The sequence below is a fragment of the Xanthomonas sp. NCPPB 1067 genome (genome assembly GCF_020783795.1).
GTDB lineage: Bacteria > Pseudomonadota > Gammaproteobacteria > Xanthomonadales > Xanthomonadaceae > Xanthomonas > Xanthomonas melonis.
This window is the reverse complement of record NZ_JAJGQG010000009.1, coordinates 57,672-114,093: the sequence shown is the minus strand read 5'-3', so window position 1 is coordinate 114,093 and position 56,422 is coordinate 57,672. Positions and strand designations below refer to the sequence as shown.

Below are 56,422 nucleotides of genomic sequence, written 5' to 3'. Positions count from 1 at the left end.
CGCATGGCCGGGCGCATGCAGCCGGTGCGGCAGATCCGCATCGGCTTCATCTGCTGCGGCGTGGCCGCGCTGGTCAACCTGGGCTACACCTTGGCGGTGGCGCAGATCGCCTTGCCATGGGCCGTGTTGCCGATCTTCCTGGCCGGCGTCGGTATGGCGTTGATCTTCCCGATCCTGGCGCTGGCGGTGCTGGACATGTACCCGCACCAGCGCGGCCTGGCGTCCTCGCTGCAGGCCTTCACCCAGCTGATGACCAATACGGTGGTGGCGGGGGTGCTGTCGCCGCTGCTGAGCGCGCATCCGCGGCATCTGGCGATCGGCATGACCGGCTTTTTCTTGCTGGGGTGGCTATTCTGGCGCTGGGAGCGCCGCAGCGGCCGCCGCCTGCGTCACCGCCAGGCCACCGAGGCGGTGCCTCTGGAACCGGCCGACCACCTTTGACCCGACAGGAGCCTGCATGTCCACCGATTCCAAGTTGCGCCGCGATGCCCGCAAGCGCGCCGCCGAGCGCCAGCGCAACCAGGCCGCCGCCAAGGCCACCGCCGAATCGCCGATCGAACCGCATGCCGAACTGCGCGACCAGCAACGCACGCTACTGGCCGGCATCGTCCGCCGTGACGGCGAGTGGGTGCTGGGCATGGACGGCCGCATCGCCGGCGAAAGCACCAGCGCCGCGCAGGTGCTGGCCTTGATCATGCGCGCGGCCGAACTGCACGAACGCCAGGGCACGCCGGTGCGGCTGACCTACTCGGACGCGTTGAAGGCTGCCGCGCATGCCGAAGCCCAGGCCGATGGCATGGAGTTCGAACAGTTCAAGACCCGGCTCAGCGAGCGGCTCCAGGCAGGTACCAAGCTCAACTGAGTCGCAGGCGTCGCCTGCCGTACGCGCGATGAGGCCCCAAGGGGAAGCCGCATCGCGCGCCAGCGCGATTGGGATTGCGATAATCGAATCAGCGGTTCGGCGCAGGAGCGACCGGCGCACTGCCGACGTTCGCTTCCGCCTGCCAGCCGCACATCCGGCCCTGGTTCTGCTGCTTCAGCCACTCGTCCATGGGCGCGAAATACTCCAGCATCGGCCCGGCATCGAGCGTGTCGCTGCCGGTGAGTTCCTTCAGCGTGGTTTGCCACGGTTGGCTGGAGCCGCGCTGCAGCATCGACCAGAATTTCTGCCCGGCGTCCTTGTTGCCGTAGAAGCTGCAGTCGTACAGCGGGCCCTGATGGCCGGCGGCCTGGCACAGGCCCTTGTAGAACTGGAACTGCAGGATATGCGCCAGGAAGTAGCGCGTGTACGGCGTATTGCCCGGCACGTGGTACTTGGCGCCGGCATCGAAGAACTCTTCGCCCCGCGTGCCGACCGGTGCCACACCCTGGTAGCGGGCTTTCAGTTCCCACCATGCCTGGTTGTAACGCTCCGGCGCGATCGAACCGTCGAACACGCCCCAACGCCAGCGGTCGATCATCAGGCCGAACGGCAGGAATGCCACCTTGCTCAAGGCCATGCGCATCTGCGAATTGATCAGTGCTTCGCGGCCGCCCTGCTGTTCGCCGACCAGCCCGATCGACTGCAGGTACTTCGGCGTCATCGCCAGCACGATGGTGTCGCCGATGGCCTCGTGGAAGCCGTCGTTGGCGCCGTTCTGGAACAGCGGTGGCAACGGGTTGTAGGCCAGGTCGTAATAGATGTGGCCGAGCTCGTGATAGATGGTGGTGAAGTCTTCTTCGGTAGGCTTGATGCACATCTTGGTGCGTACATCCGCGCCGATGCCCTGGCCCGGCTCGCCACCCATGTTCATGTCCCAGGCACTGGCATGGCAGACCACATCGCGGTCCAGAGGTTTGATGAACTGCGAACGCTGCCAATAGGTCTCCGGCAGCTTGGGCATGCCCAGCGAGGTGTAGAAGTCCTGCGCGCGCTCGGTCATCTGCCTGGCGGTGCGCAGCTGCGCTTCGCGCTCGGCATTGAAGCGTGCCGCAGCGCCGCCCTCGCTCCCGGTACCGCGCGCCAGCGCCGCGCTCAGATTGCCCTGGTACTGCTTTTCCAGGGCAGCGGTGATGTCCAGGTCGCCGGCGCCCGGGTAGGGCTGCAGCAGGTCCCACAGATTGCTCCAGTCCTGCTGCCACATGTTGCCCATCAGGTGAGCGGGCAGCAGCCCGCCAGGCAGCTCACCCTTGTCCTTGCCGTACTGCGTGTCCAGCTTGCCGCGCGCGTAGCACTGCAGTTGCGCATACAGCGGTTTGACCTGCTCCCACAGCCGGTCGGTTTCGCTGGCCAGCTGCGCCGGCGGCATGTCGTAGCCGCTGCGCCACATCGCCCCGACATCGGCAAAGCCCAGGCCGCGCGCGCCCTCGTTGGCCAGCGCGACGAAGCGCTGGTAGTCCTTGCGCAGCGGTTGCGCGGTGGCGTGCCAGCCCTGCCAGGCATCGCGTTGTTCGTCGTAGTCGCGGCTGCTGGCCAGTACCTGTTCCAGCTCGCCGAGCTGCCGGCAGCGGCGTTGCTCGCCTTCGCCGGTGCAATAGCTGGCGGCGCCGTAGTCGCCTTCCATCTTGGCAGCGATGCGGGTCAATTCGGCCAGCTTGGCCGGGTCGCGCGGAGCGGGCAGGGCGCTCATCAGCTTGAGCAATTGCAATGCACGGGCGCTGTCTGCCGACATCGGCGTGCCCGCGTATTGCTTGGATTGTTCGATCCAGCGATCCAGCTGCGCCAGCGAGCGCTCGTTGGCCTTGGCCGCGAGCAGCTGCGAATCGCCGTTGATATAGGTCGACGACAGCCATTGCGCGGCGGTGATCTCCGGATAGGCCGCCTTGTACTCGGCGCCGATGCGCGCAACGAAGGCGTCGGCGCTTTCGGCGGGTGCGGGTTTGGCGGTCGTGGGTGCGGTTGGCGGCGTCGCCTCCCGGCGGCAGGCCGACAGCGACAGGGTGCCGGCAGCCACAGCCAGTGCCAGCAACAGCAGACGAGGATTCACGGGTGGTCCTTGCGGTGAAGTCCGGCGAAGGCTAGAGCGCGCCAGGCTTCAGGGCAAGCGGTGCCGGTGCAGGCAGGTTCGCAGCGTGGCGATCGGCAGCGCGCAAGCGGTCCTGTGCCTGCGCCTGGAACGCGGCAGGCCCAGCGGTTGCCGGGTCGCTGGAGCGGTATCGTGAACGTCGACGGTCAGGCCGGCGATCCGTGGCGGGTCGGGCAAAGGCCTGAGGTGCGGCCCGGCGTGGCCGTCGGACAGGCCGCGCGACCGGGAATCTGCGCGTCCTTCCAGTGCATCGTGATCGGTTAGCGCAGGGGCATCAGCCTGGCTTGGCCGTGCACTGAGCGAACAGATCGCGCTCGCGCGCGTACACACTGGTCTTGACCTGCATCAGGCCCAGCACCGACGGGAACAGTGCATCCTGGTCGGTGTACTGGCCGGCGCGGTGGCGCAGGCAGGACTCGTCCAGGCCCCGGCTGCGGGCGAACTCCGGCGAGAACCACATCACCATCGGCACGTGGGTCTGCTCCTTCGGCGCAATGGCGTATGGCACGCCGTGCAGATACAGGCCCTTCTCGCCCAGCGATTCGCCGTGATCGGACAGGTAGATCATCGCCGTGTCGTAGTCGGGCAGCCCGCGCAGGGTGTGGATGGCCTGTGCCAGGAAGTGGTCGGTGTAACCGATCGAATTATCGTAGGCATTGACGATGTCCTGGCGGCTGCAGCTGCCCAGGTCGGCGGTCTTGCAGACCGGTTTGTAGCGTTCGAAGGCGGCCGGATAGCGCTGGAAGTAGCTTGGCCCGTGGCTGCCCAGCTGATGCAGCACCACCACCCGGTCGCCGGGTCTGGCCCGCACCTGCGCGGCCAGATCGCCGAGCAGGATCTCGTCCATGCAGCGGCCGTCGGCGCATAGCCCCGGCGTGGTGGCATCGTCGAGCTTCTGGATGTCCAGGCCGTCGCACACGCCCTTGCATCCTGATTGATTGTCACGCCACAGCGTGGAAATGCCGGCGTGTTCGAGTACGTGCAACAGCGACTGATGGCTGCGGATTCGGTCTTCGTTGTAGTCGCGGCGACCGAACGGGGAAAACATGCAGGGCACCGAGACCTCGGTGCTGGTGCCGCAGGAATGCATGTCGGGGAAATTGATCACACCGGCCTGCGCCAACTCGGGCGTGGTCTGGCGGGCATAGCCGTTGAGGCCCCAGTTCTGCGCGCGTGCGGTTTCGCCCAGCACTATCAACAATAGACGCGGGCGGCTGCCAGGTGCACGTGGCGTGGCCGTGGCATCGTGTTCCACCGGCTGCTTGGGCGCGTGCTGGATCGGTGAGCTGGATTTGAGGTTCTGCCGGAGCGCGACGATGTAGTTGATCGGGGTGGCCAGGTAGCGCACTTCGCGGTGATTGCGCATCAACGCCGAGACATCCTGGAACGACAGCATGGCGCCGGCGAGGCCGAGCAGCGCGGCCGCCAGCAGGAAGCCGGCGCGAACCAGCAGCGCCCTGCCAGTACTGCGCGCGCGCAGGCGCGTGCGCCACAGCAGCACCGTGGGAATCAGGAAGTAGCACAGCAGCGGCAGGATCAGCCCGGGGGTGAGCAGCTCGCGCGATTCCTTGTGATCGGTATGCAGCACGTTGCGCAGCATGTCCGCATCCAGATAGACGTTGTAGCTGTCCATGTAATGCGCGGCCAGCGCGGTGGTGAACAGCAGCAAGGTCAGCAGCGGCCTGGCATTCCAGCGCCACACCAGCAGGCCCAGCAGCAGTGCATGCACGGCCACCAGCAGCGCCATCAACGAAATCGCAAACCCGATACTGCCCGGGTGCGTGGCCATGGCCGTGCGCCAGAACAGCTGGTTGCAGACTAGCGCGAAGAACAGGCTGGTCAGCAGGATCAGGGTTTCGGCCGAGAGGGTCGGGCGAACGCTCCAGGTCAGCGCCCGTGAGCGGGCGCGCTTGCGTGGTTCCGGCAGCCAGGTGCTCATGCTGCATCACCCGCTGGCAACATCGCATCGAATGCGCGCGGCGGCCGGGCCAGCATCACGCAGTACAGGCTCAGCGCGGTCAGCCAGCACACCGCCAGCGACCAGAGATCGTGCGACAGAAAATGCGCGCCGCGCAGTTGTTGCGAGATCCCGAAGATCAGACCGGCCGCCAGTCCCACAGACAAACCCGGCAGCCGCCATGCAGGACGCAGCGCCAGCGCACAGAAATACAGGGCGACCCAGGCATAGCCGGCACTGGCATGTCCGGCAGGAAAGCATCCGGAGGCGGCGATGCCGTGGCGCGACTCGAAGACGCCGACCATGGCACGCGTGCCGCCGTAGCGGGCGAGGTCCCATGGGCAGTCCATCGCCGTCCATGCCTTCAGCAGCGACACCAGCGACGTCGACACGGCGACCGACGCGGCCAGGTAGGTCAATGGCCAGCGCAGCACGCGCAGGCGCGGCCGGCACCATGCCGCCACGGCCAGGATCACCACGCTCACACCAGCCGCCGTGCTCAGCCATTTGCCGATACGGTGGACCACGCCGCTGGTGAACCAATGCTCCTTGAGCAACCAGTGTCCGCCTTCCAGGCGGTACAGCAGATCCGCCATCCATTGGTCGCCACCGGCGCCCATCAGCAAGGCGCTGGCCAGTAACGTGCCTGCCAGCGGCAGCCACAGATGCACGGCAAGAAAGCGTGTGGGCGCAAGCGCGGTGGCGCGACGCTGGATGGGCGAGTAGGCGGAAAGCGTGGTCATCGAAAGGTGGGCTTGTGTCAATGTGTGACATCTTCGAAACCCGTATGTCGGAGAGCGGTCGGACCGGAGTTGCCCGGCCGTTAACCCGACACCGGGCGTTCAGTCTGCATCGCCGTCGCTACCGGTTTGTTCGGTGTCGGATGCAGTAGCGATGCAACCGGCGTGCCACGCCGTGCCCGGCAGCAATTGCCATCGATTGCGGTTGGATTCGCCGATATCGATGCGCTGGGCCGGATCGATGCACGCCGGTACCGCCTCGCTGAGGACGAACAACCAGCGCTTTTCCGGCGCCTGCGCCAGCCATGGACCGGCCTTCGCCCACTGCTGCTGCCAGCTCGCCTTGAAGCCGAAATCGGTCACCGGCCGGTCGGCCTGCAGCAGGTTCTGCTCGCGCCAGGCCAGCATGCCGAGCTCGGCGTCCGGCCCGATGCGCTGCCCGACACGCTGCATCAGGCGCGCGGACGAACTGTACGGATCCAGCGCCGGCATCAGCCCCAGGCCATGGACCGTCCACAGCGCAGCGGTCATCGCGATCACCGCGGTCCCGGCGCGTCTGCCGCGCGACCACACGACCAGGCCTGCGCCGATCCCGCCCAGGCCGAGCAGCCAGAACCCCACCGACTGCAGCGACGCGAGCTCCATGCCGCGTTTCAGGGCGGTGTGTTCCGCCCAATGCAGATGCAGTGCGATGCCGCCGCCCAGCAGCAGCGCGGCCAGCGCAAGCAGCACCACATAGCCGGTCAGCACGGCGCGCACGCCGCGGCGGCGCAGCAGCCCGGCCAGCAACGGCGCGGCCGCCACGCAGAGCGCCGGCAGCATCGGAAAGATGTAGACCTCGCGCTTTCCCGGGCTGGCGCTGAAGAACAGCAGTACCAGCACGCTCCACGCCAGCAGCAGCACATAGCGCGGATCGCCGCGCCGCAGCCGGCGCCACCAGGCCGGCAGCAGCCAGGGCAGCAACAGGCAGCCCGGCAACCACAGCGTGGCGATCACCTGCAGGTAGTACCAGGCCGGTTTGACGTGATGCCAGGCATGCGCGTAGCGGGTGCCGGTCTGCCTGAACAGCAGTTCGTGCGCATACGCGTGCAGTTGCGGGTCTTCGCTGCGCAGCAACGCGAGACACAATGGCGCCAGCCACACCGCCGTACCGGCCACGAATGCCGGCAGTACCAGCAACCAGCTGCGCCCGGCACAGGCGCGCGCCGGCAGCACGCTCCAGTGCCGGCGCGGCAGCGCCATCCACGGCAACAACAGCAGCAGCGGCAGGAAACCCACGCCCTTGGTGACCGTGCCGACGCCGGCGGCGAACAGCCCCAACAGCCAGGCGCCCCAGTCCGGACCACGCAACAGATGCCGCAGCAGCCCCCACAACGACAGCGTGGTGAGCGCTACCAGCACCATGTCGATCTGCGCGCGCTTGGCCATCAGGCCGAACTGCAGTACTGCGAACAGGGCCAGCACCGCATGGCCGGCAATGCGCCGATTCCAGAGCCGGCGCGTCAGATCCCAGGTCAGCCACAGCGTGGCCAGTGCGGCCAGCAGCGAGGGCAGCAGGAACGCGACCGGCCAGTGCGGCAACAGCCGGTAGACCGCCGCCTGCATCCACATGAATACCGGCGGCTTCTCCGCGTACAGTTCGCTGCCACGGTGCGGCAGCAACCACTGGCCGGTCTCGACCATGGTGCGTGCAGCCAGCACGAAGCGCGGTTCGTCCGGCGGATTGGGCTGGCGCATGCCGAGCCCGGCCAGCAGGCTCATCACGATCAGGACCAGTGCGGCGAACAGGGCGCGCCGGCGGCGCACGGAGGTGGAAATGGCAGGCGACACGCGCACGCCCGGTTGGAAAGGGGGCGAAACGATAGCGGGCAGCAGGGTCGGAATTCCGTCGGAACTTCGGTGCGCGCGTCATGGCAGCGCATGCGGGCCAGGGCGGCCGGGGGCGGTCAGGCTCGGTTAGGATGCCAGCACCGTCCCGGTCGGGCTGTTATGGAACTGCGCGCATGCGGCTGCTGGTCATCGAAGACAACCGCAACATGGTTGCCAACCTGTTCGACTATTTCGAAGCGCGCGGGCACACCCTGGACGCCGCGCCCGATGGCGTCACCGGCCTGCATCTGGCCACCACCCAGCAATACGATGTGCTGGTGCTGGACTGGATGATGCCGCGCATGGACGGCCCGGAGGTGCTGCGCCGCCTGCGCGAGCAACACCACAGCGAACTGCCGGTGATCATGTTGACCGCGCGCGACGAGTTGCCCGACAAGATCGCCGGCTTCCGCGCCGGCGCCGACGACTATCTGACCAAGCCGTTCGCGCTGCCCGAACTGGAAGTGCGTATCGATGCGTTGCTCGCGCGCGCACATGGGCGCCGCCGCGGCAAGCTGTTGCAGGTGGCCGATCTGCGTCTGGATCTGGCCACGCTGGACGTGACCCGCGCCGGGCAGTCGCTGCACCTGTATCCGGCCTGCCGCAAGTTGCTGGAAGTGCTCATGCAGGCCAGCCCGGCTGCGGTCACGCGGCAGCGTCTGGAACAGGCGCTGTGGGGCGACGATCCGCCCGATGGCGACATGCTGCGCTCGCATATCTACGAATTGCGCCGCAGCGTGGACGGCCCGTTCGCGCAGAAGCTGATCCACACCCTGCCACGCCTCGGTTATCGCCTGGCCGAGCGCGACTGCGGCAGCGAGGCAGCACCCGGTGACAGTGTCGATGGCTAGGCGGCGCCCATTGGGACGCCGCGTCCTGACCTGGCTGTGCGGCTACACCCTGTTGATGACCCTGGCAGTGTTCAGCACTGCGCAGTACCTGCACGAACGCGCAGAGCATGGCGTGTGGCGTTCGCTGCTGAATTCCGAGCTGGACAGCATCCTGGATCGCAGCGCGCGCAGCCCGGACTACCACTGGCAGGACTCGGATACCTTGCGGCTGTACCGCATCGACGGATCGCCTGGCGTGCCGCCGGCGCTGCGCACGCTGCATCCCGGCCTGCACGACGATCTGGATGTCGTCGGGCGCCGGAGCGCGGTCATGGTGCGTGACACGCCGCATGCCGGGCGCCTGGCGCTGGTGCTGGACATCACCGACTTCGAAGCGCTGGAACACTTCCTCATCCGCTGGATGCTGGCCGCCGGCATCGCGCTGATCGGCATCACCTTGTTGATGGGCGCCTACGCGATGGCCCGGTTGGTGCGCCCGCTGGTGGCACTGGCGCGCGATATCGGCGCGCTGCGCCCGGAACGGCGCGAGCAGAAGATCGCGGTGGACGCACAGGGCAGCGCAGAGCTGTACGTCATCGCCGATGCACTGAACGATTACCTGGAGCGCAACGGTCAATTCGTCGAGCGCGAACGCGCCTTCATCGATAGCGCCAGCCACGAGTTGCGTACGCCGATCGCGGTGATCGGCAATGCGGTCGAGCTGGCACTGGAACAACCCGACACCCCGCCGGCCGTGCGCCACCAGTTGCAGCGGATCGCCCAGACCAGCGCGTCGGTGGAACAACTGATTGCTTTGCTGCTGGTACTGGCCAAGGATCCTGGCCGGCTGGTGCGCAGCAGTGACGCGCTGCGTCTGGATCAGTTGCTTCCGGACATCGTGGCCGACCATGCACACCTGTGTGCGGACAAGGATCTGCAGGTGGTGGTCGATCCGTTGCCGCCATGCAGCCTGACCGCTCCGGTGGCGATCGTACAGACGGCCATCGGCAACCTGTTGCGCAACGCGATCGAGAACAGCGACCGCGGCGTCATCCGCGTCTCGCTGACGGCGTGCGGCGTGGTCCGCATCACCGATCCCGGCCACGGCATGAGCCCGGAAGAAATCAGTGCGATCTACACCCGGCTGGCGCGCGGCACTGCGCGCCAGGGCAATGGCATCGGACTGGAGCTGATCGGGCGGCTCTGCGACCATCTGGGGTGGCGCCTGAGCCTGGAATCCGACGCCGGGCAGGGCACCGTGGCCACGCTGGATCTGGTCGGCGGCAAGACGCCCGAATCCGCGCAGGCCTAGGCACGTGTCGTCTGCGGCAGGCGCTGTGGTCGCGCCGACCGCAGCGCTGCCGGTGCAATGGTCAGTGGCAGAACTGTCGCCGGGAGCGGGGGACAGGGGGGCGGCGCAGCGGTCAGGCCTGCCTGACGCATGGCTGCCCCGGATGGACGCGCGACGGGTTGGTCAGACGCCGGCAAGCGCCGGCCGGGCAGGCAGCAAATCACGCTCGCTCAACCAGAGGCGGGCGTTCTCGGCGTCCTGTTCGAACCAGGCGCGCGTGGAGCCCAGCCGGTAGGTGTATCCCCAGGCATCCATGTCGGCCATCAGTCGCGCGCTGCCCACGCCGGGCAGGTGCTCGGCCAGCAGGATCTGCAGATAGCAGGTAGCGTCTTCCTCATCCACCGAATCGGTGGCATCGGTATGCACCAGCGCTCGCCTGTCTGCCGGCAGCACGATCAGATGGCAGGCTTCGTGCAGCAACGAATGCACCGGCGTGTCGTCGCGCACGTACACGTCGCAACCGATGATGCCGGCCTCCGGCTCGCCCCAATAGCTGCCGGGAATGGGCTGGCCGGCTTCCACCCGATGCAGCCGCAGGCCATAACCGGCAAGCAGCGCGGCCGCTGCGTCCAGACCGATGCGGCCCACGCACAGCACGGTGTCGGCAGCGGGGTCAGGGGCGGGCAATGGATTCACACGCGATCTCGCGATGGGGCAGCGCCGCGTCGCGCGGCAGGGATTGGCGCTTGCGCGCGCTGGCGTGCGCGCGGGTTGCGGGGCGCCGGAGCGCGCCATCTGGCCGCAGCGATGTGACCCCGCCGCAGCCGGATGGCATGCAGCCGGGGCTGCATGCCGCGTCGTGCCGGTGCGTGTGCCGCCGTTGCAGGCTGCAGGCACGCCGCGGCAGGTTTACTTGTCGCCGTCTTCCGGCAGGGCGACGGTGATGTCCAGCACGTCGTGTTCGCCGTCCTTGACCAGATCCACGCGTACCGCATCGGCATCGATGTTGACGTACTTCTTGATCACTTCCAGCAGTTCGCGCTGCATCAGCGGCAGGTAATCCGGCCCGCCGCGGTGATTGCGCTCCTGCGCGATGATGATCTGCAGGCGGTTCTTGGCCGTCTCGGCGGTGTTCTTCTTGCTCTTGAGAAAATCGAGCAGGCCCATGCTTACCCTCCGAACAGCTTGCTGAAGAAGCCTTTCTTCTCCACGGATGTGAATCGCATCGGGCGCTCCTCGCCCAGAATGCGGGCGACCGCGTCTTCGTAGGCCTGGCCGGCCGGGGATTCGGTGTCCAGGATCACCGGCTCGCCCTTGTTGGAGGCGTTGAGCACATCGCCGGACTCGGGGATCACGCCGATCGCCTTCAGGCCCAGCACTTCTTCAACGTCGGTGATGCTGAGCATCTCGCCGCCTTCCACGCGGCCCGGGCTGTAACGGGTCAGCAGCAGGAAGGCCGGCACCGGCTTGCCTTCCTCGGCCTTGCGGGTCTTGGAATCGAGCAGGCCGATGATGCGGTCGGAGTCGCGGACCGAGGAGACCTCCGGATTGACCACCACCACCGCGCGGTCGGCGAAGTACATCGCCAGGAACGCGCCCTTCTCGATGCCTGCCGGCGAATCGCAGACGATGTAGTCGAAGCCGTCTGCGGCCAGGTCCTTGAGCACCTTCTCCACGCCGTCCTGGGTCAGCGCGTCCTTGTCGCGGGTCTGCGAGGCCGCCAGCACGTACAGGTTCTCGAACCGCTTGTCCTTGATCAGCGACTGCTTGAGCGTGGCTTCGCCGTGCACGACGTTGACGAAGTCGTACACCACGCGCCGTTCGCAGCCCATGATCAGGTCCAGGTTGCGCAGGCCGACGTCGAAGTCGATGACCGCGACCTTCTTGCCGCGCCGCGCCAGCCCGCAGGCCAGGCTCGCGCTGGTGGTGGTCTTGCCGACGCCGCCCTTGCCGGAGGTGACTACGATGATTTCAGCCAAAGGATTTCTCCGAATGTTTCTGTGGTTGGGCCGCGTCAATCAAGCGCAGCGATCTTGATCTGATCCTGCTCCAGCCAGACCTGGACGGCCTTGCCACGCAGGTCCATGGGAACATCGTCCAGCACCTTGTAGTGGCCAGCGATGGCGACCAGTTCGGCGTGGAAATCGCGGCAGAAGATGCGCGCGTCCGGGTTGCCCTGCGCGCCGGCCAGGGCGCGGCCACGCAGGGTACCGTAGATATGGATGCTGCCGTCGGCGATGACCTCCGCCCCGGCGCCGACCGTACTGAGCACGGTCAGGTCGCAGTTCTCCGCGTACAGCTGCTGACCCGAACGCACGGCGGTGCGCTGCATGCGTCCGGGCGCCGGACGCGCAGCGGGCGCTGGGGGTTCGGCGCGCGCTGGCGGAGGCGGCGGTGGCGGGCTGGCCGCAGTCGGCTCGTACTGGGCACGGAACTTGGCCAGCAACGGCACGCCGAGCTGTTGCGACAGCAGGTCGATCTCGCTGGTGCCGTAGGCCAGCGCCACCGGCAGTACGCCGGCATCGCGCAGGCCGTCCAGCAACGCCTTGGCGGTGGCCAGATCCGGTACTTGCGACAGCCCGCCGAAATCCAGGATCACCGCTGCGCGCCCGAACAGCTTGGGTGCGCGGCTCACCCGTTCGCGCATCTCCTGCACCAGTCGCGCCACGTCCAGGGTGCGCACGCGCAGGTTGGCGATGCCGACCTGGCCGATCTTGAGTTCGCCGGCCTGTTCGAAGTCCACGTTCACGCTCGCCACGCTCAGGTCCCCGTCGATTGGTTGGCGGTGGCGGCGGCCAGACGCGGCCGGCCGACCCACGGCAACTCTTCGGGCAGGTTGCCGCCATAGGTTTCCTTGACCCACGGATAGCTGCACATGTCCTTCATCAGCATGCTGGCGCGCACCTCCACGTCCGGCATGGTGTTCTGGCCCACTTCGCGAAAACCGAAGCTGCCATGGAACAGCAGCGCCGCATCGGCGCCATGGTCCAGGAAGACCTCGCAGGCCAGCTGCGGATAGCGCAATTCGGTGTAGCTCTGCACGTCGGCGTAGAACGCGCGCCCGACACCGCCGCCGCGGCGGCGGCTGGCCACCACGATGCGGTCGATATAGAAGAACTCTGGATGGCGGTCCCGGAACCAGGCGAAGTTGCTGCTGTCATGGGCACTGCCGCTGCCGAAGCCGACCAGGAACCCGGCCAGGTTGCCATCGCGTTCGGCAACGCGGAAATACTCGGCCTGCGCATAGAAACGTTGCAGCCTGGTGGAATCCAGCGGCAGGATCGCCAGTCCGGCATTGTTGTTCAGGGCCAGAACGGAATCGAGCTCGTGCTCGCGCACGTCGCGGATGACGATCGACATTAGGTCTCCGTGGGGTAACGCGTCGACCCGAAATCGGATCTGCGTCGGATTATTACATGCGTGGCCTGAAGCGGCGACCTGCGCTGCGCCCTGGACCTTCCGCGGGGGCGTCTGGCACAGGCATGACTTCCGGCAGCAGGGCGGTCACACCGCTTGGCCCTAAGATGCCGGCATGTTGGGATACCTCAGCCATACGCGCGTCCTGCGCTTCGCCGGCCTGTTCACCTGGGCGATGATCGCCATGCCCCTGGTGTACACCTACTGGGCTCCGTCCGAGGATGGCGGTTACCGCGTGCTGCGCGAAGCATTGGCGATGTCGGCCTTCTTCATCGGCTTCGGCGTCAGCTACTTCTGGCTCACCCGCGGTCTGGACAGCGGTGGCCACGCGCATTGGTACGACCGTCTGATCCTGCTGCTGCTCACCATCTGCGCGCTGGCGGTGAGCTATCTGACCGGGACCGGGCTGGGCAGCATCCTGATGATGGTGGCAGCCGGGGTGATCCCTTGGCTGTTGCCGCTGCGCGTGGGCGTGCTGTGGCTGCTGCTGAGCCAACTGGCGGTGCTGCCGGTCTATTACCTGCTGCCCGGCTTCACCTTGTTTGCCGCGGTCATGCAGTCCCTGCTGTATGGCGGGTTCTCGATGTTCATCTTCGTGACCAGCCTGGTCGCGCGCCAGCAGACCGAGGCCCGCGAGGAACAGCGCCGCCTCAATGCCGAACTGCGCGCCACCCGCGCGCTGCTGGCCGAGAGCGCCCGCATCAACGAGCGCACGCGCATCTCGCGCGAGCTGCACGACCTGCTCGGCCACCACCTGACCGCGCTCAGCCTCAATCTGGAAGTAGCCGGCCACATCACCGAGGGCCAGGCCCAGGAGCATGTCCGCCAGGCCCATACCCTGGCCCGGTTGCTGTTGACCGACGTGCGCGAGGCGGTCAGCCAACTGCGCGACAGCGGCGCGATCGATCTGGAAGCGGCGCTGCGCCCACTGGTCACCCAGGTGCCCTCGCTGGATATCCACCTGGACATCTCCCAGCCGCTCACCCTGGACGATCCCGAGCGTGCGCACGTGCTGCTGCGGTGTACCCAGGAAATCATCACCAATACGGTGCGCCATGCCGGCGCCCGCAACCTGTGGATCCAGGTGCGCCGCGACGGTGACTGTGTGCTGATCGACGCGCGCGACGACGGTCGCGGCGCCGAGACGGTGTCGCCCGGCAACGGCTTGCGCGGCATGCGCGAGCGGCTCAGCCAGTATGGTGGCAAGGTGGAGATCCAAACCCGGCGGGGAGACGGCTTCGGCCTGCGCATCTCCGTTCCAGGCGCGCCGGCACTGATGCCGGCGGCCGTCCTTCAAGGAGTGTTCTGATGATCCGTGTCTGCCTGGTCGACGACCAAACCCTGGTGCGTCAGGGGATCCGCTCGCTGCTGGCGCTGGACGACGGCATCGAGGTGGTGGCCGAGGCGTCGGATGGCAAGCAGGCGGTCGAGCAGATCCCGCAGATCCGGCCCGATGTGGTGCTGATGGACATGCGTATGCCGGTGATGTCCGGGCTGGAGGCGCTGCAGATGCTCTCGCGCAACGGCACCTTGCCGCCGACCATCATCCTGACCACCTTCGACGACGACCAACTGGTTCTGGCCGGACTCAAGGCCGGCGCCAAGGGTTACCTGCTCAAGGACGTGTCGCTGGAGCAATTGGTCGGCGCCATCCGCACCGTGGCCGACGGCGGTTCGCTGGTGCAGCCGGCGGTGACCCAGCGGCTGTTGTCGGGCCTGGAGCATATGCGCAACGAATTCGTCAGCCTGGACCGGCCCGATCCGCTCACCGACCGTGAGACCGAGATCCTTCGGCTGATGGCGAGCGGCTTCTCCAACAAGGAGATCGCCAATTCGCTGGGCGTGGCCGAAGGCACCATCAAGAATCACGTGTCCAACATCCTGTCCAAGCTCGGCGTACGCGACCGCACCCGGGCGGTACTGAAGGCCTTCGAACTGCAACTGGTCTGACGGCAGGATGCCCCGCCCGGCGCAGCGCGCCGGGCGTTCGCCTGCGCGCAAGCCTGCGGCTTGCAGACAGCGCCGGCTCACCCTGTCGAAACTCGGCGTACGCGACCGCACCCGGGCGGTATTGAAGGCCTTCGAACTGCAACTGGTCTGACGGCAGGATGCCCTGCCCGGCGCGCTGCGCGGCTTCGCTGTTTGGAGGGCGTGTTCGGCGCGACGCGTGGTATGGCCGCGTCCGCTGCCGCGCCGCCGCCGCAGCAGGTAGTGCCGATCGCCGGGCGGGGCAGTCGACCGATGCGGCGGCCAGGGGGGGCTGCATCACGCGAAGCCGGCGCGCACTGTGCATGATGGCTGCGCGCCGCCGGCTCAAACCCTTGCGCGGGCTGGCCTTGCAGCGTTCGGCCGCGCCATCGCGCGCGCGCAATGACACCGCAGGACCGCGCTACCCGTCGCACAACTGAACATCTTTGCCGAAGCCTGCTAGGATGGTGGCTTCGCTTCACTCAACCCGGCCGTGGGATCGGCCCCGGAGACCTCCTGAATGACCCGTATTATCGAGTTCCTGATCGCCTTGGGGATCGTGGCTGGCTTGTTTGTCGTGGTGGGCTTGGTGCTTCCCTCGGAGCGGCAGATGTCCGAGAGTGTTGAGACCAACCGCCGAATGACGATTGTTTACGACACCGTGAACAGCTTCCGTCGGTTCAAGGATTGGAACCCGCTCGTGCTGCGCGACCCGAAGATCCAGCTGAAGCTGGCCGGCCCGGAAGAGGGCAAGGGCGCACGCATCGAATACAGCTCCACCGAAGGCTACATCGGCGACGGCAGCTGGGAGATCACCAATACCGTCAAGAACGAGCGTGTCGAGATCGCGATCGAAGATCCCACCAAGGGCTACGACAAGGTCACCAACTTCACCTTGGCACCGACCGGCAAGAACAACCGCAACGTCAAGATCACGCAGGACTACAGCGTCAAGTACGGCTGGAACCTGTTTGGCCGCTATGCCGGCCTGTATGTCAGCCGCCACGTCGGCGACGATCTGAAGCTGGGTCTGGCGCGCCTGGCGACCGCCTTGGCGACCGTGCCGAACTTCGACTATCGCGCGCAGCTGGACGGCAAGCCGGTGTTGAGCGATCTGAAGGTCGTCGATGTGCCGGCCGAAGACCTGCTGGTGGTCACCGCGGGCAACATCGATCGCGACAACGAGACGATCAAGAAGTCGATCAAGGACAACCAGGAGTGGATCAAGCGCGTGATGGACGCCAACGGTCTGGAAGCGGCAGGTCCGGTCCGGATCGTCACCACCGACTTTGCGACCGACAAGTACGCCTTCGACGTCGCCCAGCCGGTCCGCAAGCGTGCCGGTGGCGCGCCGAAGGCCGATGCCAAGACCGATACCGCCAAGACCGACGCCAAGAAGGACGACGCTGCTGCGGCTGCCCCGATCGACGCGACGCCGGTCGCCGCCGCCGGTGAAGAGCTCAAGGTCAACATCCCGTCCGAAGCACCGGTGAAGTATCAGCGTACCCCGGCGCACCGCTCGGTGTTTGCGACCTACGCAGGCCACATGGCCGGCCTGGACGCGGTGCGCAATTCCTTGCGCGCCTGGGCTGCCACCAGCGGCATGGACGTGACTGAGCGTCCGTACGAAGCCTGGAAGGGCGGCGTGGACAAGTCGTTCACCCAGGATGGTACCTACGATGTTTACTGGGCCATCAAGTAATCGTCTCACCGCGATGACCTGATCCAGAAGAAGAACGCGCCGCAGTCCTGCGGCGCGTTTTTTTTGCGTCACCGCGCTGCCATGGAAGTTGCCTGCATGTCCTTGCTCGATCGTCGTAAGAAGCATCCCTCGCTATTGGCGTTCTGCGGCGGCCTGCTGGCCGCCATAGCGGTCGGTCTGTCGGCCTATGCCTCGCACGGCGTGGCCGATGCGCTGGTGCAGTCGCGGCTGCAGTTGGCGTCGCTGTATGCGTTCGGCCATGGCGCGGTGCTGACGGTGCTGGGCGCCACCGAAACGCGCGTTCTCGGGCGAGTCGGCTTGTACCTGCTGTTGCTCGGCACCTTGCTGTTCGCCGGCAGCCTGGTCGGCGGTGCCTTGCTGCACTGGCCGACCAGCCTGGCGCCGGTGGGCGGCGTCGGCTTGATGCTGGGCTGGGTGGTACTGGCCTTCGGTGCGTTGAGGCGCTGAGATGCCGCGCCATGCCCGCGGGTTCGATGTAGAGGCCGCCTTCGCGTACCTGTCGCGGCGCGATCGTGCGCTGGGTGCGTGGATGCGTCGCATCGGTCCCATCGCGCCGCAGCCGGGGTGGTGCAAACCGTTCGACCCCGTGGATGCATTGGCGCGCGCCATCCTGTTCCAGCAACTCAGCGGCAAGGCCGCGTCCACCATCGTGGCGCGGGTGGAGGTTGCGATCGGATCCGACCGGCTGCATGCGGACACGCTTGCGCGCGTGGACGATGCCGCGCTGCGCGCCTGCGGTGTGTCCGGCAACAAGGCGCTGGCGCTGCGCGATCTGGTGCAGCGCGAGCTCGCTGGGGAGATTCCCTCCTTGCGCCGGCTTGCCTTCATGTCCGACGAGGCGATCGTCGAGGCCCTGGTGCCGGTACGCGGCATCGGCCGCTGGACGGTGGAGATGATGCTGATGTTCCGGTTGGGTCGACCGGATCTGCTGCCCGTCGACGACCTGGGCGTGCGCAAGGGCGCCCAGGTCGTGGACAAACAAGCGCTGATGCCCGCCGCCAAGGCACTGGCCGGGCGCGGCGAGCGCTGGGGGCCCTACCGCAGCTATGCCGCGTTCTATCTGTGGAAGATCGCCGACTTCAGCGTGGCCGCCAAGGTGCCGACACCACGCTCGCAGGAGTAGAGCCGCGCCCGTATGCCGGAGCCTCGGCAAGCGGCGACGGCATTGCACGGATCATTGACCGGCCGTGGCGCCCGCAGCGCCGGAATGCGTGTCATGTCGAAGTCTGCGCATGCCAGCGCCAGTGCCACGGCTCGTACACGATGCCATGCGGATTGCCGCGCGGATAGCTCATGCGGTAGCCGAACTGCTGCGCATTGGCGCATAGCCAGCCGAACGCGGGAGTGTCTTCGAACGATTCCTCGGCGGGCGCCTCGCCCGGGGTGCCGATATCCAGGGCATCGCCGCTGTGGTGTTCGCTGAACCCCGGCGCAGCGTTGACCGCCAGGATCTGCTGCAACGACAGTCCGCGCGCGAATTTCCGCTCGAAGATGCCCAATTGATAGGCATGGCTGCGGTAGCCGGAGATCGCATCGAGCACGACGCCTGCGCGCAGCGCAGTGGCGCGCAGGCGATGCCACGCGCGCGCGGCACCATCGCTCAACCACAACGGCCGCCCGAAACGATCGCGTCCGGCGAACTGCAGCGTCGCCGGTTCGGCGATCAGGGATAGGCCGGTCTGTCGCATGTAATCGTCCGCGGCCAGCCCCAGTCGTGTCAGGCGTCGCTGCAGTCCATCGATCGCCAGCGCCGCGCCGCCTGATCGCATGGGGCCCGAGGCGGCGGCCTGCAGCCGGTCCAGCGCTTCGTCCAGACCGGGCTCCCGCGACAGGCGCGGAATCAACGGCATGAGGCCCTGCGGCAGGTGCGCGGCCAGGTAACGCCCATCGCACTTGCGCCGCAGCAGCCAGTCGGACTGCGCCAGGACGCGGGCGTCGGCGTTGCTGCGCGCGCGCAGGAGCGCGGCAGGCAACAGCTCGATAGCGGTGGTGTTGAGCAGCAGGGTCAGGGTCGGGCGCATCGCGACAGGGTAGGGCGAACGGCCGTGCGCGGCCAGACGTCCCACGCCCGGCGCCCTCGCCCCTGTCCGAGGCGCAGGCGCCACGCCGATCTCCAGGGCGATGGGCAGGGTGGCCGCTTCCGCATGCGCATGCCCCTGGAGCGGTGAGCGCTTAAGCGTCCGCTTCCGGCTCGTCGCGCGGCTTGGATAATCGTCCGGCCTTGCGCAACGCATCGCGCAGTACATATTCGATCTGCGCGTTGAGGCTGCGCAGCTCGTCATCGGCCCAGCGCTGCGCAGCGGCCAGCACTTCGGCATTGATACGCAGCGGGTAGGCCTTCTTTTCGCTCATTCGCCGTTCCTGCGGCTGCCGTGGCGACGCAGGTGCATGACCATCGATACGATCAGCGCATTGACGCCGACGATCATGCCGATCGCCACCGCGTAGATGCCGACGCGGTTGTCGCCTGCCCAATACAGGCAGGCTGCCCCGACCAGGATGACCAGGCTGATCAGCGCCCAGCGCAAGCCCAGGCCACGCGCGCGGTCGTCGTCGTTCGCTCCGATCGAGGCGGCGATCGCCAGCGCGGGCAACCCGGAAAGCGCAACCGCCAGCGGCACCATCACATTCATTGCATCACCTCAATACAGCGAGCCGGCATTGACCACCGGTTGGGTACCGCGATCAGAACACAACACGGTGAGCAGGTTGCTGACCATATGCGCCTTGCGCTCCTCGTCCAGTTGCACCACGCCGTTCTTCTGCAGCTCGGCCAGCGCCATTTCGACCATGCCCACTGCGCCCGCCACGATGCGGGTGCGTGCAGCAATCACCGCGTTGGCCTGCTGGCGCTGCAGCATCGCCTGGGCGATTTCCGGTGCATAGGCCAGATGGCTGATGCGCGCTTCGATCACGTCCACACCGGCCTGGGTAAGGCGTTCGTCCAGATGCCGCTTGAGCTGTTCGCTGATTTCGGCCGGGTGGCTGCGCAGCGAAATCTGGCCTTCTTCGTGCTGATCGTAGGGGTAGCTGGTGGCCATCGCGCGCAATGCGGCTTCGGACTGGATATGCACGAAGCTTTCGTAGTCGTCCACGTTGTACACGGCCTCGGAGGCATCCAGCACCTGCCACACGATCACCGCCGCGATCTCGATCGGGCTGCCATCCAGTTCATTGACCTTAAGCCGCCCGCTTTCGAAGTTGCGCACGCGCTGGCTGACCCGGCGCTTGGCGTAGAAGGGGCTGTTCCAGCGCATTCCCTGGTCCTTGACCGTACCGACGTACTTGCCGAACAGGCTCAGGACGGCCGCCTGATTCGGCTCCAGCGTGTACAGGCCGACCAGGACGAACACATTGCAGGCGGCCACCAGAATGGCTGGCGGCATGGCCAGGATCGGCAGATAGCCCATGCCCGCCGCGATCAGCGTCGTGGCGGACAGCAGCAAGACGACGACACTGATAACGATCACCGGAATGCCGGGGGCAGAACCGAGGGATTGCTCTTTCATGGCTGGGGCGTCCTTGTGGTTTGGATTAAGATATCAAATTGATATCAATTTTTGACGGCTTTCCGACCAGCGGTCATGTCATCGGCCCGTTAAAATGGCCGCCCCCTCGAACTGGATGAGCGCATGACCACTCTTGGCACCCCGCTGTCGCCTTCAGCCACCCGCGTACTGTTGTTGGGCTCGGGCGAACTGGGTAAGGAGGTCGCGATCGAGCTGCAGCGCCTGGGGGTGGAGGTGATCGCTGCAGATCGCTATGCCGACGCGCCGGCCATGCAGGTGGCGCACCGTTCGCACGTGCTGGACATGCTCGATCCCGCCGCCTTGCGCGCGCTGATCGCCAGCGAGCAGCCGCACCTGATCGTGCCGGAGATCGAGGCCATCCATACCGAAACCCTGGTGGCGCTGGAGCGCGAGCAGGGTCAGAAAGTGATTCCGACCGCGCGCGCCGCGCGCCTGACCATGGACCGCGAAGGCATCCGCCGGCTGGCTGCCGAAACGCTGGGCCTGCCGACCTCGCCGTACCGCTTCGTCGACACCGCAGCCGAGTACCGCGAAGCGATCGCCGCCGTTGGCCTGCCTTGCGTGGTCAAGCCGGTGATGTCTTCCTCCGGCAAGGGGCAGAGCACCCTGCGCAGCGAGGCCGATATCGATGCCGCGTGGGAGTATGCGCAGACCGGTGGGCGTGCCGGTGCTGGCCGCTGCATCGTCGAAGGCTTCATCGATTTCGATTACGAAATCACCTTGCTCACCGTGCGGCATGCTGGCGGCACCTCGTACTGCGATCCCATCGGGCATTGGCAGCAGGATGGCGACTACCGCGAAAGCTGGCAGCCGCAGCCGATGTCGGCGGCCGCGCTGCACCGCTCGCAGCAGATCGCCAAAGCCATCACCGATGACCTGGGGGGCTGGGGCCTGTTCGGCGTGGAATTGTTCGTGAAGGGCGATGAGGTGTGGTTCAGCGAGGTCTCGCCGCGCCCGCACGACACCGGCCTGGTCACCCTGGTGTCGCAGGACCTGAGCGAATTCGCGCTGCACGCCCGCGCCATTCTCGGGCTGCCGGTGGGTGCGCAGGACGGCGGCGTCATCCGTCAGAGTGGCCCATCCGCATCCTGCGCGCTGCTGGCGCATGGCAATGGCGTGCCGGTGTTCGACAACGTGGCCGATGCGCTGCGCGATCCCGAGACCGCGCTGCGCCTGTTCGGCAAACCACGTGTGGACGGCCACCGTCGCGTTGGCGTCACCCTGGCGCGCGCCGATGGCATCGATGGCGCACGCGAGAAGGCGCGCGCGGCCGCCGCGGCACTGACGATCCAGTTGCAGGGCTGATCGCCGCAGGTTCCGAGAAGTGCAGCGCACCGCTGCACTTCTTCAACGCGCCAAACGCCGCGGGTCTAAGTGCGATTAACCGCACGCACCTGCGTCGGCCTACCAGACAGGCGCGAAGAACGCAGACGGCCAAGCAACTCGCCCTTCCGAATCCCCAATCCCTAGTCACCAATCCCGGCTACCAAGCAACATCCACCCACACCGCATGATGGTCGCTGCCATCGGCGATCGCTGCATCCGGGCTGGCGCTGGCCGGCCAGAAGATGCCGCTGTCGACCAGCGTGAACTGCCGCGACGGCAGCACATAGTCCAGGCGCATGGTGCCTGCCTGCGGGCCGAAGTCGCCGGTCACCTGATGCGGGTCGCCGATGTGCGCGATGCCTTGCGCGGCGTAGTCGGCGGTTTTTTCCGGGCCGCCGGCGCTGCGCGGGGCCGGGTACTGCAGCACGCGCGGATGCTGGATCAGCGCCCGGATCGCTTCGTGGCGGCCGGCGCCGTCGATCGGGTCGTTGTTCAGATCGCCAAGGATCACAAAGTGTGCATCGGCCGCCAGCCCGCCGCAGCCTCCCTTGTCGTCGCACAACCAGCGCTTGCTGTCGGCCGTGTCGTCCAGGTAGGCGCGCCATAGCGCGAGCTCGTCGTGGTTGCGCGCGGCGTTGCGTTTTTCCGCGCCGTCGAACACCGGTGGAGTGGGGTGCGACACCAGCGCATGCACCACGCCCAGCGGCGTGCGTACCGGCACGTCCCAATGCGACTTGGACGACAGCCGCAGCTGCGCCCAGATCGCGTCGCTGTAGAACGATGTCCGCGTGGCCGGGTCGATCGGCCGCAGCGCGCCCGGCAACGTGCTCCACTTCAGCAACTGGAAACTGCGCACGGCCTGCGTGTCGATCGGATATCGCGACAGCACCAGCATGCCGTACTGACCAGGATGCAGGCCAAAGCCCCAGGCGTCGTTGCCGCGGTTGCGGCCATCGCCGCCGACGCTGCCGCTGTTGTCCAGATCCAGCCCGCTCGGGACGCCCGTGTTGACCGGCGCCAGATACCGATACGGATAACGCAGCGGCTCGCCGCCACCCGGCTGTGCCACCTGTAGATAGCGCTGCTGGAACAGATCGGCGGCACGGTGGTCCGGATCGAAGTCGAACTCGTTGAGCAGTACCAGATCCGGGCGCACACGCTGCAGTACCGCGGCGATCTTGCGCGCATGCGCGCTGTCGCCCTGCAGTTCGCGGATCAGGCCACCCGCCTGGTCCGAATACAACGAGGTGTTGTACGTGGCGATGCGCAAGGGCGCGGTCGCCGGCTCGGGCGAGCGATCGGGCGCTGTGGTGGCGGAAGGCGTGCGATGGGTACAGGCGGTGCACAGCGCGGTCAGCGCCAGCAGCAGGAGAGGTCTGATCATGGCGGCATTCTCGCATGGCCGATACGGCAGGCCGATGTCGTCGTTTGGCAGCCTACGGCGCCGGCGCGCTGGCGGGCAGTCCACGCCAATGGCGGCCGTCGTAGGCCTCCAGCGCAGTGAAGCGGCGCTTGTAGTTCATCTTGGCGTGACCGTCGATCCAGTAGCCCAGGTAGACATGTGCGCGTCGCTCGCGCTGTGCCCACTGGATCTGCTGCAGGATTGCGAAGGTGCCAAGACTGCGCGCGGCCGCCTCCGGTGCGTAGAACGTGTACACCGCCGACAACGCATGCTCGGTGACATCGGTGACCGCCACCGCGAGCAGTTGCCCGGGCGCATGCGCGACCGATGCCTGGCGGATTTCCAGGAAGCGCCCATGCGACCAGCCGCCGATCAGGAACTGGTCGAACTCGCTCGCGCCATGCCCGTCCATGCCACCGCCGGGATGCCGGTGCTTGAGATAGCGCCGGTACAGCGCAAGCTGCTCGTCGGTGCGTTCGGCGGCGACGATGCGTACCACCAGGTCGTGATTGCGTGCCAGGCAGCGGCGTTGGCTGCGATCCGGGTGGAAGGCGTCCACCGCGATGCGCACCGGTACGCACGCGCGGCAGCGCTCGCAATGCGGGCGATAGACCAGATCGCCGGAACGCCGGAATCCCCACGCCAGGGCTTGCGTGTAGATCGTCCCCAGGCGCGGATCGTGTGGATCCAGTACCAGATCGCGTGCCTGACGGTCCGGCCAGTAGCCACAGGCATGCTCGCCGGTCTGAAACAGGCGCAGGTCCTCGTGGGTGTCGGCGTGGATGGCCATGCGCTCAGGATAGCGCCTGCGCGTCGCAACAGCGGCGACTGTCCGCTCCATGAATGCGGCCGATGCGCGCGTCAACGCCTGCGCCGGTGACTCGTTGATGTGGGTATTGGTGGCAGCGCACGGCAGATCCGGGTGCGCCACCTACGCGATGCGGCCCATGCAGGTGCCGCGTGTGGTTCCCACAGATCAGGAGTTTCTCATGACGTCCCGCAAACCCGTTCTTGCCCTGGCCATGCTGGCTGCGCTGTCTACCGGCGCAGTCGTCGCCGCCACCCCGCCGGCACCCGGCGATGCGCCGCGTCCTGCCAAGCTCGACAGCAATGGCGATGGTGTGATCGACCGCAGCGAAGCGGCTGCCAACCCGAAGCTGGCCGCGCAGTTCGACACGCTGGACACCAACAAGGACGGCAAGCTGTCGCGCGATGAACGTCCGCGCCATCATGGCCCCAGACCTGAGGGGCGTGGCGCTTGGCTAGCCAAGTTCGACACCGACAAGGACGGGCGCATCAGCCGCGAGGAGGCCAAGGCCGATCCGAAATTCGCCGCGCGCTTCGACCAGATGGACCTCAACAAGGATGGCTTTATCGATCGTGCCGACCGTGAGCTGCGCAAGCAGCAGCATCGCGACGCATGGTTCGCCAAAGCCGATACCGACAAGGACGGCAAGCTGAGCAAGGCCGAGTTCGATGCCGCATCGAAGCTGCGCGGCGAGCACGGACCGCGTGGCCCGGGCGACCACGGCAAGCATGCGATGCCGGCCAAGCCTGCGGCGAGCAGCTGATGCTGGCAGCGTGCGATCGCATCCCGGCAGTCCAGGCACAGCCGGCATACCGCGTTCTCAGTAGACGGTAGAGCATCAGCAATACGTAACAAGGCGCCGATCGACCGACGGCCTCCTGTGCAAGCAGGGGGCCGTTGTTTTATGGACACAGCCGCCTGTATGGGGCGGAATGACGCATGGCCACCGTCGCCCGCTCTGAGCCGTCTGGCAGGGGCGTATGCACCGCGTGCGCCTGCACTATGTCGGGGCAATCCATGCGAGCGATACCGTCGGACAGGTGGCGATTGCACCCTGGGCAGGACTGCGATCACTTGCCGGGTGACGGCCAGCGCTGTGTCCAAGGCTTCTGCTGGCGCGCCCGGATGGCACCCTGCCTTGCGGAGCGTCGGTGTACGGAATCCGGTTGCTCCTTGTGGCATCGGCCATTGCGGTGCTGGAGCAGGCTCCCGGACGCGTTACAGCATTCCCCGGACGAGGTAATGGCGCAAAATCGGCAGCAGCACCGCCGCGGTACTCACGAGCATTGCGCCAGGGCTGAACATGCAGCGATAGAGCCAGGGGGCTCGCGTGGTGCCGCGGTTGCGTGCCTCGCGCTCCAGCATGGGGCGCATGAGGCGTGGCAGCACGGCCATCGTCTGGTAGTTGACGACCGCCAGTCCCGCACACAGCACCAGCAACGCAGGCCACCCGCTGTGGCTGAAGCGGTGCAGCACCAGCGTCGCGCAACACAGCAGCGCGGCCGTCACCGTGCTGGTACGGATGAAGCGGCTGATGGCCCCGACTTCGGCCGGCGTGCGTGCAAAACGCAGCAGATACCAGCCCGACCAATAGGTTCCCAGCGCGGCGATCACCACGCTACCTGCCGCAATCAATGCGGGCGCGCCGAACCAGACGCTCAACGCGCCGGCAGCGCCACCGCCGCTGAGTGCCGAGCCGGTCAACCCGCCAGCACCGAGCTTGCCCGCGCCGCCCAACACGATCGCCGCGCTTGCGGTGCCCGGTGCTGCCAGCATGACTGCCGAGGCCATCGTGGTCGCGAAGGCCGCACTGGGCGCGCTGCCACGTGCGAAATCGCCAAATCGACGCATCAGATCGCTGCGCACGCTGGCGCGCGCGCGCGACAGCCGCTTGCGCACCGCAGCGTCGCTGAGGCCCAGCAGCGATGCGACCTGCTGCGAACTCTGGCCTTCGCGGTAATACAGCAGCAGCGTTTCGCGGCTTTCTTCCGGTAGCGCGGAAATGATGTCGAGCGCGGCGATCTCCTCTTCCACCTGCAGCAAGCGATCGGTGGGCGAGGGTGCCGGATCGGCTGCCATCGCGATCGCCAGATCGGCCGCTTCGCCGCTGAGCGCGCGGTGACGATTCGCACGCAGCCAATCACGCGCCAGGTTGCGGGTGATCTGGCGCAGCCACGGCAGGAAGCTGGCGGGTTGATGCAACTGCGCCAGGCGCTGCCAGGCACGCAGGAAGGCTTCCTGGGCGATGTCCTCACTGGCGGCGATATCGCGGGTGATCGCCAGTGCAATGGCGGTGACCGTGTTCTGGCATGCCGTCACGATCCGGCCATACGCCTGCTGGCAGCCGGCTGCAGCGTGGGGAAGCTCGCGTTGCAACATCAGGTCCAGCGTGTCGGTGTTCATCGGCGCAGTCTATGTCCTGTTGCCAGCAGGACGCATCGCCGCGACGGATGTGACCAGTGCGGTCGTCGCAGGCGGGTGCCGCTTGCCATGGGGAGCAACCGGCAGTCAGGCCGTCGCCGGCAGCGTGTGACGCTGACGGCCTTCACGCGTGCCGCGCCAGATGCACCGTGCCGCGCTGGAATCGGGCCGGCGACGCAGGCGTTACACGCGCCAGGCGGACGCCGACAACGGTGACGAAGCTCTGCTCCTGGGGGAGCAGGGGCGGCACTTTTCGGTCAGCGCGTCTGCGGTTCGTCGATCCTGGGCACGGAACCGCCACCCGACGGCCGCGGGTCCGCGCCCCTGGCTTGTTCAGCGCGCCGGCTGGATCCGTACGCGCACCTCATCGTCTTCTGTTGGCGGAGCTGCATTCGGCGCGGGCTGCGATGCAGCGGGCGCTGCCGGCGCTGGTGCAGCGCGATGGCGCATCACCACCACCATGGCCACCGCGCCGATCACCAGCAGCAGCGCCAGGCGGATGCGCCAGGCCCAGCTGCGTGCGCTGGCGCTTGAGCCGTTCTCGCCTTCGCGAAAGGTGTATTCCACGTTCGGCAGGTCGCGGCGGGTAGTGTCCAGCAGACGTGCCTCGCGCAGCAGATCGCGGGCACGTGGCTGGTCGTTGGCATGCACGATCCACACGGTGGGATGGGCTTGCGCATTGCCCTGTTCCAGATAGCTGAACTGGCCGCCGCGCTTGCTCTGGTAGGAGCGGCCATTGCTGATGCGGATCTCGATGCCGGCCTCGCGCAACAGGTTGGCCACGCCTTCGGCGGTTTCGATACGTTGACTGCTGAAGATCTTGCGCATGGTGGAAAACGCCGTTGGGTCCGGAACAGATGGCGCCGCTGCGGTGCCGGTTCAAGAGGAAGCATTGGGGACGGCGCGCGCGGGTGGGGGAGGCGGCGCGCGTGCGGACAAGCATGCCAGCTCGCGCTGCGACCGTTCGCGCGGCGTGGGCAGTGGTGCAGTCGGTCGCGCCGGGATGCGCCGGGCGGATCGACTCCGGCCCCGCGCGTGTGGCACTGCCTACTCCTTGGCCGGCACGGCGCTCGCGCTGCCGTCGGGCACCACCCGAATCAGCCCTTCCTGCGTGGTGCTGGCCACCAGCACGCCGTCGCGGGTGAAGAACTGTCCGCGCGCCAGGCCGCGTGCACCTTGCGCGGTGGGGCTGTCCAGCGAGTACAGCAGCCAGTCGTCGGTACGGAACGGGCGGTGGAACCATAGCGCATGATCGAGCGAGGCCATCTGCACGTTCGGCGTGTAGTAACTGATGCCATGCGGAAACGTGGAGGTACCCAGTAGCTGGAAGTCCGAGGCATAGGCCAGCAGTGCCTGGTGCAGGCCGACATCGTCGCCGATGGGGTCGCTCAGGCGCAGCCACATCTGCTGGAACGGAGGGCGCTTGGGCGGCTTGAGTTCGTCGCGCGGAAACACGTGGCGAAACTCGAACGGGCCGCCGCGCGACAGCCAGCGCTGCACCTTGGCAGGCAGTTTGGCCAACACATCCGGTGCCAGCGGGGCTGCCGGCTCGATGTCTTCCGGCGGCGGCACCACCGGCATCGCCGACTGATGCTCGGCGCCGCCTTCGCGTTCCTGGAACGAGGCCGCGCAGAAGAAGATCACCTTGCCGTGCTGGATCGCGGTGACCCGTCGCACCGAAAAACTGCCGCCGTCGCGGGTGCGGTCGACGTCGTAGACGATGGGGTGATCGATATTGCCGGCCCGCAGGAAGTAGGCGTGCAGCGAATGCGCCTGGCGGCCGTTGTCCACCGTGGCCTGCGCCGCCGACAAGGCCTGGCCCAGCACCTGGCCGCCGAACACGTACTTGGTGCCGATGTCGCGGCTCTGGCCGCGAAACAGATTGTCTTCCAGGCGCTCCAGCGACAGCAGGCTGATCAGTTCGGAGACCACGGGTTCGGCGGTGGCGGACAAGAGGCTGGCCTGGGCGTGCGACGGACCGCGATTATAGCGGCCGGCCCGGCGCTCGCTGCCGGCCAGGCGCCTCACGCCTTCTGCAGCCGCGCCACCAGGCCATGCAGGGCGGCCTGGGCGTCGGGCGCATACCAACCGTCGACGAAGCGTTCCAACTGGATCAGCTCCGGCGCCAGCGCGGCGCGTAGATCCGCACGCGCCACCGCGCGCGTGGCCAGCATCGGTTGGCGCGGCAACTGCTGCAGCTCCTGAAGCCAGGCCACTGCACGCGCGGTGACCAACTCGCCATCGACCAGTTCGTCCACCAGACCGATCTGCACGGCCTGTTCAGCCGGCAGCAGCTGCCCGGCAATCAGCAGGCGTTCGGCGCGGTGTGCACCCACCACCCGGCGCAACAGGCGCTGGATGCCTTCCGGGGCGGCCAGGCCCACTTGCACTTCGTTCAAGCCGATCGCGTACGGCCTGGCGGTGTCTGCGCTGCGTGCCATCACCCGGTAGTCGCAGCACAACGCGAGCACGCAGCCGCCGGCCGGTGCATGCCCGCCGATCGCGGCCACCACCGGAATGCGGCTGTTGGCCAGCGCCTGCGCCGCTTCGAAGAACGCCGTCCAGCTGGCCAGCAGCGCGGCGCGGTCGCTGCCGTGCGCCAGCAACTGCGGCACATCCATGCCGCCGGAAAAGATCCGTTCGCCGCCCGACAGCACGATGCCGTCGGCCTCGTCGCCGGCCTGCTGCACGGCTGCGCTCAGTGCCTGGCATAGCGCGCTGTCCAGTGCATTGACCGGCGGGCGCGCCAGGCGGATTTCGCGAACACGGCCATGGTCTAAGATCTGGATGCTCATTCGGGGCTCCTGGAGGTCGGGACATGATAGACGGCAGTCGAAGCAGGCGGCACCGGCATGCACGTGTGCTGCTCGGTGCGATGGCAGCGGCAATTGCGATGTCGGCCAGTGCCGGCGTTGCGGCGCAGTGCGTACCGGAATTCAAGGCCGGCTGGATCCGCATCCCGCCACCCGGTGGCATGGGGATGGCGGCAGGCTTCGGACAGTTCCACAACGGCTGCCCGCAAGCGCTGAAGGTCACCGCGGTGAAGAGCGGAGCGTTCGCGGATGTGTCCTTGCACGAAACCACGCAGAGCGACGGCGTCAGCCGCATGCGCGCAGTGCCGGAGCTGACGCTGCCGGCCGGCAGGACGGTCGCGCTGGCGCCGGGCGGCCTGCATCTGATGCTGATGGAAGCGCGGGCGCCGTTGCAGGAAGGTGCGCAGGTGCCGGTGACGTTCACCCTGCAGGATGGCCGTCAGATCCAGGCGACGCTTCAGGCACGCAAGCGCGCACCCGGGTCCTGAAATGCGGTGGTGGGGCGTGCGCCCCGCATGAGCCGCTGGCGCGCCCAGATGGTTGCGAGAGGTGCCGTCGCACTGCCGCCAAACGGTTGCTGCATGCAGCCGCTTGCCGGCACGCGTCGCCCCCGATGCGTGCCCGGGCACGGCACCGTTGCGGTCGCATGAAAAACGGCGGCTCCTGGGGGAGCCGCCGTCCTGGGAAACAGTCGCGTCCGTCGCGCTGCCGCCGCTCGCCGCTCAGCTACTGGCGGCCCGCACGGCGTCGGGAAGCGCGGCGCTCTTGCCGGTCTGCGTATCGATCCATACCACCACCACGTTGCCGTCCGAATACAGCTTGCTGTCGTCCTTCTGGTCGAAGATGCGGTGGCCGATGGTCACGCTGCTGGTGCCCAGGCGTTCGACGAACAGCTCTACGGTGATGTCGTTGGGCCAGATCAACGGCTGCTTGTAGTTGACGTTGGTGGCGGCGACCACCGGCGCGATGCGATCGGTCATCGCCACGCCCTGCACGCCGAGCATCCAGCGCACGCGCGCTTCCTCCAGGTAGGAGATGTACTTGGCATTGTTGACATGCCCCATGCTGTCCATGTCGCGCCAGCGCACGCTGATCGGGATGCGTGCCAGGACCTTGTGTTCGCTCATCGGCTTGCCTTCTTCTTCGCAGTCTTCTTGGTGGCGGAGGCGGCGGTTTTGCTCGCTTTCTCCGGTTTGACCTTGCGCGGCGGGCGCGCATCGGGCTTGTTGGCCATCGCCGCAGGGCGCGTCTCGCGTGCCTTGACCGACGGCAGCATCTTGGCCAGGAACTGCCCGGTATAGGATCTCGGTTCGGCAGCCACTTCCTCCGGCGTGCCGGACACCAGCACGGTGCCGCCACGGTGGCCGCCCTCCGGGCCCAGGTCCACGATCCAGTCGGCGGTCTTGATCACGTCGAGGTTGTGTTCGATCACCACCACCGTGTTGCCCTCGTCGCGCAGCTTGTGCAGCACGCCGAGCAGGGCTTCGATGTCATGGAAATGCAGGCCGGTGGTCGGCTCGTCGAGGATGTACAGGGTGCGGCCGGTGTCGCGCCGCGACAGCTCCTTGGACAACTTGACGCGCTGGGCCTCGCCGCCGGACAAGGTGGTCGCGCTCTGCCCCAGCTTGATGTAGCTCAGGCCCACATCCACCAGCGTTTCCAGCTTGCGCGCGATCGCCGGCACCGGTTCGAACAGGCGCAGCGCGTCTTCCACCGTCATCTGCAACACGTCGTTGATGTTGTAGCCCTTGTACAGAATTTCCAGGGTCTCGCGGTTGTAACGCTTGCCGTGGCAGACATCGCAGGGCACGTACACGTCCGGCAGGAAGTGCATCTCCACCTTGATCAGGCCATCGCCCTGGCAGGCTTCGCAGCGGCCGCCGCGCACGTTGAAGCTGAAGCGCCCGGGCGAGTAACCGCGCGCGCGCGCTTCCGGTACCTGCGCATAGAGCTCGCGCAATGGCGTGAACAGGCCGGTGTAGGTGGCAGGGTTGGAGCGCGGTGTACGACCGATCGGGGACTGGTCGATATCCACTACCTTGTCGAACAGGTCGAGGTTCTCGATTTCCCGATAAGCCGCCACCGGATGCGAGGCGCCGTTGATCTCGTTGGCCGCCAGCGAGAACAGCGTGTCGTTGATCAGCGTGGACTTGCCCGACCCGGACACGCCGGTGATGCAGGTCAGCAGGCCGGCCGGAATGTCCAGATCGACATTCTTGAGATTGTTGCCGGTGGCCCCGCGCAGATGCAGCATCATCTTCGGATTGGGCTTGTGGCGTTGTTTGGGAATCTCGATGCGGCGCTTGCCGGACAGGTATTGGCCGGTCAACGAGCGCGGCGATTCCAGAATGTCGTCCAGCGTGCCTTGCGCGCAGATCTCGCCGCCATGCACGCCCGCGCCAGGGCCGATGTCCAGCACGTGGTCGGCCAGGCGGATCGCGTCTTCGTCGTGTTCGACCACGATCACGGTGTTGCCAAGATCGCGCAGCCGCGTCAGCGTGCCGAGCAGGCGTTCGTTGTCGCGCTGGTGCAGGCCGATCGACGGCTCGTCCAGCACATACATCACCCCGACCAGACCTGCGCCGATCTGGCTGGCCAGGCGGATGCGTTGCGCCTCGCCGCCGGACAGGGTGTCGGCCTTGCGTTCCAGCGTGAGGTAGTCCAGGCCCACATCGACCAGGAACCCCAGGCGCTCGGCGATCTCCTTGACGATCTTGGCGGCGATCTCGCCGCGCCAGCCCGGCAACGACAGGCCACGGAAAAAGCTCAACGCCTCGTTGACCGGCAGCACCACCAGCTCGGGCAGCGGACGATCGGCCACGAACACATTGCGCGCTGCGCGATTCAGACGCGTGCCGTTGCAGGCAGGGCAGGGCTGCTGGCTGACGTACTTGGTCAGCTCTTCGCGCACCGCCGGCGATTCGGTTTCGCGGTAACGGCGTTCCAGGTTCGGAAGGATGCCTTCGAACCGATGCTTGCGCGTAGTGCGCCCGCCGGCATCGGTGAAGTAGGTGAAGCTGATCACCTCGTCGCCACTGCCGAACAGCACCGCCTGGCGCACCTTGGCCGGCAGCGTGTTCCAGACCGCGTCCACGTCGAACTTGTAGTGCTTGGCCAGCGAAGCGATCAGCTGGAAGTAGTAGGCGTTGCGGCGGTCCCAGCCGCGCACCGCGCCGGCCGACAGCGACAATTCGGGATGCACAACCACGCGATCGGGGTCGAAGAACTCGGCCACGCCCAGGCCATCGCAGCTCGGGCAGGCGCCCACCGGGGCGTTGAACGAGAACAGCCGCGGTTCCAGCTCCGGCAGCGAGTAATCGCACACCGGGCAGCTGTACTTGGACGAGAATAGATGCGGCGCGGCGGTCGGGTCGTCCAGCGACTGCACCGCCACCATGCCTTCGCCCAGCTTGAGTGCGGTTTCGAAACTTTCGGCCAGGCGTTGTTTGATGTCCTCGCGCGGACGGAAGCGGTCTATCACCGCTTCGATGGTGTGCTTCTGGCGCAGCGCCAGCGGCGGCACCGCATCGATCTCGTACAGTTCGCCGTCCACGCGCACGCGCACGAAACCCTGCGCGCGCAGTTGTTCGAACACCTGCGCATGCTCGCCCTTGCGGTCGCGGATCACCGGCGCCAGCAGCATGTAGCGCTGCTCCTGGTCCTGGGTCAGCATGTGGTCGACCATCTGGCTGACGGTCTGCGCTTCCAGCGGGAAGCCATGGTCCGGGCAGCGCGGTTGGCCCACGCGTGCATAGAGCAGGCGCAGGTAGTCGTAGATCTCGGTGATCGTGCCGACAGTGGAGCGCGGGTTGTGCGATGTGGATTTCTGTTCGATCGAGATGGCCGGGGACAGGCCTTCGATGTGGTCCAGGTCCGGCTTTTCCATCACGCTCAGGAACTGGCGCGCGTACGCCGACAGCGACTCGACGTAGCGGCGCTGGCCTTCTGCGTAGATGGTGTCGAACGCCAGCGACGACTTGCCCGATCCGGACAGGCCGGTGATCACGATGAGTTTGTCGCGGGGCAGGTCGAGGTCGATGTTCTTGAGGTTGTGCGTCCGCGCGCCGCGGATGCGGATGAAATCCATCGCCATGGGGGATCCGATGTCGGGCCGGCGAACCGGCGGTGGTGCGAGCGTGCTCAGCAGGAATGAGTGGCAGTCGATCAGCCTACCCGCCGACCTAGGTGAGGGCAATTGCCCCAGATGCCAGTCTGCCGGGGCCGTTGTGGCGGCCGGATGATGCGTTCCACCGGCCCATTGCGGGGGTGGTTGTGGCCGATCTGCCTGCGACTTGACCCGAAACCAGCCCGGCAAGTACAATTCCGCTCCTGTCTGCCCCAAGGGCAGGTCAGGCGACCATAATAACTACAGAGGAACACCTGGTCATGTACGCAGTTCTGGTAACCGGCGGTAAGCAATACCGCGTCGCGCAGGGCGAAACGCTCCGCGTGGAAAAGCTCGAAGTCGAAGCCGGCAACGAGATCAAGTTCGACACCATCCTGATGCTGGGCGACAGCGACGGCATCAAGCTGGGCGATGCGCTGAAGGGCGCCTCGGTCACCGCCAAGGTCGTGGCCCACGGCCGCGCCGACAAGGTGCGCATTATCAAGTTCCGTCGCCGCAAGCACCACATGAAGCGTCAGGGACATCGTCAGCACTACACCGAAATCGAGATCACCGGCATCGCCGGTGGCGACAAGAAGTAAGGAGAACCAGTCATGGCACATAAAAAGGGCGTAGGTTCCTCGCGCAACGGTCGCGATTCCAACCCGAAGTACCTCGGCGTGAAGATGTTTGGCGGCCAGGTCATCGAGGCTGGCAACATCATCGTGCGTCAGCGCGGTACCCAGTTCCATCCGGGCGCCGGCGTCGGCCTGGGTCGTGACCACACGCTGTTCGCGCTGGTCGACGGCAAGGTGGAGTTCTCCACCAAGGGCCCGAAGAAGCGTCGTACCGTCAGCGTGGTTGCCGAGGCGTAATCGCCCGCTCCATGCAGGCCAGTCCACGAGGCGGTAACGCCTTGCGGGCCAGACGGAAAGCCCCGCTTTTGCGGGGTTTTTCGTTTGAGGGCCGGGAGTGGGGATTCGGGATTCGCAATGGCGGATTTCGAGAGTCCCGATACCGTTGCTTCCTGCTGTTTCCGCGACCGCCAAGCGGCGTCCTGCGGTGCTGTTACCAATCCCAAATCACGAATTCCGAATCCCATGAAGCTAGTCGACGAAGCAGAAATCCTGGTCACCGCCGGTAATGGCGGCAATGGCTGTGTCGGCTTCCGCCGCGAGAAGTTCATTCCGCTGGGTGGGCCGGATGGTGGCGATGGCGGGGCCGGCGGCAGTGTCTGGATCGTGGCCGACGAGAACGTCAATACCCTGGTCGACTTCCGTCATGAGCGCACCTTCAAGGCGCAGCGCGGCGAGAACGGCATGGGGCGCCAGGCCTATGGCAAGGGCGGCGAAGACCGCATCATCGTGGTGCCGGTCGGCACTGTGGTGATCAATGTGCAGACCGATGAAGTGATTGGCGACCTGATCCAGCACGGCGACCGCCTGCTGGTGGCCAAGGGCGGCAAGGGCGGTCTGGGCAACATGCATTTCAAGAGCTCGGTCAACCGTGCGCCACGCCAGGCCACCACCGGCGAGGAGGGCGAGGAGCGGCTGCTCAAGCTCGAACTCAAGCTGCTGGCCGACGTCGGCCTGCTCGGCTTTCCCAATGCCGGCAAGAGCACGCTGATCCGCGCGGTGTCGGCGGCGACACCGAAAGTGGCCGACTATCCGTTCACCACGCTCTACCCGAATCTGGGCGTGGTCAGCGTCGAGGCCCATCGCAGCTTCGTCATTGCCGACGTGCCGGGTCTGATCGAGGGTGCGGCCGACGGTGCCGGCCTGGGCACGCAGTTCCTGCGTCATCTGCAGCGCACCCGCCTGCTGCTGCACCTGGTGGACATGGCGCCGATGGATGGTGGCGTGGAGGGTGTATCGCCGGCCGAACAGGTGCGCACGATCGAGCGCGAGCTGGAGCGTCACGACCCGGAGTTGCTGAAGAAGCCGCGCTGGCTGGTGCTCAACAAGGCCGACCTGATGTTCGAGGACGAGGCGCATGCCGCTGCCGAGGCCATCGTGGCCGAGCTGGGCTGGACGGCGCCATGGTATCTGGTCTCGGCGCTGGGTCGCGATGGCACCTTCCCGATCATGAAAGACGTCATGGCGTTCTTCGACCGCCAACGTGAGGACGAGCTCGAAGCGCGCGATGCGGGCTGAGTGCCGCAGCGGGCGCACAAAAAACCCGGCCAAGGCCGGGTTTTTCTGTATTGCCGGAAGCCAGGCTGCCGGCGTTGACGCGGTTGATCGCTTACGCGGCCTTGATGGCCTTGATGCGTGCGGTCAGGCGGCTCTTGTGACGTGCAGCCTTGTTCTTGTGGATCAGGCCGCGGGCGCTGAAACGGTCGAGAATGGGCTGGGCGACGGCAAAGGCGGCTTCGGCGCCTGCAGCATCGTTGGCGTCAAGGGCCTTGATCACCTTCTTGACGGCGGTGCGCAGCATCGAGCGCTGGCCGGTGTTGCGCTCATTGCGCACAACGGTCTGCTTGGCGCGCTTCTTGGCGGACTTGATATTGGCCACGGTGGTGGGTTCCTGAAAAATCGGTATGGTGGAAAAAGCAAGCGCGAAAGTATGATGGACCCAATTATGTACGTCAAGTCAGTTGTCAAGAGGGATCGCCCATGAGCACACCCCGCATGTTGAGGGGCCTGCTCTCGTTCAGCAGTATGACCATGGTCTCGCGGGTGTTGGGATTGGTGCGCGACCAGGTGGTGACCACCACCTTCGGCAGCAATGCGGTGACCGATGCGTTCTGGGTGGCTTTCCGGGTCCCCAATTTCCTGCGCCGGCTGTTCGCCGAAGGCTCCTTTGCCACCGCCTTCGTGCCAGTGTTCACCGAGGTCAAGGAGACCCGGCCGCATGCCGAGCTGCGCGAGCTGATGGCGCGCGTGGCCGGTACCCTGGGCGGCGTGCTGCTGGTGGTCACTGCGCTAGCGCTGATCTTCGCCCCGCAGCTGGCCACGCTGTTCTCCAGCGGAGTGGATACCGATCCGGCCAAGCATGGCCTGCTGGTGGATCTGTTTCGCCTGACGTTCCCATTCCTGCTGTTCGTTTCGCTGACCGCGTTGGCGGGCGGGGCGCTGAACAGTTTCCAGAAATTCGCCATGCCGGCGCTGACTCCGGTGATCCTCAACCTGTGCATGATCGCCGGGGCCGTGTGGCTGGCGCCGCGGCTGGGTGGGACGCCGGAGAAGCAGATCCTCGCGCTGGGCTGGGCGGTGCTGGCGGCGGGCATGCTGCAGTTGCTGTTCCAGCTGCCTTCGCTGAAAGGCATCGATCTGTTGACCCTTCCGCGCTGGGGCTGGCGACATCCGGGGGTGCGCAAGGTGCTGACCCTGATGGTGCCGACCCTGTTCGGCTCCTCGGTGGCGCAGATCAACCTGCTGCTGGACACCGTCATCGCCGCCAAGCTGACCGACGGCTCGCAGTCGTGGTTGTCGCTGGCCGATCGATTCCTTGAATTGCCGTTGGGTGTCTTCGGCGTGGCGCTGGGCACGGTGATCCTGCCGGCGCTGGCGCGCCATCACGTCAAGACCGACCGCGCCGCGTTTTCCAGCGCGCTGGACTGGGGTTTCCGGACCACCTTGCTGATTGCAATGCCGGCGATGCTGGGTTTGTTGTTGCTGGCCGAGCCGCTGGTGGCAACCTTGTTCCAGTATCACAAGTTCACCGCCTTCGACACCCGCATGACGGCGTTGTCGGTGTACGGGCTGAGCTTCGGCCTGCCGGCGTATGCCATGCTCAAGGTGGTGCTGCCGGCGTTTTATGCGCGCCAGGACACCCGCACCCCGGTGCGTGCCGGCGTGGTCGCGTTGGTGGCCAATATGGTGTTCAACTTCGCCTTCCTGGCAGTGCTGTACCAGCTCATGGTGCCGCCCGAGCTCAAGGCGCAGGGCGTGATGCAGGCGCTGGGCAAGCAGCCGGGGCTGCACCTGGCGCTGGGTATCGCCAGTGCGCTGTCGAGTTATCTCAATCTGGGGCTGCTGTGGTATTGGCTGGTCAGGTCCGGCGTCTATCAGCGCCGGCCAGGTTGGGGGGGCTATGCGACGCGTCTGCTGCTGGCGTGTGCGGCGATGGTGGCGGTGCTGTTGGGTCTGCTGTGGTGGCTGCCGTCCTTCACCACGATGGACAAGTGGCAACGGATCGGCTGGCTGGCGGTGCTGGTCGGCAGTGGCGGCCTGACCTACCTGGCAGCGCAGCTGGCGCTGGGCTTGCGCCCGCGCCACTTGCGCGAGAGCTGAGCCTGGAGTCGACTCTCTTCCCCCGCGTGCGGGGGAAGGTGCCCGAAGCGCGGATGGGGGTCGCACCGCGCCGGCGGCAGGCGTAGCGTCGCTGAGCGCTTGCGTGATCGGTGCGGGCCGTGCGGGTTGACAGGCACGGCTATACTCACGGGTTACGCATCAACGAGGACCGGCCGCAGGCCGGCATCTGTTTGGATCGAGGAATGAGCAGGCTGTTTAGAGACGTCGAGGGCGGGACGCTGTTCCCGCACGGAAGCGTGGTCTGCATCGGCGCCTTCGATGGCCTACACCTGGGGCATCGGGCATTGGTGCAGCACGCGGTTGCGCGCGCGCGCGCGCTCGGCGTGCCTGCGGTGGCGGTGAGCTTCGAGCCGTTGCCACGCGAGTTCTTCGCTCCGGCTGCACCGCCGCCGCGGCTGACCCTGGCGCGCGCCAAGATCGAAGGATTGCTCGGCTTCGGTGCCGACAGCGTGGGCCTGATCCGCTTCGACGGCCGCCTGTCGGCGATGAGCGCCGAGGACTTCGTGCGCCTGGCGCTGGTGCGCCGGCTCTGCGCCCGCGAGGTGTGGATCGGCCCGGAGTTCCGCTTCGGTCATCGCCGTGGTGGCGACATCGCCTTGTTGCGCGCCCTGGGCGATCAGCATGGATTTGCGGCCGGCGAGATCGCGCCGGTGCATCTGCACGGCGAGCGCATTTCCGCCACGCGCATCCGTCAATTGCTGGTGGCGGGCGAGTTTGCGCATGCCGCCGACCTGCTCGGCCGCCCGTACGCCATCGGGGGGCGGGTGGTGCGCGGCAAGCAGCTGGGGCGCACGCTGGGGTATCCCACCGCCAATCTGCGGTTTTCGCGCACCCCGGCGCTGTCGGGCATCTACGCGACCTGGGTGCATGGCGTGGCCGCGCAGCCGTGGCCATCGGTCTCCAGTTTCGGCACGCGGCCGACCGTGGCCGGCGTCGAGCCGTTGCTGGAGGCGCACCTGTTCGATTTCCAGGGCGATCTGTATGGCCGGCACCTGCAGGTCGAATTCGTCGCCAAGCTGCGCGACGAGGAAAAGTTCGATGGCCTGGAGTCGCTGACCGTGCAGATGCACCGCGACGCCGAACAGGCGCGTGCGGTGCTGGCAGCAACGGCGAGTTCTTCGCAACAGCCGGCCTATGATGCGAGTCCTTCGCAAGAGCCCGCACGTCCATGTGCGGACGATAGACATGCGAGTCCCTCGCAAGAGCCCGCACATCCATGTGCGGACTTTTTAAGAAATCCAGCGCAACGGTAGATTCCTGTGACCCAAGACTACAAAGCCACTCTTCATCTGCCTGCCACGGAATTCCCGATGCGCGGCGACCTGCCCAAGCGCGAGCCGGCGATGCTGGAGCGCTGGGAGCGCGAGGGGCTGTATGCGCAGCTGCGCGCCAATGCGGCAGGGCGCCCGCTGTTCGTGCTGCACGACGGCCCGCCGTATGCCAATGGCCAGATCCATCTCGGCCATGCGGTCAACAAGATCCTCAAGGACATCATCGTCAAGTCGAAGTATCTGGCTGGCTTCGATGCGCCGTATATCCCCGGTTGGGACTGCCATGGCCTGCCGATCGAGATCGCCATCGAGAAGAAGTACGGCAAGGTCGGCGTCAAGCTGGATGCGGCCGAGTTCCGCCAGAAGTGCCGCGAATACGCGACCGAGCAGATCGATCTGCAACGGCGCGATTTCAAGCGGCTGGGCGTGATCGGCGATTGGGACAACCCGTACAAGACGCTGGATTTCCGCTTCGAAGCCAATGAGATCCGCGCGCTGGCGAAGATCGTCGACAACGGCCACCTCACCCGTGGCGTGAAGCCGGTGCACTGGTGCTTCGACTGCGGTTCGGCGCTGGCCGAGGCCGAGATCGAGTACGCCGACAAGGTGTCGCCGACGGTGGATATCGCCTATCCGGTGCGTGACCCGGCGGCTGTGGCTGCCGCATTCGGCGCGAGCCTGCCGGCGGGCGTGGGTGTGGCGGTGCCGATCTGGACCACCACGCCGTGGACGCTGCCGGCCTCGCTGGCGGTGAGCCTGGGCGCGGACCTGGATTATGTGCTGGTCGAGGGCCCGGCCGACCGCGGCCAGCCGCGCTGGCTGGTGGTGGCCGAGGCCCTGGCGGCCAAGGCGCTGGCCCGCTACGGCGTGGACGAGGTCTTGGTGCATGGCCATGCCAAGGGTACGGCGCTGGAACGGATGCTGCTGGCGCACCCGTTCTATGCCGAGCGCGAGATCCCGCTGCTGCTGGGCGATCACGTGTCGGCCGAAGACGGTACCGGCGCCGTGCACACCGCCCCTGGCCATGGCCAGGAGGACTACCAGGTGTCCAGGCAGTACGGCCTGCTGGAGCGCTATGGCGCCGCGCAGATCAACCCGGTGGATGGCCGCGGCGTGTACCTGCCGTCGACGCCGCCGCTGGGCGACACCGTGCTGGCCGGACTGCATATCTGGAAGGCCAACGACATCATCATCGAGGCGCTGCGCGATACCGGCGTGCTGCTGGCGGCCAGCAAGATGGAGCACAGCTACCCGCACTGCTGGCGGCACAAGACGCCGATCGCGTTCCGTGCCACACCGCAGTGGTTCTTCTCGATGGAAAAAGCGGGATTGCGTGCCGATGCGCTCAAGGCCATCGAAGGCGTGACGTGGTACCCGTCCTGGGGCCAGGCGCGCATCGCCGGCATGGTGGAGGGCCGTCCGGACTGGACCATTTCGCGTCAGCGCACTTGGGGTGTGCCGATTGCGCTGTTCGTGCACCGCGAAACCGGCGAGCCGCATCCGCGCAGCACCGAGTTGCTGCGCCAGGTGGCCGACCGCGTGGAGCAGGGCGGCGTCGATGTCTGGTACACGCTGGATGCGGCCGAGCTACTCGGCGACGAGGCCGCCGACTACGACAAGATCACCGACATCCTGGACGTGTGGTTCGATTCGGGCGTGACGCACGAAGCGGTGCTGGTGGACCGCGGCCTGCCCAAGCCGGCCGACCTGTACCTGGAAGGCTCGGATCAGCATCGCGGCTGGTTCCAGTCGTCGCTGTTGACCGGTGTGGCGATGGACAAGGCGGCGCCGTACAGGCAATGCCTCACCCATGGGTTCACCGTGGACGAGCACGGCCGCAAGATGTCCAAGTCGCTGGGCAACGGGATCGAGCCGCAGGACATCATGAAGACCCTGGGCGCGGACATCCTGCGCCTGTGGATCGCTTCGGCCGACTACAGCAACGAGATGTCGCTGTCGCAGGAGATCCTCAAGCGCAATGCCGACGCCTACCGCCGCCTGCGCAATACCGCGCGCTTCCTGCTCGGCAACCTGCATGGTTTCGATCCACGGCAGCATCTGGTGGCGCTGGACGAGATGGTGCTGCTGGATCGCTGGATCGTGCATCGCGCGCACGAGCTGCAGGAAAAGATCGTGGCCGCCTATGCGCGCTACGATTTCGCCGAAATCGTGCAGGCGCTGCTGAACTTCTGCAGCGTGGACCTGGGCTCGTTGTACCTGGACGTCACCAAGGACCGTCTGTACACGATGGCCGAGGATTCGCGCGGCCGCCGTTCGGCGCAGAGCGCGATGTACCACGTGGCCGAGGCGTTCGTACGCTGGATCGCGCCGGTGCTGAGCTTCACCGCCGACGAGTTGTGTACCTATCTGCCGGGAGAGCATGTCGGCAACGTCCTGTTCGCCACCTGGTACGACGGCCTGGCGCCGTTGCCGGCCGATGCCGCATTGACCAGTGCCGATGTCGACAAGCTGCTGACGCTGCGCGAGCAGGTGGCCAAGGTGCTGGAGCCGATGCGTGCCAATGGCGCCATCGGTGCGGCCCTGGAAGCGGAAATCACCGTGGCCGCCGATGCGCAGACCGCTGCGCGCTGGCAGCCGTTGAGCCAGGAGCTGCGCTTTTTGTTCATCAGCGGCGACGTCACCGTGACCGCGGCCAGCACCGACGACATCTTCGTCAGCGCGCAGCCGACCACCAAGCCCAAGTGCGTACGCTGCTGGCACCACCAGGCCAGCGTGGGCAGCGACCCGCGGCATCCGGAGCTGTGCGGTCGCTGCGTCAGCAATATCGAGGGCCCGGGCGAGCAGCGTCGCTGGTTCTAGTGTCGCTGGTTCTGATGTCTGAATTCCTTCTCCCGCAAGCGGGAGTCCGCTTCAATATCCTTCCCCCGCAAGCGGGGGCGCTTCAATACCCTTCTCCCGCAAGCGGGGGCGCTTCAATATCCTTCTCCCGCAAGCGGGAGAAGGGGGCGCGCAGCGCCGGATGAGGGCCATACCGGCGCATCCACCGCCGCCTGCCGATTTGCCCGTTGGGCAGCTTCTTCCGAACCCGGGAGTCGCAACAGCCAAGGTGATTCCATGACCGCAAGACCCAAACCCTCCGCCCTGATCTGGCTGCTGCTGTCCGTTGCAGTGGTCGGACTCGATCAGTGGAGCAAGGCCTGGGTGCTGTCCAGCCTGCCTGAATACACGCCCGTGCCGGTCATCGACGGGTTCTGGAACTGGTATCGCACCTACAACACCGGCGCGGCCTTCAGTTTCCTGAGTGATGCCGGCGGCTGGCAGCTGTGGTTCTTCACCGCGCTGGCGGTGGGCATCAGCGGCTTGCTGGCGTTCTGGCTGTCGCGCACCGCGCGCGGGCACTGGCGTAGCGCGCTGCCGTATGCCCTGGTGATCGGCGGGGCGATCGGCAACGTGATCGACCGCTTGATGCACGGCCATGTGGTCGACTTCATCCAGTGGTACATCGGCAGCCATACCTGGCCGGCCTTCAACATCGCCGACTCGGCGATCGTGGGAGGCGCCATCGGGATCGCAGTGTTCGGCCTGTTCGACAAACACGGACATCGGGAATCGGGAATCGGGAATCGAGGCTGAAGCCGCTTGCTGGCGACTGTCATTCCCGCCGATCCCACTTCCCATTGCCGTAGAATGCCTGCCATGGATGTTTTGCTCGCCAACCCCCGCGGCTTCTGCGCCGGTGTCGACCGCGCGATCGAGATCGTCAAGCGTGCGATCGAGACGCTGGGCGCACCGATCTACGTGCGGCACGAAGTCGTGCACAACCGCTTCGTGGTGGACGATCTCAAGGAGCGCGGCGCCATCTTCGTCGAGGAGCTGGACGAGGTGCCCGACGGCGCCACCGTCATCTTCAGCGCACATGGCGTCTCGCAGGCGGTGCGCCAGGAAGCCGAGCGTCGCGGGCTGAAGGTGTTCGACGCTACTTGTCCGCTGGTGACCAAGGTGCATTTCGAGGTGGCACGGCATTGCCGGGCCGGCCGCGACGTGGTGCTGATCGGCCATGCCGGCCATCCGGAGGTGGAAGGCACCATGGGCCAATGGAGTCGCGAGCGAGGCGCGGGCAAGATCTACCTGGTGGAAGACATCGGGCAGGTCGCCACGCTGCAGATCGATCAGCCGGACAATCTCGCCTATACCACCCAGACCACGCTGTCGGTGGACGACACCATGGGCATCATCGAAGCCCTGCGGGCCCGGTATCCGGCCATGCAGGGGCCGCGCCATGACGACATCTGCTACGCCACCCAGAACCGCCAGGACGCGGTACGCGATCTGGCGCGGCAGTGCGACCTGGTGCTGGTGGTCGGTTCGCCCAATAGCTCCAATTCCAACCGGCTGAGCGAACTGGCCCGGCGCGACGGGGTGGAGTCCTACCTGATCGACAACGCCAGCGAGATCGACCCGGCCTGGATCGTCGGCAAGCAGCATATCGGCCTGACCGCTGGCGCCTCCGCCCCGCAGGTGCTGGTGGACGGCGTGCTGGCGCGGCTGCGCGAACTGGGTGCCGAGGGCGTGTCCGAATTGGAAGGCGAGCCGGAATCGATGGTGTTCGCGCTGCCCAAGGAACTGCGGTTGCGGCTGGTGGGCTGAGGCCGCTGGCAGCGGCCACCGGCCAGTCGCTAGCGGCCGGGCGATTGACCGCAGGCTCACCACACTTCTACAATTGGCGGCTCGCCGGAATAGCTCAGTTGGTAGAGCGGCGCATTCGTAATGCGTAGGTCGTAGGTTCGATTCCTATTTCCGGCACCATCACCTTGCACTGGGTCGGCCTTTGGCCGGCCCAGCTGCGTTTGGGCGTGCCCATGCAGTTCTTGCCTTCTGGAGGCAGTCGCACGGCCGCATCTTCCGGCCATTGCGAACCGGCGCCAGTACGCGTGGCGGCGTTTCGCTGCGCTGCGACAACATGTCGCACAATTTTGCGCGGATTAATTGCGGCGGATCATTGCCAACGGCTTTCGTGCAGGTGCAGCAAAGATTAAAATTGGCGCGCTAACCCGGGTCCTCGGTCTGCGCGCGCCCGCCATCAACACCGATGGGCACCGTTGGACATCTGCGCTGCAGATACGACGAACGGGGCTGGCGTTCCTTCGCACTTGGATCGACCGATGATTCCGCTGAAACATCTCGGGCGTTTACTTCGTCCAGGCCTGATGTTGCCGTTCCTGCTGTTGGCAGGCTGCAACTCGGCCATCCTCAATCCGAAAGGCCAGATCGGCCACGACGAGAAGCAACTGCTGATCACCTCGGTGGTGCTCATGCTGATCGTGGTCATCCCGGTGATCGTGATGACGATTGCGTTCGCGTGGAAGTATCGCGCATCCAACACCAAGGCGCGCTACGAGCCGGACTGGTCGCACTCCACCGCCATCGAGGTCGTGGTGTGGTCGATCCCGTGCGTGATCATCCTGGTGCTGGCGGTGCTGACCTGGCGCTCGTCGCATGCGCTGGACCCTTACCGGCCACTGGACTCGGACATCAAGCCGATCAACATCGAGGCGGTGTCGCTGGACTGGAAGTGGATGTTCATCTATCCGGATCAGGGCATCGCCACGGTCAATGAGATCGCATTCCCGGTGCATGCGCCGCTGAACTTCAAGATCACCTCCGATACGGTGATGAATGCCTTCTTCATTCCACACCTGGGCACCATGATCTATTCGATGGCCGGCATGGAGACCAAGCTGCATCTGGTTGCCAATGAGCCGGGCGAGTACTTCGGCCTGTCCAGCAATTACAGCGGTCACGGCTTCTCGAAGATGAGCTTCGTGGCGCGTGCCACCGACCAGGCCGGCTTCGAGGCATGGGTGGCCAAGGTCAAGGCATCGCCGAAGGCGCTGGACGCTGCCGAATACCAGGCGCTGGCCGCCAATCGCAACGACAAGGAACAGTATCCGGTCACCTATTACTCATCGGTGCCCGACGGCATGTTCCGGTCGCTGATCGATAAATACATGATGGGTAGCCATCATTCTGAAAGCCATGCCGGCGGTAAGGCAAAGGTCGTAGAGCCGTTTGCCATGTGTACTTCGGAGACAACTGATGTTAGGTAAGCTGACGATCGAGGCGGTTCCGTACCACGAGCCGATCATCATGGTCGCGCTGGGTGGTGCCGGCCTGCTCGGCCTGCTCATCGCGGGCGCCATCACCAAGTACAAGCTGTGGGGCTACCTGTGGAATGAGTGGTTCACTTCGGTGGATCACAAGCGCATCGGCGTGATGTACATCATCGTGGCGCTGGTGATGCTGCTGCGCGGCTTTGCCGACGCAGCGATGATGCGCACCCAGCAGGCGCTGGCCGGCGGCGGTGGCGAAGGCGTGCTGCCGCCACATCACTACGACCAGATCTTCACCGCGCACGGCGTGATCATGATCTTCTTCATGGCCATGCCGTTCATGACCGGCCTGTTGAACCTGATCGTGCCGTTGCAGATCGGCGCACGCGACGTGGCGTTCCCGTTCCTGAACTCGCTGAGCTTCTGGCTGTTCGTGGCCGGCGCCGCGCTGATCAACATCTCGCTGGGCGTCGGCGAATTCGCGCAGACCGGTTGGCTGGCGTACCCGCCGTTGTCGGGGCTGGAATACAGTCCGGGCGTCGGTGTGGATTACTACATCTGGGCGTTGCAGATCTCCGGGCTGGGCACATTGCTGACCGGCGTGAACTTCTTCGTGACGATCATGCGGATGCGCGCGCCGGGCATGACCCTGATGCGCATGCCGATCTTCACCTGGACCGCGCTGATCACCAACATCCTGATCATCGCCGCGTTCCCGATCCTGACCGTGGCGCTGGCGCTGCTGGGTGCCGACCGTTACCTGGGCACGCACTTCTTCACCAATGACGGTGGCGGCAACGCCATGATGTACGTCAACCTGATCTGGATCTGGGGTCACCCGGAGGTCTACATCCTGATCCTGCCGGCGTTCGGCATCTTCTCCGAGCTGATCGCCACCTATAGCCGCAAGCGTCTGTTCGGCTACACCTCGATGGTCTACGCCACCTCGTGCATCGGCGTGCTGTCGTTCGTGGTGTGGCTGCATCACTTCTTCACCATGGGCTCGGGTGCCAACGTCAATGCCTTCTTCGGCATCACGACGATGATCATCTCGATCCCGACCGGCGTGAAAATCTTCAACTGGCTGTTCACCATGTTCCGCGGTCGCGTGCACATGACCTCGCCGGTGCTGTGGACGATCGGCTTCATCATCACCTTCACCATCGGTGGCATGACCGGCGTGATGCTGGCAATTCCGGCCGTGGACTTCGTGCTGCACAACAGCCTGTTCCTGATCGCCCACTTCCATAACGTGATCATCGGCGGCGTGGTGTTCGGTTACCTGGCAGGCCTGACCTACTGGTTCCCGAAGGCGTTCGGTTTCAAGCTCAACGAGAAGCTGGGCAAGGCCTCGTTCTGGTGCTGGATCATCGGCTTCTTCATCGCCTTCATGCCGCTGTACGTGCTCGGCTTCATGGGCATGACCCGCCGCATGAACACCTACAACCATCCCGAGTGGGCGCCGTGGCTGTATGTGGCCGCAGTGGGTGCGGCGATCATCGGCCTGGGCATCTTCCTGAACCTGGTGCAGATCGGTTACAGCGTGTGGAAGCGTAAGGAACACATGGACCATACCGGTGATCCGTGGGACGGCCGTACGCTGGAATGGGCAACTTCTTCGCCGCCGCCGTTCTACAACTTCGCCGTGCTGCCGCACATCGACGACCGCGATCAGTTCTGGGCCGACAAGCAGAACGGCAAGGGCTGGGTGCGCCCGTCCAAGTACGAGCCGATCCACATGCCGCGAAACACCGGCGCCGGCGTGTACATGGGGGCCTTCAGCGTGCTGCTGGGTTTCGGCCTGACCTGGCACATCTGGTGGCTGGCCATCGTCGGCCTGGTGGGCATGATCGGCAGTTTCATCGCACGGACATTCGATAACGACATCGATTACTGGGTGCCGGCCGAAGAAGTAGAGCGCATCGAGAATGCACGCTTTGCCCTGCTCGAACAGCAACAGGCGGCGCAGGCCGCGAAGGTGGTATGACCATGGCTTCCTCGACCACGCTTGACCACGCCGCCCACGCGGGCGGCCACGATCACGACCACGAACATCACGATGCCGGTGGCAACACCGTCTTCGGGTTCTGGGTCTACCTGATGAGCGACTGCCTGCTGTTCGCCGGCCTGTTCGCCACCTATGCGGTGCTGTCCGGCGCCACGGTGGACGGACCGACCGCCAAGGAACTGTTCGATCTGAAGTTCGTGCTGGTGGAAACCTTCTTGCTGCTGTTCAGCAGCTTGAGCTTCGGCTTTGCGATGATCGCCGCGCACAAGCGCAAGATGGGTGGCCTGTACGGTTGGCTGGCGGTGACCGCGCTGCTGGGCATCGGCTTTCTGTGCATGGAAATCTGGGAGTTCAACCACCTGATCCATGAAGGCGCAGGTCCTGGGCGCAGCGCGTTCCTGTCGGCATTCTTCACCCTGGTGGGTACCCACGGCCTGCACGTGGCCTCGGGCCTGTTGTGGATGGCGGTGCTGGTGATCCAGATCTCCAAGCATGGGTTGACCGCGCGCAACAGCACCCGCCTGGCCTGCCTGAGTCTGTTCTGGCACTTCCTGGACATCATCTGGATCGGTGTGTTCACCGTCGTCTATCTGTTGGGAGCGCTGTAATGGCCAATCACCACCACACCGAAAACGCCGCCGATGCGCATGCCGGCGGCCTGAAGTCTTACCTGATCGGCTTCGTCATGGCCGTCATCCTCACCGTGATCCCGTTTGCGATGGTGATGAGCGGGGCATTCTCCAAGGGCGTCACCGTTGTTGTGATATCGGTCATGGCCGGGGTGCAGATGCTGGTGCACATGGTGTATTTCCTGCATATGGACCGTTCGCCGGAGCAGCGCTCCAATGTGCAGGTGGGGCTGTTCTCCTTGCTGATCATCGGCATCGTGATCGTCGGCTCGCTGTGGGTGCTGCACAACATGAATGTCAACATGATGCATTGACAGGCATTGGCGTGCGAGCGAACAAGCCGCCACTCGTTGGCGGCTTTTTTTTGCCGGCAAGCGGTCCATGCCATGACCAATGGCATACGGGTAACGCCTGGTTGGCGCTTAGCATCGTGGGCTTGCCTGTTCCAGGTCACCTGCGGAGTTGCGATGAAAATGCCAAGCTTGTTGTCCGTGTCGTTGCTGGCGGCGTTGTCTCTGCCAGCCGCTGCGCAAACCGCGCCGCCGCAGGACGTCCCGTTCGAGGGCACGCTGAAGATCGACGTGGATGCCACCGATCTGACGCGACGCATCTTCAAGGTCAGGACCACGATGCCGGCCAAGCCGGGCCCGATGACGCTGCTGTATCCGCAGTGGATTCCCGGCAATCATTCGCCCACCGGGCCGATCGACAAGCTCGCCGGGTTGGTGGTCAAGGTCGATGGCAAGGTGGTGCCATGGACTCGCGACCAGTTCGATGTCTACGCGTTCAAGGTGGATGTGCCTCAGGGTGCCAGCGAGCTGGTCGCCGAGTACAGATTCCTTTCGCCGCAGGCCAGCAACCAGGGCCGGGTGATGATGACCCCGGAAATGCTCAACCTGCAGTGGAACACCACTGCGCTGTATCCGGCCGGTATCCGCGCGCGCAATATCAAGGCGCAGGCCAGCGTTACCCTGCCGGCCGGGTGGAGCTATGCCACGGCGCTGGAGACCGACCGCCGGGTTGGCGACACGGTGACCTTCAAGCCGATCGACTTCGACGACCTGGTCGACTCGCCGATGTTCGCCGGCAAGTACTACAAGCGCGTGGAGCTGAGCGGCGGCAAGCAGCCGGTCTATCTCAACGTATTCGCCGACGAAGCCAAGTCGCTGGAGGCCAAGCCGGAGCAGATCAAGGCGCATGCGGCACTGGTGCAGCAGATGGACAAGCTGTACGGCGCACGGCATTTCGATCATTACGAATTCCTGCTGGCGCTGACCAAGAAGCTGGGCGGCATCGGGCTGGAGCATCACCGTTCCAGCGAGAACAGCGGCCCGCCCAACTATTTCACCGAGTGGGACAAGAGCTGGACCATGCGCGACCTGCTCGCGCACGAATACAATCACTCCTGGAACGGCAAATACCGTCGCGGCGCCGACTTGGCCACGCCCAACTTCAATGTGCCGATGGGCGACAGCCTGTTGTGGCTGTACGAAGGCCAGACCCAGTTCTGGGGCGAGGTGATGGCGGCGCGTTCGGGGCTGTGGACGCAGGACCAGGCGCGCGACATGCTGGCCGGCGTTGCAGCCACCTACGAGCGTGGTCGCCCGGGCATGGCCTGGCGCACGGTGCAGGACACCACCAATGACCCCACCATGTCGATGCGCCGGCCCAAGGCCTACCGCAGCTATCAAATGAGCGAGGACTACTACTCCGGCGGACAGATGATGTGGCTGGAAGTGGACAGCAAGCTGCGCGAGCTGACCAACAACAAGCGTTCGATCGACGACTTCGGCAAGGCCTTCTTCGGCATGAAGAATGGAGACTGGGACGTCAATCCGTACACCTTCGACGAGATCGTTGCCACCCTCAACGGCGTGGCTGCCTACGATTGGGCCAGCCTGCTGCGCAGTCGCATGGACGGGCACGGCTCGTTGAATGGTGGCATTGAGGCCAACGGCTGGAAACTGGTCTACAACGACGAGCCGAATCTGGCCACGAAGACCCAAGAAAGCAACGAGAGCGACGTCAGCCTGACCTACTCGTTGGGTCTGTCGCTGAAAGGCTCCGGCGAGATCAGCGAGGTGCTATGGGACAGCCCGGCATTCACTGCGGGGCTGATCAGCGGCAACGCCATCGTCGCCGTCAACGGACGCGCGTTCGGTGGCGAGGTGATCAAGGACGCCATCAAGGCTGCCAAGGGCACTACCGCGCCGATCGAACTGCTGGTCAGGCGTGGCGATCGCTACGAGACGGTCCGCATCGATTACCACGGCGGTCTGTTGTATCCGCATCTGGAACGCATCGCCGGTAAGCCGGATCGCCTCAGCGAACTGTACAAGGCTCGCTGAGCCCAGCGTTGGGCTCCTACGGCGAAACGGCGGCGCGTGGATGCGCCGCCGTTTCGATTGGACGCGCGTTGCACTAGCGGCAATGCACGTCGGAAACCGCAACCGCGGTTTCTCCCTTGTATTCGAGATAGCCCATCGCCCGTACGCATTTGTTGCGTCCGTCGATACGCACCGGGCCTGCCTGGTAGGAATAGATGTCGTCGTCGCGATCCCACCACGGGTCCCATTGCCAGACGCCACAGTTGTTGCGGTTGGGCTTGCAGACATAGACCTCCACGCTGGTCATCAACGGCTTGCCTCGGGTAGGGCCCAGATGCGCAAAGACCGCGCAGTTTCGGCCGTTGCCGCCGTTGTAGTACAGCTGCAGCTCACCGACTCTTTCGCCCGCAATGCGGACGGGTTTGTGATCGATGAGATTGCCGCCGCAGCCATCCGCGTGCGCCGCGCCCGCATGGCCGAGTGCAAGTAGTCCCAATCGCAGAATGATGAGATGTTTCATGGCGACCTCTTCCGTTGGTTGCGTGCCTTGCAGTGTCCTGTCGACCTGCAGCGAAGCGGACCGGCTTTCCGATAAGCGACGCCTATCAGTCGCCTGCGCGGCCGATCTCGGCAGCGACGCTACAAGCGGTACAAGCAGGGGCGTGTGAAGCAGGCGATCGCCGAGCCGTTGCCGCGCGCCTGCAGCCACGTCAGAACGCAGCCGGTGGTTGCCAGCAGATCGAAGCCCCGCGCTGCGCGTGCAAGCAGTTGTTGCGGGTGCAGTGCTGTGCGTCGGCAGCGACCTGTCGCATGCCGCGCCGCATGTTGGTTTTCCCGTCTGCGTTCCGCAGAACGTGTGCCGCCACGCCGCAGCGAGTCTTGCGGATGGCATGTGCGGCAGACCCGCGACACGCAGACGTCGTGGGCAGGACGGTGGCTGGCGGTGCGGTCGCGCCGATTGAGACCGTCAACCACTATGCTGGCGGTTTGACGAGACAGGCAACAGCGAGATGGCGAAGGCGAAGACGGCCTATGTCTGCGGCGAATGCGGTGCCGAATACAACAAGTGGCAGGGGCAATGCACCGAGTGCGGCGTGTGGAACACGCTGAGCGAAATCGTGCTCGAAAGTGCTTCCTCGGGCGGCAAGGCATCGCCTGCCGCCGCACGGCGTAGCGGCTGGGCCGGCAAGGCCGAGGCGCCGAAGATCACCGCGCTCAAGGATGTGCGGCAGACTGAGCAGGCCCGCGTATCCACCGGCATCGGTGAGTTCGATCGGGTGCTGGGTGGCGGGCTGGTCGAGGGGGCGGTGGTGCTGATCGGTGGCGACCCCGGTATCGGCAAATCGACGCTGTTGCTGCAGGCGTTGGCGCGCATGGCCGGCACGCTTCCGGTGTTGTATGTCACCGGCGAAGAATCGCTGGCCCAGGTCGCCGGCCGCGCGGTGCGTCTGGACCTGCCTCTGGAGGGCCTGAATGCACTGGCCGAAACCGGCATCGAACACATTTTGCAGCATGCCAGCGTTGCACGACCGAAGCTGATCGTGGCCGATTCGGTGCAGACGCTGTGGACCGAGTCGCTGACCGCAGCGCCCGGCTCGGTCAGCCAGGTCCGCGAAAGCGCGGCACGGCTGGTGCGCTTCGCCAAGGAAACCGGCACGGCCGTGTTCCTGGTCGGGCATGTCACCAAGGAGGGCGGCATCGCCGGTCCCCGCGTACTCGAACACATGGTCGATGCGGTGCTGTATTTCGAAGGCGAAAGCGGCAGCCGGTTCCGGCTATTGCGTGCGTTCAAGAACCGCTTCGGCGCGGTCAACGAACTGGGCGTGTTCGCGATGGGCGAGAAGGGCCTGAAGGAGGTTTCCAACCCGTCCGCGATCTTTCTGTCCGGAGGCAGCACGCAGCAACCCGGCAGCTGCGTCATGGTGACGCGCGAAGGCACCCGGCCGCTGATGGTGGAGGTGCAGGCCCTGGTGGATGCATCGCCTTTGTCCAATCCGCGTCGGGTGGCGGTGGGTCTGGAACAGAATCGGCTGGCGATGCTGCTGGCGGTGCTGCATCGCCACGGCGGTATCGTGGTCGGCGATCAGGACGTATTCGTCAACGTGGTCGGCGGCATCCGGGTGCAGGAAACCGCGGCCGACCTGCCGGTGCTGCTGGCAGTACTGTCCTCGCTGCGCGATCGGCCGCTATCGGAAAAGACCATCGCCTTCGGCGAGGTGGGGTTGTCCGGCGAGATCCGCCCGGTGCCCAACGGCGAGGACCGCTTGAGGGAGGCCGCGACGCACGGTTTCAAACGCGCCATCGTGCCCCGCGCCAATGCCCCCAAGACGTCCAGTATCAAGGGGATGGAGATCGTTGCGGTGGAGCGCCTGAGCCAGGCGCTGGAAGCGGCGGCGGACTGAATCACTCGTTGCTGTCAGAGCCCAGCCGCCGCCAGCCAGCTCCTTGCGATAAGGGCGCTGGCGGAAGGCGCTGGGCTTGCCTGCACTGGAGCGCGTTGCATGCGACCGTCCGTCGGACGGCGGAGCGTGGAACACATCCGCCTATGGATAAATCGTTTTTCACAAGACGTCTGCTATGGCACCATGCGCGGCCTGCTGCATTGTGCAGCGGGTCACATTGCTTGCTTTGGACACTCACGATGGAATGGATGTTGCTGCCGCTCAAGCGCTATGCCGACTTCAATGGTCGTTCGCGCCGCAAGGAATATTGGATGTTTGTGCTGCTGCAGCTGATCGTCCTGCTTGTGCTCGGTGGCATGTTCGCCATCGCAGCGGCAGTAATGGGCAGTGACAATGGTCCCGGTGCGCTGGCGTGGCTGATTGGCGCGATCATGGTAATCGTCGCATTGGCTTTGATCGTGCCGAGCATCGCAGTGAGCGTCCGTCGTTTCCACGACCAGGGTAAGTCCGGCTGGTTCTATCTGATCAGTCTCGTTCCTTACGTGGGTGGTCTGATCGTCCTGGTATTCATGTGCCTGGAGGGCACGCCGGGCGCAAACGAATATGGCGAAGATCCGAAGCAGTAAGGGCGGATCGTCCGATCGAACGACGACGGCGCAGAAAAATCTGCGCCGTCGTCGTTTGCATGGGTGGCGGTCGCACACGCGAAGTGGCGGCCCACTGTTCTAGGTGAGGCTTAGGCATGCCCGGCGTGTTGTCGGGTCGCATCGGTACCTCAGAGCCTGCGCTGTCCAGGAACGCAGGCCGGACGCGCTAGCAGGCAGCCGAATGATGCCCCTGGTTCTGGCTGCCACCTTTATTGGATAGCGATGCCTCCTGGTCCTGCATGGCAAGTTCCAGCTTGTAGCCATGCGAATACACGGTTCTGATGCGCACCGAACCATCGTGATTGCACAGCTGCAATTTCTTGCGCAGCTTGTAGATGTGCTGTTCCATGGTGCGGTCGGTGAACTCGGTATGGCTGCCCCACACGGCCTTGGCCAGCTGGCAGCGGCGAAAGCACACGCCAGGGCTGGAAAACAGCAGCCAGGCGATCGAGAACTCGCGAGCTGTCAGCACGATCGGGTTGCCGTGCAGGTAGACCGTGTTCTGCTCCCGGCTCAGACGATAGGGGCCGACGCTCAGGTGCTGGGATTGCGGGCAGCTCGGCGCGCTCTGTGCGGTCGCGAGCGTCGCCCGCACATGCAGCTCATGCGAATTGAACGGCAGCGCCAGGACCTCATGTGCGCCTACCCCATACCAGGCCAGGATGTCGCTGGCGCAATCGAAGCGCCCCAATACGATCAACGGGGTGGGATGACCACTGTGGCAGCGCTGCCAGGCCAGCACCGAGCTGTCGTCGGGGGCGACGCAGGCGGCATCGAACACCAGCAGCTCGCAGGGCGAATGCCGCAGGGAACGGAGAAGTTCCAATTCGTCGGAAAACACCGCGAGATTGGCCTCCAACGGAGCGAGACTGGCATGGACCTGGGAGGTCAGTCGGGCGTCCTGCGTCAGCAGAAACACCGATCGTTGCCTGCCGGAGAGGGGGCCGTGCATCAGCCTGCCGCCGCCTGACGGTGGACATGGGCTGCCCGCTCGGAATACGGCCAGTGGGCCGCTGGTATGGAGCCAAAGCCGGCAAAGAGAAATAAGCGCATCGCCACATCGTCCGGTTAACAGGGGCGTCCGGTCGAGCTCGGACGCAATGGTATGTACCATTGCTGGGCCGAAAAGTTTCACTCCCACGTACTTTTCTTCGGTTCGATGCGGTTGCGCTTTAACCTGCGCTCAGCTCCGCGTAATGCTGCTCTAACTCAGCGGGTATGCAACCAAGGCCAGGGAGCGGCTGCGGATAGGCGTGCGCCTGATCCGCCGGATCCCAACGACGCGCGGCCATCGAGAAGGCTCCGCCAGCGCTGGCGCAAAGGTCTAGACCAATCTAGTGCGATTCATGAGGGGCATTCCGGTGGGACGGAATAGTCGGGCAGCGCAACTGCATCGAGAAGACCAATCTGATCGAGCGCGTGGGCCCCACGTCCCGAATCGACACGACATCGAAGTGGTCACACACAAGACATGAAATGACACCGGTGGCTCGACGGCGAAGCCATACGTAAACCGATCTTGCGCGAAGGCGTCGGATGCTCCGGGGTAGAAAGTCGCTTTCGATGCGCCGACGCATGGCGCGCCGATGTCCAGACATGTCATGGCTGACGCGTGCGCAAACACCGCCCGCACAGGCGAAACGCGCGTTCTGCGCGCAGGAGGACAGGTTGAGATTTTTTGATGTTTACCGCCTGCGGGGAGGGGAATTTCCAACGGATCCGCTGCATACAATCGGTTGCGTCCGCCACATCGGCGGACTGCGTTCTTTTGCTCATTCCCCCTGAGAGAGCTCGGCATGATCCTTTCCACCTACTTTGCAGCGATTTCTGCGTTGTCCTACGCAGATCGTCTTCCTATCTATACAAGCAGGATGCTGGTCGGTGCTTGGCCACAAGGTCTGCAACATCTTCAACAACGTCGCGACGGGCAGGTCGCCTCCGAGCCGGACGACGATGAAGTCAGCTTGCTCGGTGCGAGTGGCGATGTGCTGTTGATCCTCGAGTACCAAGAGGAAGCCGAAGAGGCGTACCGCCAGGCGTTGAAGTCCGTGCGCGGACAGCAACGCCAGCTGCGCCTGTTGTCGTGTCGCAATACGGCGTGGCTGATGCTGAGCCAGCGCCGTCTGAGCGCCGCCCTGAACTGCTTTGCGCAGTTGGCGATGGATCGCGATACGCCAGATTACCTGCGCGGGGAGAGCCTGCTCGGCAAGAGCCTGACCCATTTTCATCTCGGCCAGAGCACGCTCGCCCTGCAAACCCTGGAGCGGGCCCACGAGGCGCTGTCGGAGCTGGACACCAACGCGTCGCAATGGCTGCAGATCAGCTCCGCACTGCGCCTGGACATGCTCGCGCAGCTGCGCATCCGCCGCGCCGAGCGGATGAGCGACCATGTGTTCTGGCAAGCCACGCTGCGGCAGGAAGACGCCACGCATGCATTCGAGCCCAGCGAGCTGCGCGCCTGTATCGCAGATCTGACCGAAAGCATGCCGGTACTCGCTCAGCGTATGCGTCATGTACGCAACCTGTTGCGAATCGCCGGCGGCGATACCTTCGGGTTCGATGCCCAGATCGATGCGTTGCCGGCGGCGGCCACGGGGTACCCACCGTGTGCGCGACAGGATGCGCAGGTGGAGCTGGCGTTGGCGGCCCTGGCGGTGGGGCGCGCGGATCTGGCCGAGCGCGCGCTGGCCGGTGCCGGCCGGCACCACGCGCCGCGCTGGAACCTGGAGTTCGAGTACTGCCAGGCCAAGATCAGCCAGGCGCTCGGACGCACCGAACAGGCATTGTTGCTGTACAACCGTTACGCCTTGGGTGCCGTGCAATGCCTGCGTAGCGAGGTGCAGGCGCCGCGATTGCTGGAAGGCGGCGCGCCAGTGCACGTCAGCGACGATATCTCGGCGCGGTTACCGGCCAAGTACCGGCGCGCCTACAGCTACATGATCACCAATGCGCATCGGTCGGATCTTTCGATCAACGAGGTAGCGGCGCAGATCGGCGTCACCGGACGCGCGCTGCAGCAGGCCTTCAAGTCCGCTACCGGCCTGTCGCCAACGCAGGTGCTGCGGCGTTACCGGATGCAGAGCATCCGCGACGAGTTGCTTGCCGAAGGCGGTTGCGGCAGCGTGCTGCAGGCCGCCAGCCGCTGGGGAGTCGGCAGCCGTTCGGCATTGGCCAAGGGCTATCGCCAGCACTTCAACGAGGCACCGATGGAGACCCTGCAACGCTGACCGTCCGGAGCCGGGGCGGCAGCGACGCCCCCGGTGCCCGTTTCGAGAGGGCCGGGGGCGTCACGCTCGGGCGGGTACCATACCCGTGCTGCCGGAGCGAGGCATGCGTGCGCGGGGAGTGGCTTGCGGCTATCCTTTCCGGCTCGCTCTTCCACCCGCGCGCGCGTCCGAGGATGGATGTGGTCGCCCCCGAAACGACGACGATCATGCAAGATCACACCGCCGAGGCGATGGACGCCTCACAGATCTGCCGCGCTGGGGTCGATCTCAACGGATTGATGTCTGTCCTCAGCAAGCATCTGTACTCGACGCCGGTGGTGGCACTGCGCGAGCTGGTGCAGAACGCGCACGATTCGATTCTGCGGCGTCGCCTGGAACA

53 protein-coding genes and 1 tRNA gene (2 of these 54 only partly in view) are annotated in these 56,422 nt (G+C 65.8%); 30 read left to right on the top strand and 24 right to left on the bottom strand.

What is annotated here, in order from left to right:
• On the top strand, positions 1-441 hold the 3' end of the coding sequence (locus tag LL962_RS09550; RefSeq protein WP_228316749.1) for a multidrug effflux MFS transporter. Its footprint begins 813 nt before the window's first position; only the last 441 of its 1,254 coding nucleotides appear in the window; its start codon lies off the left edge, out of view; it ends in the stop codon at positions 439-441.
• Positions 442-457: 16 nt separating this feature from the next.
• Positions 458-862, top strand: coding sequence for a hypothetical protein (locus LL962_RS09545; RefSeq protein WP_104584359.1), 405 nt, complete (start codon positions 458-460; stop codon positions 860-862).
• An 88-nt stretch (positions 863-950) separates the two neighbouring features.
• Here the strand turns inward: LL962_RS09545 and LL962_RS09540 are convergent, their stop codons facing one another.
• The 4 genes from LL962_RS09540 to LL962_RS09525 form a co-directional block, all read right to left on the bottom strand.
• Positions 951-2,966 carry a M2 family metallopeptidase gene (locus tag LL962_RS09540; protein ID WP_228316721.1) on the bottom strand — a complete coding sequence of 672 codons (2,016 nt, stop codon included), beginning with the start codon at positions 2,964-2,966 and terminating at the stop codon, positions 951-953.
• Positions 2,967-3,279: 313 nt separating this feature from the next.
• Complete coding sequence (locus LL962_RS09535) at positions 3,280-4,944, bottom strand: phosphoethanolamine transferase (RefSeq protein WP_104584355.1); 1,665 nt, start codon at positions 4,942-4,944, stop codon at positions 3,280-3,282.
• Positions 4,941-5,705, bottom strand: coding sequence for a phosphatase PAP2 family protein (locus LL962_RS09530; RefSeq protein ID WP_441004863.1), 765 nt, complete (start codon positions 5,703-5,705; stop codon positions 4,941-4,943). The genes LL962_RS09535 and LL962_RS09530 overlap by 4 nt, the downstream gene beginning before the upstream one ends.
• A gap of 99 nt (positions 5,706-5,804) precedes the next feature.
• Positions 5,805-7,538, bottom strand: a complete 1,734-nt coding sequence (locus tag LL962_RS09525) for an ArnT family glycosyltransferase (RefSeq protein WP_228316719.1) — start codon at positions 7,536-7,538, stop codon at positions 5,805-5,807.
• Between the two features lie 167 nt (positions 7,539-7,705).
• Here LL962_RS09525 and LL962_RS09520 point away from each other — a divergent pair, with 167 nt between their 5' ends.
• Both LL962_RS09520 and LL962_RS09515 read left to right on the top strand, forming a co-directional pair.
• Complete coding sequence (locus LL962_RS09520; protein WP_228316718.1) at positions 7,706-8,422, top strand: response regulator transcription factor; 717 nt, start codon at positions 7,706-7,708, stop codon at positions 8,420-8,422.
• Complete coding sequence (locus LL962_RS09515; protein WP_228316717.1) at positions 8,415-9,713, top strand: sensor histidine kinase; 1,299 nt, start codon at positions 8,415-8,417, stop codon at positions 9,711-9,713. Before LL962_RS09520 ends, LL962_RS09515 begins: the two co-directional genes overlap by 8 nt.
• 162 nt (positions 9,714-9,875) lie before the next feature.
• Here the strand turns inward: LL962_RS09515 and LL962_RS09510 are convergent, their stop codons facing one another.
• The 5 genes from LL962_RS09510 to LL962_RS09490 all read right to left on the bottom strand — a co-directional run bounded on the left by LL962_RS09510 (position 9,876) and on the right by LL962_RS09490 (position 13,052).
• The gene (locus LL962_RS09510) at positions 9,876-10,388 is read right to left on the bottom strand and encodes a hypothetical protein (RefSeq protein WP_104584347.1); all 513 of its coding nucleotides are present in this window, start codon (positions 10,386-10,388) and stop codon (positions 9,876-9,878) included.
• A gap of 213 nt (positions 10,389-10,601) precedes the next feature.
• A complete protein-coding gene (gene minE, locus LL962_RS09505; RefSeq protein WP_011036323.1) occupies positions 10,602-10,859 on the bottom strand; it encodes a cell division topological specificity factor MinE in 258 nt (85 codons plus the stop codon).
• Between the two features lie 2 nt (positions 10,860-10,861).
• Positions 10,862-11,671 (bottom strand): septum site-determining protein MinD, encoded by an 810-nt coding sequence (gene minD / locus LL962_RS09500; protein WP_104584345.1) that lies wholly within the window; start codon positions 11,669-11,671, stop codon positions 10,862-10,864.
• A 35-nt stretch (positions 11,672-11,706) separates the two neighbouring features.
• Complete coding sequence (gene minC, locus LL962_RS09495; RefSeq protein ID WP_104584343.1) at positions 11,707-12,450, bottom strand: septum site-determining protein MinC; 744 nt, start codon at positions 12,448-12,450, stop codon at positions 11,707-11,709.
• A 2-nt stretch (positions 12,451-12,452) separates the two neighbouring features.
• Positions 12,453-13,052, bottom strand: coding sequence for a GNAT family N-acetyltransferase (locus LL962_RS09490; protein ID WP_104584341.1), 600 nt, complete (start codon positions 13,050-13,052; stop codon positions 12,453-12,455).
• A 172-nt stretch (positions 13,053-13,224) separates the two neighbouring features.
• Here LL962_RS09490 and LL962_RS09485 point away from each other — a divergent pair, with 172 nt between their 5' ends.
• From LL962_RS09485 to LL962_RS09460, 5 genes are all read left to right on the top strand, one after another.
• Positions 13,225-14,418, top strand: a complete 1,194-nt coding sequence (locus tag LL962_RS09485; RefSeq protein WP_228316716.1) for a sensor histidine kinase — start codon at positions 13,225-13,227, stop codon at positions 14,416-14,418.
• Positions 14,418-15,059 carry a response regulator gene (locus LL962_RS09480; protein ID WP_104584337.1) on the top strand — a complete coding sequence of 214 codons (642 nt, stop codon included), beginning with the start codon at positions 14,418-14,420 and terminating at the stop codon, positions 15,057-15,059. Before LL962_RS09485 ends, LL962_RS09480 begins: the two co-directional genes overlap by 1 nt.
• A 538-nt stretch (positions 15,060-15,597) precedes the next feature.
• Complete coding sequence (locus tag LL962_RS09470; protein WP_228316715.1) at positions 15,598-16,779, top strand: SRPBCC family protein; 1,182 nt, start codon at positions 15,598-15,600, stop codon at positions 16,777-16,779.
• Between the two features lie 81 nt (positions 16,780-16,860).
• Positions 16,861-17,247, top strand: a complete 387-nt coding sequence (locus LL962_RS09465; protein WP_104584332.1) for a DUF423 domain-containing protein — start codon at positions 16,861-16,863, stop codon at positions 17,245-17,247.
• A 1-nt stretch (position 17,248) separates the two neighbouring features.
• Entirely contained in the window at positions 17,249-17,923 is a 675-nt protein-coding gene (locus LL962_RS09460) for a DNA-3-methyladenine glycosylase family protein (protein WP_104584330.1), read from the top strand.
• A gap of 91 nt (positions 17,924-18,014) precedes the next feature.
• Here LL962_RS09460 and LL962_RS09455 read toward each other — a convergent pair whose 3' ends face one another.
• From LL962_RS09455 to LL962_RS09440, 4 genes are all read right to left on the bottom strand, one after another.
• A complete protein-coding gene (locus LL962_RS09455) occupies positions 18,015-18,821 on the bottom strand; it encodes a M15 family metallopeptidase (RefSeq protein WP_228316714.1) in 807 nt (268 codons plus the stop codon).
• 151 nt (positions 18,822-18,972) lie between these two features.
• Complete coding sequence (locus LL962_RS09450; protein ID WP_104584326.1) at positions 18,973-19,152, bottom strand: Arc family DNA binding domain-containing protein; 180 nt, start codon at positions 19,150-19,152, stop codon at positions 18,973-18,975.
• The gene (locus LL962_RS09445) at positions 19,149-19,433 is read right to left on the bottom strand and encodes a hypothetical protein (protein WP_104584324.1); all 285 of its coding nucleotides are present in this window, start codon (positions 19,431-19,433) and stop codon (positions 19,149-19,151) included. The genes LL962_RS09450 and LL962_RS09445 overlap by 4 nt, the downstream gene beginning before the upstream one ends.
• Before the next feature lie 9 nt (positions 19,434-19,442).
• Positions 19,443-20,210 (bottom strand): SPFH domain-containing protein, encoded by a 768-nt coding sequence (locus LL962_RS09440; protein ID WP_425478132.1) that lies wholly within the window; start codon positions 20,208-20,210, stop codon positions 19,443-19,445.
• A gap of 222 nt (positions 20,211-20,432) precedes the next feature.
• On the opposite strand from LL962_RS09440, the gene purT reads away from it, so the two are divergent.
• Positions 20,433-21,635: a formate-dependent phosphoribosylglycinamide formyltransferase gene (gene purT, locus LL962_RS09435; RefSeq protein WP_228316713.1), complete on the top strand. Its 1,203-nt coding sequence runs from the start codon at positions 20,433-20,435 to the stop codon at positions 21,633-21,635.
• Positions 21,636-21,813: 178 nt separating this feature from the next.
• Here purT and LL962_RS09430 read toward each other — a convergent pair whose 3' ends face one another.
• Together LL962_RS09430 and LL962_RS09425 are read right to left on the bottom strand one after the other, a co-directional pair.
• On the bottom strand, positions 21,814-23,040 hold the full coding sequence (locus LL962_RS09430) for an endonuclease/exonuclease/phosphatase family protein (protein ID WP_228316712.1): 1,227 nt from the start codon (positions 23,038-23,040) through the stop codon (positions 21,814-21,816).
• 52 nt (positions 23,041-23,092) lie between these two features.
• Positions 23,093-23,848, bottom strand: coding sequence for an arginyltransferase (locus LL962_RS09425; protein ID WP_441004862.1), 756 nt, complete (start codon positions 23,846-23,848; stop codon positions 23,093-23,095).
• Positions 23,849-24,047: 199 nt separating this feature from the next.
• Between LL962_RS09425 and LL962_RS09420 the strand changes: the two genes are divergently transcribed.
• A complete protein-coding gene (locus LL962_RS09420; RefSeq protein WP_230439948.1) occupies positions 24,048-24,629 on the top strand; it encodes an EF-hand domain-containing protein in 582 nt (193 codons plus the stop codon).
• Between the two features lie 455 nt (positions 24,630-25,084).
• Here LL962_RS09420 and LL962_RS09415 read toward each other — a convergent pair whose 3' ends face one another.
• From LL962_RS09415 to LL962_RS09400, 4 genes are all read right to left on the bottom strand, one after another.
• Positions 25,085-26,269, bottom strand: a complete 1,185-nt coding sequence (locus LL962_RS09415; protein ID WP_228316709.1) for an RNA polymerase sigma factor — start codon at positions 26,267-26,269, stop codon at positions 25,085-25,087.
• A 351-nt stretch (positions 26,270-26,620) separates the two neighbouring features.
• Positions 26,621-27,115 (bottom strand): putative signal transducing protein, encoded by a 495-nt coding sequence (locus tag LL962_RS09410; protein ID WP_228316708.1) that lies wholly within the window; start codon positions 27,113-27,115, stop codon positions 26,621-26,623.
• A gap of 219 nt (positions 27,116-27,334) precedes the next feature.
• Positions 27,335-28,240 carry an acyl-CoA thioesterase II gene (gene tesB, locus LL962_RS09405; RefSeq protein WP_228316707.1) on the bottom strand — a complete coding sequence of 302 codons (906 nt, stop codon included), beginning with the start codon at positions 28,238-28,240 and terminating at the stop codon, positions 27,335-27,337.
• Positions 28,241-28,311: 71 nt separating this feature from the next.
• Positions 28,312-29,082 (bottom strand): enoyl-CoA hydratase/isomerase family protein, encoded by a 771-nt coding sequence (locus tag LL962_RS09400; RefSeq protein ID WP_228316706.1) that lies wholly within the window; start codon positions 29,080-29,082, stop codon positions 28,312-28,314.
• An 80-nt stretch (positions 29,083-29,162) separates the two neighbouring features.
• Between LL962_RS09400 and LL962_RS09395 the strand changes: the two genes are divergently transcribed.
• On the top strand, positions 29,163-29,588 hold the full coding sequence (locus LL962_RS09395) for a copper chaperone PCu(A)C (RefSeq protein ID WP_228316705.1): 426 nt from the start codon (positions 29,163-29,165) through the stop codon (positions 29,586-29,588).
• A gap of 234 nt (positions 29,589-29,822) precedes the next feature.
• On the opposite strand, the gene LL962_RS09390 is transcribed toward LL962_RS09395, so the two are convergent.
• Together LL962_RS09390 and uvrA are read right to left on the bottom strand one after the other, a co-directional pair.
• Positions 29,823-30,227 (bottom strand): acyl-CoA thioesterase, encoded by a 405-nt coding sequence (locus tag LL962_RS09390; RefSeq protein WP_007967522.1) that lies wholly within the window; start codon positions 30,225-30,227, stop codon positions 29,823-29,825.
• Complete coding sequence (gene uvrA, locus LL962_RS09385) at positions 30,224-33,193, bottom strand: excinuclease ABC subunit UvrA (protein ID WP_104584308.1); 2,970 nt, start codon at positions 33,191-33,193, stop codon at positions 30,224-30,226. The genes LL962_RS09390 and uvrA overlap by 4 nt, the downstream gene beginning before the upstream one ends.
• 293 nt (positions 33,194-33,486) lie before the next feature.
• On the opposite strand from uvrA, the gene rplU reads away from it, so the two are divergent.
• The 3 genes from rplU (at position 33,487) to obgE (ending at position 35,358) form a co-directional block, all read left to right on the top strand.
• A complete protein-coding gene (rplU, locus tag LL962_RS09380) occupies positions 33,487-33,807 on the top strand; it encodes a 50S ribosomal protein L21 (protein ID WP_003484328.1) in 321 nt (106 codons plus the stop codon).
• A gap of 12 nt (positions 33,808-33,819) precedes the next feature.
• Positions 33,820-34,080 carry a 50S ribosomal protein L27 gene (rpmA, locus tag LL962_RS09375; RefSeq protein ID WP_104584306.1) on the top strand — a complete coding sequence of 87 codons (261 nt, stop codon included), beginning with the start codon at positions 33,820-33,822 and terminating at the stop codon, positions 34,078-34,080.
• Positions 34,081-34,305: 225 nt separating this feature from the next.
• A complete protein-coding gene (gene obgE, locus LL962_RS09370; protein WP_228316704.1) occupies positions 34,306-35,358 on the top strand; it encodes a GTPase ObgE in 1,053 nt (350 codons plus the stop codon).
• A 91-nt stretch (positions 35,359-35,449) separates the two neighbouring features.
• Here the strand turns inward: obgE and rpsT are convergent, their stop codons facing one another.
• Positions 35,450-35,719, bottom strand: coding sequence for a 30S ribosomal protein S20 (gene rpsT, locus LL962_RS09365; protein ID WP_002807888.1), 270 nt, complete (start codon positions 35,717-35,719; stop codon positions 35,450-35,452).
• 116 nt (positions 35,720-35,835) lie between these two features.
• Between rpsT and murJ the strand changes: the two genes are divergently transcribed.
• The 11 genes from murJ to LL962_RS09310 all read left to right on the top strand — a co-directional run bounded on the left by murJ (position 35,836) and on the right by LL962_RS09310 (position 49,788).
• Entirely contained in the window at positions 35,836-37,440 is a 1,605-nt protein-coding gene (murJ, locus tag LL962_RS09360) for a murein biosynthesis integral membrane protein MurJ (RefSeq protein ID WP_228316748.1), read from the top strand.
• A gap of 203 nt (positions 37,441-37,643) precedes the next feature.
• On the top strand, positions 37,644-38,714 hold the full coding sequence (locus tag LL962_RS09355) for a bifunctional riboflavin kinase/FAD synthetase (RefSeq protein ID WP_228316703.1): 1,071 nt from the start codon (positions 37,644-37,646) through the stop codon (positions 38,712-38,714).
• Between the two features lie 6 nt (positions 38,715-38,720).
• Complete coding sequence (gene ileS, locus LL962_RS09350; protein ID WP_228316702.1) at positions 38,721-41,552, top strand: isoleucine--tRNA ligase; 2,832 nt, start codon at positions 38,721-38,723, stop codon at positions 41,550-41,552.
• Between the two features lie 255 nt (positions 41,553-41,807).
• Positions 41,808-42,326, top strand: coding sequence for a signal peptidase II (gene lspA / locus LL962_RS09345; RefSeq protein WP_228316701.1), 519 nt, complete (start codon positions 41,808-41,810; stop codon positions 42,324-42,326).
• A 63-nt stretch (positions 42,327-42,389) separates the two neighbouring features.
• Entirely contained in the window at positions 42,390-43,340 is a 951-nt protein-coding gene (ispH, locus tag LL962_RS09340; RefSeq protein WP_228316700.1) for a 4-hydroxy-3-methylbut-2-enyl diphosphate reductase, read from the top strand.
• A gap of 83 nt (positions 43,341-43,423) precedes the next feature.
• Positions 43,424-43,499, top strand: a tRNA-Thr gene (locus LL962_RS09335).
• A 356-nt stretch (positions 43,500-43,855) separates the two neighbouring features.
• The gene (gene cyoA, locus LL962_RS09330) at positions 43,856-44,800 is read left to right on the top strand and encodes a ubiquinol oxidase subunit II (protein ID WP_228316699.1); all 945 of its coding nucleotides are present in this window, start codon (positions 43,856-43,858) and stop codon (positions 44,798-44,800) included.
• Positions 44,790-46,790: a cytochrome o ubiquinol oxidase subunit I gene (gene cyoB, locus LL962_RS09325; protein WP_104584295.1), complete on the top strand. Its 2,001-nt coding sequence runs from the start codon at positions 44,790-44,792 to the stop codon at positions 46,788-46,790. The genes cyoA and cyoB overlap by 11 nt, the downstream gene beginning before the upstream one ends.
• Entirely contained in the window at positions 46,787-47,419 is a 633-nt protein-coding gene (gene cyoC / locus LL962_RS09320; RefSeq protein WP_208800484.1) for a cytochrome o ubiquinol oxidase subunit III, read from the top strand. Before cyoB ends, cyoC begins: the two co-directional genes overlap by 4 nt.
• A complete protein-coding gene (cyoD, locus tag LL962_RS09315; protein WP_228316698.1) occupies positions 47,419-47,754 on the top strand; it encodes a cytochrome o ubiquinol oxidase subunit IV in 336 nt (111 codons plus the stop codon). The genes cyoC and cyoD overlap by 1 nt, the downstream gene beginning before the upstream one ends.
• Positions 47,755-47,907: 153 nt before the next feature.
• Positions 47,908-49,788: a M61 family metallopeptidase gene (locus LL962_RS09310; RefSeq protein WP_228316697.1), complete on the top strand. Its 1,881-nt coding sequence runs from the start codon at positions 47,908-47,910 to the stop codon at positions 49,786-49,788.
• Positions 49,789-49,861: 73 nt separating this feature from the next.
• Here the strand turns inward: LL962_RS09310 and LL962_RS09305 are convergent, their stop codons facing one another.
• Complete coding sequence (locus LL962_RS09305) at positions 49,862-50,287, bottom strand: hypothetical protein (protein ID WP_228316696.1); 426 nt, start codon at positions 50,285-50,287, stop codon at positions 49,862-49,864.
• 490 nt (positions 50,288-50,777) lie between these two features.
• Here LL962_RS09305 and radA point away from each other — a divergent pair, with 490 nt between their 5' ends.
• Both radA and LL962_RS09295 read left to right on the top strand, forming a co-directional pair.
• Complete coding sequence (gene radA, locus LL962_RS09300) at positions 50,778-52,169, top strand: DNA repair protein RadA (protein ID WP_104584290.1); 1,392 nt, start codon at positions 50,778-50,780, stop codon at positions 52,167-52,169.
• Positions 52,170-52,408: 239 nt separating this feature from the next.
• Entirely contained in the window at positions 52,409-52,795 is a 387-nt protein-coding gene (locus LL962_RS09295) for a DUF805 domain-containing protein (protein ID WP_104584288.1), read from the top strand.
• 187 nt (positions 52,796-52,982) lie between these two features.
• Here the strand turns inward: LL962_RS09295 and LL962_RS09290 are convergent, their stop codons facing one another.
• On the bottom strand, positions 52,983-53,768 hold the full coding sequence (locus LL962_RS09290; RefSeq protein WP_104584287.1) for a winged helix-turn-helix transcriptional regulator: 786 nt from the start codon (positions 53,766-53,768) through the stop codon (positions 52,983-52,985).
• A gap of 919 nt (positions 53,769-54,687) precedes the next feature.
• Between LL962_RS09290 and LL962_RS09285 the strand changes: the two genes are divergently transcribed.
• Together LL962_RS09285 and LL962_RS09280 are read left to right on the top strand one after the other, a co-directional pair.
• The gene (locus tag LL962_RS09285; protein WP_228316695.1) at positions 54,688-56,043 is read left to right on the top strand and encodes a helix-turn-helix transcriptional regulator; all 1,356 of its coding nucleotides are present in this window, start codon (positions 54,688-54,690) and stop codon (positions 56,041-56,043) included.
• A gap of 206 nt (positions 56,044-56,249) precedes the next feature.
• A protein-coding gene (locus LL962_RS09280; protein ID WP_228316694.1) for an ATP-binding protein crosses the window boundary here: on the top strand, positions 56,250-56,422 show its beginning. The gene runs 1,696 nt beyond the window's last position; 173 of the gene's 1,869 nt are visible here — the first part of the coding sequence; its start codon is at positions 56,250-56,252; its stop codon lies beyond the right edge, outside the window.

Coding starts and splice junctions, on each gene's coding strand:
- LL962_RS09545 (WP_104584359.1), top strand. CDS start 458: ATGTCCACCGATTCCAAGTTGCGCCGCGATGCCCGCAAGCGCGCCGCC.
- LL962_RS09535 (WP_104584355.1), bottom strand. CDS start 4,944: ATGAGCACCTGGCTGCCGGAACCACGCAAGCGCGCCCGCTCACGGGCG.
- LL962_RS09530 (WP_441004863.1), bottom strand. CDS start 5,705: ATGACCACGCTTTCCGCCTACTCGCCCATCCAGCGTCGCGCCACCGCG.
- LL962_RS09520 (WP_228316718.1), top strand. CDS start 7,706: ATGCGGCTGCTGGTCATCGAAGACAACCGCAACATGGTTGCCAACCTG.
- LL962_RS09515 (WP_228316717.1), top strand. CDS start 8,415: ATGGCTAGGCGGCGCCCATTGGGACGCCGCGTCCTGACCTGGCTGTGC.
- minE (WP_011036323.1), bottom strand. CDS start 10,859: ATGGGCCTGCTCGATTTTCTCAAGAGCAAGAAGAACACCGCCGAGACG.
- LL962_RS09490 (WP_104584341.1), bottom strand. CDS start 13,052: ATGTCGATCGTCATCCGCGACGTGCGCGAGCACGAGCTCGATTCCGTT.
- LL962_RS09485 (WP_228316716.1), top strand. CDS start 13,225: ATGTTGGGATACCTCAGCCATACGCGCGTCCTGCGCTTCGCCGGCCTG.
- LL962_RS09480 (WP_104584337.1), top strand. CDS start 14,418: ATGATCCGTGTCTGCCTGGTCGACGACCAAACCCTGGTGCGTCAGGGG.
- LL962_RS09470 (WP_228316715.1), top strand. CDS start 15,598: ATGACCCGTATTATCGAGTTCCTGATCGCCTTGGGGATCGTGGCTGGC.
- LL962_RS09465 (WP_104584332.1), top strand. CDS start 16,861: ATGGAAGTTGCCTGCATGTCCTTGCTCGATCGTCGTAAGAAGCATCCC.
- LL962_RS09460 (WP_104584330.1), top strand. CDS start 17,249: ATGCCGCGCCATGCCCGCGGGTTCGATGTAGAGGCCGCCTTCGCGTAC.
- LL962_RS09455 (WP_228316714.1), bottom strand. CDS start 18,821: ATGCGCCCGACCCTGACCCTGCTGCTCAACACCACCGCTATCGAGCTG.
- LL962_RS09450 (WP_104584326.1), bottom strand. CDS start 19,152: ATGAGCGAAAAGAAGGCCTACCCGCTGCGTATCAATGCCGAAGTGCTG.
- LL962_RS09445 (WP_104584324.1), bottom strand. CDS start 19,433: ATGAATGTGATGGTGCCGCTGGCGGTTGCGCTTTCCGGGTTGCCCGCG.
- LL962_RS09440 (WP_425478132.1), bottom strand. CDS start 20,210: ATGGGCTATCTGCCGATCCTGGCCATGCCGCCAGCCATTCTGGTGGCC.
- purT (WP_228316713.1), top strand. CDS start 20,433: ATGACCACTCTTGGCACCCCGCTGTCGCCTTCAGCCACCCGCGTACTG.
- LL962_RS09430 (WP_228316712.1), bottom strand. CDS start 23,040: ATGATCAGACCTCTCCTGCTGCTGGCGCTGACCGCGCTGTGCACCGCC.
- LL962_RS09425 (WP_441004862.1), bottom strand. CDS start 23,848: ATGGCCATCCACGCCGACACCCACGAGGACCTGCGCCTGTTTCAGACC.
- LL962_RS09420 (WP_230439948.1), top strand. CDS start 24,048: ATGACGTCCCGCAAACCCGTTCTTGCCCTGGCCATGCTGGCTGCGCTG.
- LL962_RS09415 (WP_228316709.1), bottom strand. CDS start 26,269: ATGAACACCGACACGCTGGACCTGATGTTGCAACGCGAGCTTCCCCAC.
- LL962_RS09410 (WP_228316708.1), bottom strand. CDS start 27,115: ATGCGCAAGATCTTCAGCAGTCAACGTATCGAAACCGCCGAAGGCGTG.
- LL962_RS09400 (WP_228316706.1), bottom strand. CDS start 29,082: ATGAGCATCCAGATCTTAGACCATGGCCGTGTTCGCGAAATCCGCCTG.
- LL962_RS09395 (WP_228316705.1), top strand. CDS start 29,163: ATGGCAGCGGCAATTGCGATGTCGGCCAGTGCCGGCGTTGCGGCGCAG.
- LL962_RS09390 (WP_007967522.1), bottom strand. CDS start 30,227: ATGAGCGAACACAAGGTCCTGGCACGCATCCCGATCAGCGTGCGCTGG.
- uvrA (WP_104584308.1), bottom strand. CDS start 33,193: ATGGCGATGGATTTCATCCGCATCCGCGGCGCGCGGACGCACAACCTC.
- rplU (WP_003484328.1), top strand. CDS start 33,487: ATGTACGCAGTTCTGGTAACCGGCGGTAAGCAATACCGCGTCGCGCAG.
- rpmA (WP_104584306.1), top strand. CDS start 33,820: ATGGCACATAAAAAGGGCGTAGGTTCCTCGCGCAACGGTCGCGATTCC.
- obgE (WP_228316704.1), top strand. CDS start 34,306: ATGAAGCTAGTCGACGAAGCAGAAATCCTGGTCACCGCCGGTAATGGC.
- murJ (WP_228316748.1), top strand. CDS start 35,836: ATGTTGAGGGGCCTGCTCTCGTTCAGCAGTATGACCATGGTCTCGCGG.
- LL962_RS09355 (WP_228316703.1), top strand. CDS start 37,644: ATGAGCAGGCTGTTTAGAGACGTCGAGGGCGGGACGCTGTTCCCGCAC.
- lspA (WP_228316701.1), top strand. CDS start 41,808: ATGACCGCAAGACCCAAACCCTCCGCCCTGATCTGGCTGCTGCTGTCC.
- ispH (WP_228316700.1), top strand. CDS start 42,390: ATGGATGTTTTGCTCGCCAACCCCCGCGGCTTCTGCGCCGGTGTCGAC.
- cyoA (WP_228316699.1), top strand. CDS start 43,856: ATGATTCCGCTGAAACATCTCGGGCGTTTACTTCGTCCAGGCCTGATG.
- cyoB (WP_104584295.1), top strand. CDS start 44,790: ATGTTAGGTAAGCTGACGATCGAGGCGGTTCCGTACCACGAGCCGATC.
- cyoC (WP_208800484.1), top strand. CDS start 46,787: ATGACCATGGCTTCCTCGACCACGCTTGACCACGCCGCCCACGCGGGC.
- cyoD (WP_228316698.1), top strand. CDS start 47,419: ATGGCCAATCACCACCACACCGAAAACGCCGCCGATGCGCATGCCGGC.
- LL962_RS09310 (WP_228316697.1), top strand. CDS start 47,908: ATGAAAATGCCAAGCTTGTTGTCCGTGTCGTTGCTGGCGGCGTTGTCT.
- LL962_RS09305 (WP_228316696.1), bottom strand. CDS start 50,287: ATGAAACATCTCATCATTCTGCGATTGGGACTACTTGCACTCGGCCAT.
- radA (WP_104584290.1), top strand. CDS start 50,778: ATGGCGAAGGCGAAGACGGCCTATGTCTGCGGCGAATGCGGTGCCGAA.
- LL962_RS09295 (WP_104584288.1), top strand. CDS start 52,409: ATGGAATGGATGTTGCTGCCGCTCAAGCGCTATGCCGACTTCAATGGT.
- LL962_RS09290 (WP_104584287.1), bottom strand. CDS start 53,768: ATGCACGGCCCCCTCTCCGGCAGGCAACGATCGGTGTTTCTGCTGACG.
- LL962_RS09285 (WP_228316695.1), top strand. CDS start 54,688: ATGCTGGTCGGTGCTTGGCCACAAGGTCTGCAACATCTTCAACAACGT.